This window comes from Secundilactobacillus silagei JCM 19001, assembly GCF_002217945.1.
GTDB classification, from domain to species: domain Bacteria; phylum Bacillota; class Bacilli; order Lactobacillales; family Lactobacillaceae; genus Secundilactobacillus; species Secundilactobacillus silagei.
This window is the reverse complement of the sequence record NZ_BCMG01000002.1, coordinates 1-57,671: the sequence shown is the minus strand read 5'-3', so window position 1 is coordinate 57,671 and position 57,671 is coordinate 1. Positions and strand designations below refer to the sequence as shown.

The window sequence follows — 57,671 nt, the reverse complement described above, 5'->3', positions numbered from 1 at the left end:
AAGGCTGGGCACGATACACAGTGCCAGAATCGTGATCATCACGAATGGTGACGAGATCATCGCCTTTAGATCACGTTGATAGATTGCTTTGATGTTTTCCATTTCAACCATCCTTTTGTTAAATCCGTTTCGGTCAAATGGACCAAGTTTGCATACTGGTTAATATTTTAGGGGACACACTGCCGAAATTCAAGCATTAGTGAGACGATACTGAACACACCTGCAAATTTAAGAAACAATACATTCTCCGTTAAATTGTACTAAAATATAGAAGAATAAGCGACAAGTAAACCAGCAGGCTGAAAATCTTGTTGACTTTTCAAGTAGTTGTTACACTGAAGTTACAGGAATTATCTGCATTTGATGTTATACTATTTTCAAATTAAACAAAGGAGTTTATCTAATGAAGAAAAGTTTTTTGATCCTCACCCTATTCGCCGGTCTATTTACAGCGTTCGGTGTCAGCACACCGGCTGCTGCGAAATCCAAGGGCGCTAAAGTGGTCTCATCACGCCACATTTCCAAGAAACCGTACCATGCGGTGAGCGGCTACCTCTACTCCAGCACGAGTTTGAAAAAGAAGGCCCACAACGCGGATAATTATCCGTTTACGGTATTCTACACCTATAAGTCCGATACCGTCCGCAAAGCTAACGGTAATAAAGCCGTTTACTACTACGTCAAAAACGGTAACGGCAAGGTCAAAGGCTGGATCTGGCGCGGTCACCTCGTTCGGCTCATCAACACGCAAAAGCAGCTCAGTCAGTTAAACGAGCTGGTGAACCTGATCGATTCCACCTCCACTAAGACCCATAACCAAATCGTTTCCCTGCTGAAGACGGTCAACAGCAATACCACGCTGCCAACGTTGATCAACGGATTAACAACCTTACGAGACGGTTTGAATCGAGGCAGCGCAGATTTCGCTAAGATCGGCCAGATCATTTCACTGGTTCAAAGCAGCGTTTCTAACAGTATCAATAATTTATATAACACTGCAAAACTTATCAATGATGCGACTGCTAAGCAAACGAACCTACTGCCATTGGTTACCGACGTGCTACGCGCGCTCACGAATACTAAGTAACACCAAACGAGACTCTGATGTGTTATTTTACAGCATCAGAGTCTTCTTATGTGCCTTGCCGAAATAGGGTTAAGGGATATAATATAAGCACATTAGCTTGTTGATAAATTGTACTGATTACCGGAGGGCGACATATGCACAACGTTTTCAAACTCATTAAAAAAGATTTTTATAACATCTTTCATACCCGCTCAATTTGGGTGACCCTGCTGGCATTTGCCCTCATTCCGATGCTCTACGCCGTTTTGAACATTCAGGTGTCCTGGAACCCCTATTCGCCGTCACATACCAGCCGGCTCAAGATTGCGGTGGTCAACAGCGATGAGGGGGGCTCGCTGAATAGCAAGCCGTTTAACGTGGGTGACCAAGTTGTTAAACAGCTGCATAAAAATCACGCGATCCACTGGGTCTTCACCAATGACTGGTCCGCCAATAACGGTCTGGATAATGGTAAATACTACGCCATGATCGAGATTCCTGACGATTTCTCGACCAAGCTCGCCACGTTTACCACCGCCGACCCGCAAAAGCCCACCATCATATATAAATCAAACGAAAAGCTGAACCCGGCGGCCACTAAAATTATTGGTCAGGCGCGGGACAGCCTAACCGACAACATCCGCCAGAGCTTCATCAAAACCGCCAGTAAGGAAGCCCTCCAAGCGGCCAATAAGGCTGGCGCGACTATCGCGACCAAGAAGCCGGAGATTCTGCAGGTGCGCTCGTCTCTGACCGACGCCATCGGGACGATCAATAAAACCGAAAACACCTTGAATGACGTGAACCAGACGAACCAGCAGACGCGGGCAGCTTTACAGACCATGAAGTCTGACCTGCCCAAGATCTCCGCGCAAATCGATGACCTGCAGGCGGTGGTCAACAATACGAAATCGTTAAATAACGCGACCCAGCAGCTGAACCAATCGCTGCAGTCTAATTTAGGCCGCGGTATCAATTCGCTGCAGACCCAGGGCACGCGCCTGCAAAATAACTTCAACGGTCTGCCGTCGGGCCACGTTTCCGACACCACGCTGAAGAGTACCGCTAGTTCCGCGACTTCGCTGTTAAACGGGATCAACGATTCATTGAGCGATACCCTGCGGATGCTGGATATCATTAACAACTTCGTACCCAATAACCGCACCAGCGCCCTGATCAGCTCGGTGGCCAAGGCTAAGCAAAGTGTTAACCGGCAGAAGTCGCTGGTGACGCAGCTCCGTGGCGCCCATTCGACCAGTAAGCAGCAGTCGCTGATCAAAGAACTGCAGGCAGCTTCCAATACGTTGAACACCGCGCTGGATACCGCCTACACCAATTTCAATTCAACGACCAGTCCGGCGTTGAATAGTCTGAACAACACACTGAACGCTAACCTGAACGGCAACAGTTCCGTGGTCCAGTCGATGCGCTCAGTGATCCCAGAGCTGCGGGCAATGGCGGATGCCGGTTCGATCACGGCTTCGCAGACCAGCGACATCAACTCCCGGCTGGGGAAGATCAAGGGCACGCTGCAGACGCTAAATAAGCAGGTCAGCTTCTTAAACAGCAAGAATCTGGATAGTCTGATCAAGCTGTTAGGCACTGATCCCAGCCTGTCGTCGATCCTGTCAGCGCCCATCAAGCTGCAGACCAAAGAAATTTATCCGATGAAGACCTTTGGCTGGCAAGTCACGCCGTTCTACACGGTACTGGCGCTGTGGGTCGGGATGCTGCTGATGTCGACCATCCTGGCGTGGGAGTACATCTTGCCGGACGAGAAGAACGGGCTGCACCGTCCGAACCATATGCAGTCCTACTTCGGTAAATTACCGCTGTATCTGGCAATGGGCTTCTCCCAGGCAACGATTGCCTTTCTAGGTGAAATCGTGCTGGGGATCAGGCCGGTGCACTGGATACTGTTTTTGCTGGCGTTTTACGCGGCGAGCTTCACGTTTGCCATCATCATGTTCAACCTGGTCTTCATGCTGGGGAATGCCGGCAAGGTGGTCATCGTGCTGATGATGCTGGTCCAATTGTTCGGAACAGGTGGGGTCTATCCCCTGGAGGTTGTGCCAAAAGATTTGGCCGCGTTGGCACCGTTCATGCCGTTCACGTACGCGATGCAACTCTTCAGGGAGGTCATGACCACGCCAAATTGGTCGGTAATCGGCCACGATGTCTTGATTCTCTTCGTCTTCGTTCTGGTATTCACGATCATCATGCCACTGCGGCGGGTGTTTGAGAAACTCGTTTATCGGATGGAGAGTGATATGGATAAGTCAAGATTATAGAGTGTGGAGGTGGGCGGTTAGAGACTGAAGCGTAAGTTACTTTTGGTGGAAATCCCGATCTTGGATTTGTACCAAAAGTGGCTTACGCACAAGTCTCTGCCCACCGGAACACGTTTCGGCTATGTAAAAAGCAAAGAGTGTGGAAGCAGGCGGTTAAGGACTGGAGCCTAAGTCGCTTTTGGTGAAAATCCCGAACTTGGATTTTAACCGAAAGTGACTTAGGTGCAAGTCCTTGCCTGCTGGAACACGTTTCGGCTATGTAAAAGCAAAGAGTGTGGAGACAGGCGGTTAGAGAGTGGAGTCTAAGGCACCCGTAACGGAAATCCCGGTCTTGGATTTCTGTTGCGGGTGCCTTAGATGCAACTCTCTGCCTGTCGCAACACGTTTCAGCAATATAAAATTAAAAAGCCAAAACAAACCCGACAATCCCAGCCCCTTAGGCTAACAATTGTCGGGGTTTACTTAGACTAAATCCGCCTAACATGATTTTTAAACATGTCTTTATTGACACCTTATACTTCATCTGGTAATATGACCAAATGAAATTAGAAGATATTCAAGGAGGCACAACAATGAGAATTTTAGTATTAGGCAGTTCAGGTGTATTAGGTCAGGCAGTAGTTAACCGATTGGCACCATTGCCAGACGTGACTGTCCGGGCATTTAACCGCGGTAAAAAAGACGTTAAGTATCCCGCTTTTGTGGAACACACAGTTGGTGACGCCACTAGTGTTGCTGATTTAAAGGGCGCGTTAAAAGACGTTGACGTGGTCTTTTCAACCTTAGGACCATTTAACGTTGAAAGTTTCGCGACACCACTGGTCCAAGCGATGCAGGAATCCGACGTTAAGCGGCTCTTCTGGTCAACTCAGTTCCAAATCGTCAACAAGGAAATTACGCCGGCTGATTTAAAATTAGCCGCTAGTTTCGGTTTTGATGAAGCGGATGATCGTGGCTACGTGGAAACCCAACGTAACGGCGCTAACATTATTTCCGCTGGTCACCTGGACAGCACATTGTTGCTGATCCACTACTTCAAGTACGACCAAACCATTCAGCATGCTGTGTTAGATGCTGTCGATCAACCAATGGCAGGCGGCCCAATCAGCGTGCCAACGCTGGCTGCGGTGATTGCTGAAATGCTGTCTCACGAAGCCGACTACCGCGATGCTGCTTATAAGGTATCCGCAAAAGATTAATGATTATTAGATAGTAAACGAGCTAAGTGTGATCAACTGTCACACTTAGCTTTTTGTATCCTTTAAAGGCTAAAAACAGCCCACCAATTATCATGGTGAGCTGCCTTTATTTTTAGTTGCTGCAGCAAAGGCTTAAATTGATCCATAAACGTATGAATATCTTCAATTTCGTCGGTCGTTAGTTGCTGATTTCCCTTTTTAATTGTCATTTTAAAAACCTCCGTCTACAATGCGTACCCACACTGTAAACGGAGGTTAATTTAAAAGCAAGCTTATACATTTCGTCGATTAAACACGTAATACCCAATCCCTAGGAAAATTGCAATATAGATCAGGTTTCCCAGCAGCATTTGCCAGGCCTGCATGCTCAGCAGCGACTGGTAATACCCCGGCCGTGACATCATGCTGGGATACAACGTCATGGTAACTGGATTCCATTTGGCCCAGTCCCATTTTTGAATCAAAATCGTTAACAGCTGGGTCACAATATAGGAAGCGAAATAACCAATAATTCCCACTGAAACCGCAGCCGCGGAATTCCGAAATAAATTAGCTAATAAAAATACCACGCTCAATAATAGCCATAAACTCACAAAGCTGGCCGCGGAAATCGAAAGCCCGCGGGTAAAGACCGACATGCCATCACCAGCACTTTGATGAATGCTGAGTGAATGATGAAACAGCATCGCTTTTAACAACAAAGCGATTCCCGTACTCATCACGTACCAATACAGGGTGTACAGCAGAATCGCCAGCCACTTGCTGACCAGGATCTGACCGCGAGAATAGCGCCGATAGAGCACCTGTTTCATCGTGCCATACTGAAATTCCATGGTAATAATGGTCGCCGTAGCCGCAATCATGTAAAAGTTAATGATTGGCCGCGCAAAGTACAGCGACTCAAACATACTAGCCGGCACGAAGGTTTGCGGATAAACCCGGGATAAAAAGGCAAATAAGATCTCGACGCCAACCAAACAGCCCGTACTGATCCAAGTACTGAGTTTTCTCGTTAATTTAAAACTTTCTTGTCTCACTAAAGTCCACACTGCGCGCGCCTCCTATTCTGCCTGTTCTTCGGCTAACTTTTTCTTGATACGGGATTGTTTCAATACTTCCAGCAACGAGCTCTCCAGGTTGCCTTCAAGCCGGGTCACGTCCAAAATATCGATCCCGTTTTCAACCAGTAACCGCAAAACCTGCGGCATGGTGTCGTCACTCTTCGCCACCACTTCCACCCGCGGATCGGGCGTCGTTGTAAACTTGGCTTTTTTCAAGAGTTGGCGCGTCTTATTATCATCGCTAGTCATCAGCATGATCGTCTGCTTACCCTGCGAAGCCAGCAGCTCATGCATGGTCGTCTGCTGCACGATACTGCCTTCATCAATGATCAACAGGTCCTGTGCCAGCCGTTGCAGTTCACTTAAAATATGCGATGAAATTAGGAAGGTCGTTCCCCGCTGCGATTCGGTAATGATCAGATCACGCAGGTCTTTAGTGGCCTGCGGATCCAGCCCATTCATCGGTTCATCTAAAATAACCAGTTCAGGGAAGTTGACCAAGGCCAGCGCAATTCCTAATTTCTGCTTCATGCCCAGCGAATAACCCTTGGCTTTGCGTTTGATATAACTATCCATATTTAGCTGCTGAATAATTTTTTGAATATGAATCAGCTGATGGTCACCATCCGCGAATAGCTGCAGGTGATCCCAACCGGTCAAGAAGGGGTAAATCCCAGGATATTCGATCAGCGCCCCCACTTTTGACAGTGCATCATGCTTCTGCGGCGTGACCGTTTCGCCCGCGATCTGGATGCTGCCTGAATCATAATTAAACAGACCGAGCATGGTCTTCATCAAGGTCGATTTCCCCGCACCATTAGGCCCAACAAGCCCCACGATATGTCCCTTTTTTAAATCAAACGAGACGTCGTGCAGCACGTGCTTGTTGCCAAAACTTTTATTTAAATTTTGCACGGATAAAATGCTGCTCATTGTTTCCTCCATACTATAAAATAGTGATTTACTAGTATTATTTAATCATAATTTAGTGGGTTGGGGCAAGTCCGTGACCTGCTTCAATCGTCAAATAACATCACTTAAAGTTTACCGAATTGTTAGTGTTAATGGTACATATTTTAGTAATCGTAATGAATTTCTAATACTGCAGACGTAATTCTGGGATGTCACATTTCGCTACGCCGGGCAGGCAGCTTGTAGTGGGTCGTGGCGAAGCTAGCACCTGCGCTTCGCTTGGGGCGGATCTCCGCCAGCTCCCATGTCACTAAACTACCACAAAACGGTAGTCAAGTGACATCGACACCACAAACTGCCCGCCCGGCTCCGCTACATTTTACATCACCGTTTTCAGACTACTAAACTGACTGGTTGCTGCCGCAAATGATGCTAAATCATGAATGACACGCCAGTTCGATGGCCTCATTTGCGCCAGCAACATCCCCAGCAACGTGGCCAACAAACCGCTCATTTAAATGCAGTGTAGCAAAACTGGCAAATCGTGGTGCGAGTAGTCGTTAGTGAGTGTTTTTTACTCGCTTACGACTACGGGAGACGGCGGAAATCCTTTTTCGGTGGGGTTCCGAAAAAGAGTTCCGGAGCGACCCCACGACGAGTTGCCGGTTTTGCGAAACGAAATGACGCTTAACTAGAATCATTCCTTATACAGTGCAAAACGTGTTGTTACATCCCAAATGATTACTTCAGTTTAATAACCTCATTTGCGTCAGCAACATCCTCAGCAACGTAGCCAAAAAACCACCAAGTTAAATGCAGTGCAGCAAAACTGGCAAATCGTGGTGCGAGTAGTCGTTAGTGAGTGTCTTTTACTCGCTTACGACTACGGGAGACGGCGGAAATCCTTTTTCGGTGGGGTTCCGAAAAAGAGTTCCGGAGCGACCCCACGACGAGTTGCCGGTTTTGCGAAACGAAATGACGCTTAACAAGCATTTGTCATCACATAAAACAAAACGAAATAGAGCTTAACTGTTATTAGTCCACTTCCAGCAAAATTAAGGGTATACTAAAGCCAAAATTTAAACCTGTAAGGAGCCATGAATATGAAAATTCATACTGGATCAGAACCCTGGAACCACGCAGCTGCACTGTACGTCAGAATGAACGTGTTCGTATTGGAGCGCACTATCGCCATCGAAGATGAATTCGATGATCACGATGAAGCAGACCGCGTTTACGTCGTTATCTATAGTGATAAGGGCCAGCCAATCGCGACTGGTCGGTTCCAGACGATCGACGACACCACCATGCGGCCAGGCCGAATTGCCACGCTAAAAGCATTTCGTGGTCAGCACCTTGGCGCTAAGTTGATCGAAGCACTGGAAAAATACGGAAAAGCGCATGGGTACACCCACTCACTGGTTCACAGTGAAATGACCGCCAAGGGGTTCTATGAACATCAGGGTTACCACATTTCATCTAACGCCTATGAAGAGGATGGCGTGCCGGCAATTACACTGACAAAAACACTACTGTAAACTGTCCCGCATCACATTTAACATCCGTTGCTGCAATGGGTTAAACACGTGTGACCGGCGATAAACTAGGCTGGTGGTAAAGGCCGGCTGCGGATCATCCAATAACGGTACCCGCACCACCCCGTCGTTTACCGGAGTGGTCAGCGCCAAGAAACCGATACCGATATCGTCCGTAATGAGGTTCAGCAAGCTCTGAATGCCATTGGAACGAAAGGCCACTTTGGGCCGGAAATGATTTTGCCGGGCAAGCTGATTGAACGCTTGGTTATGGACGAACCCCTGCTTGAACAGCACGAAAGATTCCGGCTTTAACTCTGCAAAGGACACCCCTGACCGTTGTGCCAGCGGGTGTTTTTTGGACACGTAAATGGCAAAGGGCTGCTGGTCAAACGGCTCTACTACTAGCTTCTCATCGGTGATGGGCTGAATCGTTGCCAGCAAAGCCACGTCAATGTTGCCGGCTTGAAGTGCCTGCAAGGTCGTCATGGAGCCCTCTTCCAAGGTGTAAAGCTTGTTGAGCAGACCCACGCGCTTCAGCCGTTTAGCAATCTGCGGAAAATAAGTGTTCTCAATGATCGGTGGCAATCCCATGGCAAGTCGGCCCTGCTGTTTTTCGGTGAGTTCCCGCTGCGCAAGCTGATATTCATCAACGATGGTTTTCGCGTGCACCAGTAACTGCTGACCGCTGTCAGTCAGGCTCAGATCGCCGTGTGCCCGGTGGCGGATCATCAAACCGGCACCAAAACTCTTTTCCAGCCGCTGCAGCGCAAAGGTGATTGTGGGCTGGCTAACGTTAAAACTAGCGGCGACCTTGGAAAAGTTTTTAATGTCAGCTAACTTAATAAAATACTCTAAATCGCGAACGTTCATGATACCTCCCCTAAGACTATTAATATATTGCCTTATAAATATTATTTATATTATAGCATTAATTTGACTATAAAAATCACAAGTAAATATACTACGAGTATAAATCATTTAAGAGAGGTCATTCACTTGTCATTAAGTATTTTAAATAATCCGTTTAAAAATAAAGGAACTGCTTTTACCCAAGGCGAACGCCACGAATTGGGTCTGGAAGGTCTGCTGCCGCCCCACGTCCAATCTCTGGACGAACAGGTGGCCCAAACCTTCGCCCAGTACCAGACAAAGCCGACTAATCTGGCCAAGCGTCAATTTTTGATGGCGATCTTCGATGAAAACCGGGTACTGTTTTACAAGCTGTTCAGCGAACACGTCGCCGATTTCATGCCGGTGGTCTATGACCCAACGATTGCCGATACAATTGAAAATTACAGTAAATTGTTCGTGGATCCCCAGGACGCGACGTTTCTTTCCATTGACCGCCCAGAGGACATGACCACGGCCTTGAAGAACGCCGCGGACGGCCGCAATATTCGGCTGATTGTCGTGACCGATGCGGAAGGCATCTTAGGCATCGGCGACTGGGGCACGGACGGTGTGGATATCGCCGTGGGGAAACTGATGGTCTACACGGCCGCTGCCGGCATTGACCCTGCACAAGTCTTACCCGTTGTGCTCGATGTCGGTACCAACAACCAGCATTTGCTGGACAGTCCGCTCTACCTAGGCAACCGCCACAAACGGGTTACTGGTGAAAAATACGATCAATTCGTTGACCAGTTTGTCACCACTGCCGAGGAACTTTTCCCCGACCTTTACCTGCATTTTGAAGACTTTGGCCGTGACCATGCCGCAGCACTACTCAACCGCTACCAGGACCGCTACACCGTCTTCAACGATGACATTCAGGGGACTGGTATCATTACGTTAGCTGCTGTACTGGGTGCGTTGAAGATTTCAAAGCAGTCCCTAGCTGACCAACGCTACGTTTGCTTCGGTGCTGGAACTGCCGGTGCCGGGATCGCTAAACGTGTTTACGATAAATACGTGCAACAGGGAATGAGTGCCGCGGAAGCCAAGGCGCATTTTTACATGGTGGATAAACAGGGATTACTGTTTGATGATGACCCAACGCTGACACCGGAGCAAAAGCCCTTCGCCCGTTCCCGTGACGAATTTGATCAGCCGGAAACGTTAACTAACCTAGCTGCCGTTGTAGCCACTGTTCACCCCACGATTCTCGTGGGGACTTCCACCCAGCCCGGTACCTTCACTGAGGCTATCGTCAAAGACATGGCTGCCCACACTGACCGGCCCATTATTATGCCATTGTCTAACCCAACGAAGCTGGCGGAAGCCACCGCCGAAGACCTGCTGACCTGGACGAATGGCCAAGCACTGGTTGCGACCGGGATTCCGGCACAAGACGTGACGCTAAACGGCGTGACTTACCAGATCGGCCAAGCCAACAACGCGTTGGTCTATCCCGGCCTGGGCTTAGGAGTGATTGCCGCTAACGCCACCACTTTAAACGATGACATGATCTCAGCGGCCGCCCACTCCCTTGGCGGCCTGGTGGATACCAGCAAACCGGGCGCGGCCATTTTGCCACCGGTCACTCAACTCAGTCAGTTCTCAAACACCATCGCGGAAGCCGTGGTGCAGCGGGCTATTGATCAAGGCCTGACGAAGGCCCCGATTGCTGATGCGAAAAAGGCCGTGGCTGATACGAAATGGGTTCCGGAATATTAATTTGCTAACTAAAAATAGAAGCACCCTTGAAATTCAAGAGTGCTTCTATTTTTTTAAATCATCCGTTTAGCTTTCGCCTGTACCAAAATATCATCAATAATATCTTGCAGGGAAGCCGCAGCCATTTCTGCTTCCGCCGCGGTTTGGACGTTGTTGTAAAGTTTATTTAACGTGGTTTGAATATTGCCGCCCACAATGCACTGCGGATTAGTCTTGTCATCCACGTGCAGCAGCGGACTGTCGCCCTCCACCACGCGGTAAATGTCCAGCAGACTAATTGCCGTGGCCGGTCTGGAAAGCTTCGGCTGGACGGTTCCCGGATGAGTCGTCAGCAGACCGCCCTTCACTAACAGGGCCATGAGCCGCCGAACGACGCTTGGATTCGAGTCAATACTGACCGCGATCTTCTTGCTCGATAAATCCCGCCCCGCGCCGATTTGGACATAGGCCAGCACGTGAACCGCATCGCTTAATTTGTGTGAATAACGCATGTCAGCCCCCATTTCTGTCTTCGGTTAATGCAACTATTTTTTAAGCACTTCTGCGATAGCGTCAGGTAGTGGTGTCAGGCTATGTCCCAGCACGTCGATCAGGGCCGTTGTGCGTTCGCTGAGCACCCCGTCACGAATCATCTTCTGACCGCCAGCAATGATGCCTGCCAGCTTAGCTGAAAGTCCGTTAGCAACCAGTGCGGCCTGATAAGCAGCGTCGTCCACGTTCTTGATGGCAAAATCACCGCTGATGCCTGCTGCTAAATCGTGGTATGAGCGCGCCTTACCCGCAAATTCGTACACGTCTTTGGTAGAGGTTGACGCCAGCACATCCGCAGCGGCTTCCGCGTATTCCCGTTCCAGTGCCCAGCCAACCTGAGCATCACCGCCAGCGTAGAGGAAGTCGCCGCCGTTAGCAGCCGCCTGCAGACGTGGCAGTTCGTTTTCCAAATACCAGTTGTTACGTAGGAAACTGTGCTGGATGCCAGCTGAGGCAATGGCTTCTTCCGTGTACTTGTGGTCGATTGCTAAAGCCGCCTTCGAGGTGTCCGCGTGCGGGAAACTGGTGTAGGTGATGTAAGAAACGCCATCCACCTCAGCTGCAGCAATCACGTTAGCGTGTTGCTGCTGGCGAGAAACTGGGCCGCCGGGTTGCGAGGAAATAAAGAGTAAGCGATCCACACCCTTTAACGCTGCTGCCAGCTGTTCCGGATGATCGTAGTCGGCCTGACGAATTGTCACGCCAGCTGGCACTAATTTTTTGGCCTTTTCAACGTTGCGGGCCAGTGCCACGACGTCACTGCTCGCTACCTTGGTGACTAATTGCTTGAGTGCTTGTTGACCAAATCGGCCAGTTGATGCTGTAACTGCATAAGTTGTCATTTTTAATGTGCTCCCTTAATTTATCTGATTATTCCTGTTGCTTTTGATGTAACTTGTTGCAATAAGTATAACAGGTAAACGTATAAATACAAGTCTTTTTTGATTACTCTGATTTATAACTCAAATTTGGAAACAGTAAAAGCACCGCTAGATCCCCAAGTTCAGGAAATCTAGCGGTGCTTCGTTCATCAATCAGCCTAATTCTGTGTGAATTGAGAGGTATTAGCAACTTTATCTAACGACTGAATGTACTGGTCAAACAGTTGCTGTTCCTTGACCCAAGGCGCGTTTACTGACTGATCATTAAGTTTAATGTGGTTAACGAATAACTGAACGTTTGGCCAAGCGGATGCGTTTTGAACCACCAGCAGGTAGAAGGATTGATCAACTAACGCCCGATCCGAATTAGCGATCTCTTTTCGACGGGTATAGTAGCGTACACAAATTTTGGCAAATTCGTCGCTGTAGGCTTGCGGGTCGATCCGTTTAATGGTTTCAAGAAACTGTCTCAACATGGTAATGCGCTCAGTGGACGCAATCTGTGAAACGGGCGCTAAAACATCCGAGCGAATATCGCGGCTCATAAACCGCGCGTAACTGATCTCATTAACGTTGACGTCATTAGTGGCCACCGTATTTACTAACCGGCTGTACAGCTCATCCGAATATTTGCCCACTGCGCGCCAATGCAGCCCGTATTGATTGAGAAAAGTTCGGCTGAACCAACGGCCGCAAGCCGTCAAATAGTTATTGCCAACCTTGAACTGAGTCGTTCGATCCTTGGCGATATCCTGTTCCAGAATTAACCCCGTCAATACTTCGGCGTTCGGATTTTGATCAGCCGTCGAACTAAAGCTTTGAATAACACTGGTTTGGTTTAATAAGCCACTGGGTCCCATGAACATCACGTATTCCCCAGTTGCGCACTGGACGCCATGCTCAAAGGCTTCTTCCCACGACAAAACGGTATCCGGATTTTCGTAGCGAATATTGAGATTCTTGAATAGCTGAAATTGCTCGACATCTCTCAATCGATATTGACCGTTATCCACCAAAATCACTTCTACGTCACGGAAATCAATGCCAAGTTGATTGTTGATCGATGATAACGGAATCACCAGATCATCTTCCCGAGCACTATTAACCACAATAATAATACTAATTCGTTTTGTCATCGTGTTATCCCCCTTGTAATTTAGCTATGTATGAGAAGGCGACTTTTACATCGCCCTCCCTAATAAGAGCAAAGTTGCATAATTGCGAATACTGAAATATGTTGTGCAGCTTTTCTCATTTCAAACTGCCCTAGTCGTTTTGACTAGTAAAGTGACTCGTGATCGTCGTTGCTGTGACGCTTGCGACGAGTTGCACCGTAAGCTAACGTAGCAGCCATAATCGTCATGCCAGCGCCTACCATAACCATTGCTGAAGTTGAGGCTGCGCTTTCATTAGTCTGTGGCAGCGTGTCGTTGGCAACTCCTTGACCGTTGCTAGTACTCAAGTCCTTGGTCAAATCAACTTTTGGTGAACTTGCTGCAGTTCTTTGCATCGTTGCAGTGCCGCCATTAGTTGATTCACTCATTGGTGCCATACCAGCACTCACTTGACTGGAGATACCACCATTGGCATTATCGCCATTTGGAGTAGCAGTACCTTCGCCAGTTTCAGAAGTTACACCGCCATTACCATTGGAAGCAGCCGTACCTTCACCAGCTTCGGTAGTTACACCGCCATTACCGTTTGGAGTAGCGGTACCTGGTGTCGGTGTAGCAGTAGTGGTGGTTGGGGTACCACCATTATTACCAGGAACTGCGGTGCCAGGCTGACCAGGATTGGTAGTCGTGGTTGGGGTACCACCATTGTTGCCTGGTGTGCCAGTACCACCGTTGTTGCCCGGTGTGTCAGTACCACCATTGTTGTCCGGTGTATTATCGCCTGGTTTGCCACTTAGTGATGTCACGCCACCAGGAATTCTTTCAAGCTTTTTGGTGGTAGTAGTTGATTTTTTACCATCTGGGTTGGTTACCGTCGTAACGATATCGGTCTCAGTCGTTGTCAAACCACCTTTACCATTTTTGGTGATCGTGACAGTCTTATTCGTAGTGGTGCTAGTGTTCTTGTCACTAGGTTTACCTGGAGTCGTCTCAGTGTCAGTCGTGGTCGTCGTAGTCTTCTTACCGCTAGGATCCGTAACAGTCGTTTCAGTAACTGTCTTGGTGGTGGTTGAACCATCATTGTTATGAGTGATCGTCACCGTCTTATTAGTGTCAGTAGAGGTCCCGTTAGTACCATTCTTGCCGTCATTGCCATCAGTACCCTTGCCACCATTGCCTGAAGCAGGAGTCGTCGTAATGTTGATAGTGGTCGTAGAATCGGCACCATTTTCACCCGGAGTCGTCGTGGTCGTAGTCTTAGTGGTCTTTGAACCATCTGGATTAATAGTAATCTCAGTGGTCTTAACGGTCTTTGAGCCATTAGGATTAGTCGTCGTATCAGTCGTGGTTGAGGTATCCTTGGTCGTTGAACCGTTCGACTCTTGATTCTTATCACCATTACCATTCAGAGTGTTGTTATTGTTGATCGTTACACCCGAACCATCTTTGCCGTCATTAGGAAGCGTGATTTGACCAGCGCTACTGCCATCAGGGTTAACGAAGTAGTAGGTCTTTGAACCATCCTTGTTAGTGACCGTCTTTGAAGGATCAAGTTCTGGTGTTTGACCGTCTTTACCATCCTTTCCATTAGTACCGTTAGTACCGTCAGCGCCACTCTTAATGACGTAATCAGTACCGTCCAAGGTAAGGGTCCAGCCATCAGCTTTACCATCAGCACCATTGTGTGCTTTGATCGTTGTTACTGTGCCATCTTTACCATCAGCAGGTGCATCGACCTTACCAACAGATACCTTCTTGCCAGTATCGTCAGTGTAGTAGAAGTTGTAAGCGACTGTCTTACCAGAAGCGTCCTTGACCGGTTCAACTTGAGGGGTCTTACCATCCACACCGTCTTTAGGTGCTTTGACCGTGCCAACAGTGGTTTCTTTACCATTTTGGTCGGTTACATAGAATTCGTAAGAGGTTGTTCCGTCGGCGTTCTTAACAGCCTTAACTTGAGGTGTCTGACCGTCCTTACCATCTTTGCCGTCTTTGCCGTTTTGACCATCTTTACCGTTAACGCCGTCTTTACCATTGATACCATTCTTCACGAAGTAATTCGTACCGTTCAAAGTGAAGGTGTAGCCATCAACGTCATGATTAGTATCGTAGTGTGGCTTAACCGTTGGCGTTGCGCCGTCTTTACCATTCATCACGATATAATTCGTACCGTTCAAAACGTAGTCCCAGCCATCAACTTTACCGTTAGCATCGTAACGCGGCTTAACTTGCGGTGTTTGACCATCTTTACCGTTCGTACCGTCTTTCGGTGCATCTACCGTACCAAGTGAAACCTTTTGACCCTTATCGTTGGTGTAGTAGAAGTTGTAGCTGACCGTCTTGCCAGTCGCAGGATCCTTGATTGGTTCAACTTCAGGTGTTTGACCATCTTTACCGTTAACGCCGTCTTTACCGTCTTGACCTTTAGCAACCGTTGCTTTTGTGCCATCGCTAAAGGTAATGACTGTGTTGCCTTTATCGTCGGTAGCAGTATTTGTAACGGTAATGCTCTTGCCATCTTTACCGTTTGTACCATCTTTTGGTGCATCCACAGTACCGGCGGAGATTTCTTTGCCATCCGGTCCAACAGTGTAGAACTCATATGAGGTTGTCCCATCGGCGTTCTTGACTGCCTTAACTTGTGGGGCCTGACCATTAGTACCGTTCTTACCGTTAGTAATGGTGATAGTCTGCGGTGCTTGGTCTGAACCTGGCGTTGAAATGGTAACGATCGTGCCAATTGTCTTACCGTCAGCATCCTTTTCAGGAATCGTCGTGATCATTGGAGTAGCGCCATCTTTACCGTCTTTACCATTAGCGATCGTGCCAACCGGCTTGCCATCAATGGTGATGGTGTAGCCGGTTACATTTCCTTTATCGTCCTTGGTTGCTGTAAAGTCAGGTGTTGAACCATCTTTACCATCAGTGATGGTACCAGCCGGCTGATTATCGATTGAAATCGTGTAACCAGTGGTCTTGCCGTTAGCATCAGTAATTGGTGTTAAGACTGGTGATTTACCATTCGTACCGTTCAAAATAGTCCCGGCATCCTTGCCATCAATCGCAAGTGTGATCCCAATTGAGTTACCATCCTTGTCAGTTACTGGCTTAGTTGTAATGGTAGAACCATCTTTACCATTCTTGATCTCGCCGGCAGAATTACCGTTGATCGTAATCGCGTAACCGGTAATGTTGCCATTAGCATCCTTTTCTGGAATCAGGGTTGGTGTGGCACCATCTTTACCATTCGTCACGTTGATAACTTGTGGTTTATCGGTTGAACCAGGTGTCGTAATGACAATGGTTGAACCGGTAACGTTACCTTGAGCATCCTTGATTGGTGTCGTGGTAATGATTGGTGTGACGCCATCCTTACCATTGGTACCGTTAGTGCCGTCCTTGCCTTTAGCAATTGTTGCTGTCTTGCCATCGGAGAAGGTGACTACGGTATTGCCATTAGGATCGGTAGAAGTACCAGTTACAGTAACCGAAGTTCCATCTTTAGGTGCTGCAACCGTCCCAACAATCTTGGTAGAACCGTCTGGGTTAGTGGTGTAGAACTCGTATGAAGTCGTGCCATCATCATTCTTAACAGCCTTAACCTGTGGTGTTTGAGCATCTTTACCCTTATCAACTGTGACCGTTGAGTTATCGCCGAAGGTAATTACCGTGTTACCATCCTTGTCGGTAGTTGTGCTCTTAATAGTTGCATCCTTACCGTTAGCGCCATCTTTACCATTCGTACCGTTAGTTCCATCTTTCGGTGCATCTACTGTACCAAGTGAGACCTTCTGGCCCTTATCGTTAGTGTAGTAGAAGTTGTAGCTGACCGTCTTACCAGTAGTCGGGTCCTTAACGGGTTCAATTAATGGTGTCTGACCATCTTTACCATCCACGCCATCTTTAGGTGCAGCGACAGTGCTAATAACCTTGGTCGAGCCGTCTGGGTTAGTGGTGTAGAACTCATATGAAGTCGTACCATCGTCGTTCTTAACCGCTTTGACTTGTGGAGTCTGACCATCTTTACCAGCAGTGCCATCTTTACCTTTATCAACTGTGACCGTTGAGCCATCGCCGAAGGTAATGACTGTATTGCCATCTTTGTCGGTGGTCGTGCTCTCGACAGTTGCATCCTTACCGTCAGCACCATCTTTGCCATTCGTACCGTTAGTTCCATTAGTACCATTCTTAACGGTGTAATCAGTGCCATTAAGTGTGAAGGTGTAACCATCAACATTACCATTGGCATCGGTGTGTGGTGAAACTGTTGGTGTTTGACCATCTTGACCATCTTTAGGTGCGTCTACTGTACCAAGTGAGACCTTCTGGCCCTTATCGTTGGTGTAATAGAAGTTGTAGCTGACCGTCTTACCATTGGCATCCTTAACGGGTTCAACTAATGGTGTCTGGCCATCTTTACCGTCTACACCATCCTTAGGTGCAGTGACAGTGCCAACTGTCTTGGTCGATCCATCTGGGTTAGTAATGTAGAACTCGTATTGAGTTGTACCATCGTTGCCCTTAACAGCCTTGATCTGTGGTGTTTGACCATCTTTACCATTAGTACCGTTTGTACCAGGATCACCCTTGTCACCCTTATCGACAACAACTTGTGAGCCATCGCTGAAGGTAATGACTGTATTGCCATCTTTGTCGGTGCTTGTGTTCGTAACAGTTGCAGCTTTACCATCGGTACCATTCTTAACAGTGTAAGGAATACCATTCAGCGTGAAGGTGTAGCCATCAACATTGCCTTTGGCATCGGTGTGTGGTGAAACTGTAGGTGTTTGACCATCTTTACCATTCGTACCGTCTTTACCATCTTTAGGTGCGGCAACTGTACCAACTGTCTTGGTAGAACCGTCTGGGTTAGTGATGTAGAACTCGTAGTCAGCGTTACCATCTTTATCAACACCAGGCTTAACTTGTGGTGTCTGGCCATCTTTACCGTTAGTCCCGTTAATTCCATCCTTAGGTGCAGCAATCGTACCCAAAATCGTATCATCGGAACCATCAGCCTTAGTACCTGGCAGATAGAATTCAAGCGTCTTGTTGCCAGCTTGATCAGTAACTTCCTTAACTGAAGGCGTTTGACCATCAGCACCTTTAGCACCCTTAGGAACTGTGACTGTCTTACCATCATTAAAAGTAATCACTGTGTTACCATCTTTATCAATGGTTGAGCTGGTGACTTCAGCATCCTTACCATTGGCACCATCTTTACCGTTAGTACCATTCTGGCCATCTTTACCATTCAAAACAGTGTAATCAACACCGTTCAGAGTATAGGTGAAGCCGTCTTGTTTACCGTCAGCATCAGTGTGCGGTTTAACCGTTGGGGTCTGCACATCTTTACCATCTTTAGGTGCAGCAACTGTACCAACCGTCTTGACGGAACCATCTGGGTTAGTGATGTAGAAATCGTATGATGTTGTGCCATCGTCATTCTTAACAGCCTTAACTTGTGGTGTCTGGGCATCTTTGCCGGCAGCGCCATCTTTACCGTTAATTCCGTCCTTAGGTGCGTCAACCGTACCCAAGATCGTATCATCGGAACCATCACCTTTAGCACCTGGCAGGTAGAATTCGTAGATTGCATTGCCATCTTTATCAGTACCAGCTTTAACTTGTGGCGTTTGACCATCTTTGCCAGCAGCACCGTCTTTGCCTTTATCAATCGTGATATTTGAGCCATCGCTGAAGGTAACGATTGTATTACCATCCTTATCGATAGTTTTATCAGTAATTGTCAAGTCCTTGCCGTTGGCACCATCTTTACCATTCTGACCGTCTTTACCATTCAAGACAGTGTAAGGAACACCGTTCAGAGTGTAAGTGTAACCGTCTTGCTTACCGTCAGCACCAGTGTACGGTGTAACGGTTGGGGTTTGACCATCTTTACCATTGATACCGTCTTTACCATCTTTAGGTGCAGCAACTGTACCAACTATCTTGGTAGAACCATCTGGATTAGTGATGAAGAACTCGTATGACTTCGTACCATCAGTACCAACAACTTCCTTAACTTGTGGGGTTTGACCATCTTTTCCGTTGGTACCATCCTTAGGTGCGGCAATCGTACCCAAAATCGTATCATCGGAACCATCAGCCTTAGTACCTGGCAGATAGAATTCAAGTGTCTTGTTGCCAGCTTGATCCGTAACTTCCTTAACCAGTGGCGTTTGACCATCGGCACCTTTGGCACCCTTAGGAACTGTAACTGTGTTGCCATCACTGAAGTTAACCACTGTGTTGCCATCTTTATCAGTAGTTTGACCAGTGACTGTCAAGTCCTTACCGTTGGCACCATCTTTACCATTCTGACCGTCTTTACCATTCAAAACAGTGTAATCAACACCGTTCAGCGTATAGGTATAGCCGTCTTGCTTACCGTCAGCACCAGTGTGTGGTTTAACCGTTGGGGTTGCGCCATCTTTACCATCTTTAGGTGCAGCAACTGTCCCAACCGTCTTGGTAGAACCATCTGGATTAGTAATGTAGAACTCATAGTCAGCATTGCCATTTTTATCAACACTGGCCTTAACCTGTGGTGTTTGACCATCTTTACCATTAGTACCGTTAATGCCGTCCTTAGGCGCATCAACCGTACCTAGGATCGTATCGTCGGAACCGTCGCCTTTAGTACCTGGCAGATAAAATTCGTATGAAGTCTTGCCAGTAGTCTTATCGGTAACTTCCTTAACTGAAGGTGTTTGACCATCTTTACCAGCAGCACCGTTTTGACCTTTGTCAACTGTGACATTTGATCCATCACTGAAGGTAATTACTGTATTGCCATCCTTATCGATAGTTTGACCAGTGACTTTCAAGTCCTTGCCGTCGGTACCGTTAGTACCATTCTGACCATCTTTACCATTCAAAACAGTGTAATCAACACCATTCAGAGTGTAAGTGAAGCCGTCTTGCTTACCGTCAGTACCAGTGTGTGGCTTAACCGTTGGAGTCTGACCATCTTTACCGTTAGTACCATCTTTAGGTGCAGCAACTGTCCCAACTATCTTGGTAGAACCGTCTGGGTTAGTAATGTAGAACTCATATGATGTCGTACCATCGTCATTCTTAACAGCCTTAACCTGTGGTGTTTGACCATCTTTACCAGCAGCACCATCTTTACCATTGATTCCGTCCTTAGGTGCAGAAACCGTACCCAAGATCGTATCATCGGAGCCATCTGGCTTAGTACCCGGTAGATAGAATTCGTAGATTGCATTACCATCTTTATCAGTGCCCGCCTTAACTTGCGGCGTTTGACCATCTTTGCCAGCAGTACCGTCTTTACCTTTATCTACTGTGACCGTTGAACCATCACTGAAGGTAACCAGTGTGTTGCCATCTTTATCAGTAGTTTGCCCAGTGACTTTCAAGTCCTTACCGTTTTGACCGTCTTTACCATTCTGGCCATCTTTACCATTCAAGATAGTGTAATCAACGCCGTTCAGAGTGTAGGTGTAACCGTCTTGCTTACCGTCAGCACCAGTGTGCGGTTTAACCGTTGGGGTTGCGCCATCTTTACCATCTTTAGGTGCAGCAACTGTACCAACTGTCTTGGTAGAACCGTCTGGGTTAGTAATGTAGAACTCGTAGTCCGCGTTGCCATCTTTATCAACACCAGGCTTAACTTGTGGCGTCTGACCGTCTTTACCATTAATACCGTTGATACCATCCTTAGGCGCATCAACCGTACCCAAGATCGTATCATCAGAACCGTCGCCCTTAGTACCTGGCAGGTAGAACTCGTATGAAGTCTTGCCAGTAGTCTTATCGGTAACTTCCTTAACTAATGGCGTTTGACCATCAGCGCCCTTATCACCTTTAGCAACGGTGATCGACTTGCCATCATTAAAGGTAACCACTGTGTTGCCATCTTTATCAGTGGTTGAGCTGGTGACTTCAGCATCCTTACCATTGGCACCATCTTTACCGTTAGTACCATTCTGCCCATCTTTACCATTCAAAACAGTGTAATCAACACCGTTTAGAGTGTAGGTGTAACCGTCTTGCTTACCGTCAGCACCAGTGTGTGGTTTAACCGTTGGGGTTGCGCCATCTTTACCGTTGGTGCCGTCTTTAGGTGCGGCAACTGTACCAATTATCTTGGTAGAACCGTCTGGATTAGTAATGTAGAACTCGTAGTCCGCGTTGCCATCTTTATCAACACCAGGCTTAACTTGTGGTGTTTGACCATCTTTACCGTTAATACCATCTTTAGGTGCAGCAATTGTACCCAAAATCGTATCATCGGAACCGTCACCTTTAGTACCTGGCAGGTAGAATTCAAGCGTCTTGTTCCCCGCTTGATCCGTAACTTCCTTAACCGATGGTGTTTGACCATCTTTACCATTTGTCACGTTAACAACTTGTGGTGCGTCAGTAGAACCCGGCTTCGTAATAGTGATTGTGTTACCGATGACCGTCTTACCATCAGCACTCAACAATGGTGTTGTAGTGATTACTGGAGAAATTCCATCAGTACCGTTAGTACCATTGGTGCCGTTCTTGATACTGCCAACTTTGTTACCGTCAACCATGATGTCGTAACCGTTTACATTACCTTGACCATCTTTAGTTTCGGTAAATTGAGGCGTTGAGCCGTCTTTACCATTGGTAATCGTCCCGGCTGGCTTGCCATCAATTGTGATGTTGTAACCAGTGACGTTACCATCTTTATCAGTGGTTGGCGTCATAATTGGTGAAGCACCTGTGGCACCAGTATCACCCTTATCACCTTTGTCGCCTTTGACACCGTTCAAAATGGTACCGGAATCCTTGCCGTCAATGACCAACGTGGTCCCAATTTGAGTCTTACCATCAGTTCCCATAAGCGGCTTAGTTGTTACAACTGAACCAGGTTTACCATTGGTAACGGTCAGTTGACCGCCATCGCCCTTTGTGCCATCTGGATTGGTGATAGTGAAGTGATAAGTCGTAGTTGGATTACCATCTTTATCAGTACCAGTAGTGGTCTTGGTTGGATCAATGGTTGGTGTATCACCTTTGTCGCCTTTAGCACCCTTGTTAGCAGTAAATGTACCAACTGTCTTGCCAGTGCCGTCGACTAATACATAAGTGGTATTGCCATTTGCATCAGTCGTGGTCTGTTTAGGATCAACTGTTGGTGTATCACCATTCTTACCGTCCTTACCATCTTTAACTGTCAGTGTACCGCCATCAGTGGTTGTGCCATCTGGCTTAGTGATAACAAAGTGATAAGTCGTAGTTGGATTACCATCTTTATCAGTACCAGTAGTAGTCTTAGATGCGTCAAGTGTTGGTGTAGTACCATCTTTACCATCGACACCATTCTTACCATTCATAATCGTTCCAGCTGGTTTATTATCAATGAAGACCGTGTAACCAGCTGCATTACCATCTTTATCAGTGATTGGTAAGAGCACCGGTGATGAACCGTCAGCACCCTTAGCACCGGTGTCACCTTTATCGCCCTTAGGTGCAGTCAAGGTTCCTAGTGAATTACCATTACTATCTACAAACGTATAAACCTTGTTGCCATTTGCATCGGTCGTCGTCTTGCTTGGATCGATCTTCGGTGTATCGCCAGCTTTACCATTGGTAACGGTCAGTGAACCGCCATCACCCTTTGTGCCATCTGGATTGGTGATAGTGAAATGATAAGTCGTGGTTGGGTTCCCATTGGCATCCTTACCAGTAGTAGTCTTGGTTGAATCAATAATTGGTGTATCACCTTTATCACCCTTGTTAGCAGTGAACTTACCAACTGTCTTGCCAGCACCGTCGACTAATACATAAGTGGTATTGCCATCTTTATCAGTCGTTGTCTGCTTAGGATCAACTGTTGGTGTATCACCATTCTTACCATCTTTAACCGTTAGTGATCCACCATCACCCTTTGTGCCATCTGGATTGGTGATAGTGAAATGATAAGTCGTAGTTGGATTACCATTACTATCTGTACCAGTAGTGGTTTTAGTTGGGTCAAGTGTTGGTGTGCTACCATCTTTACCGTTCTTACCATTGGTAATCGTTCCAGCTGGTTTATTGTCAATGAAGATTGTGTAGCCAGCTGCGTTACCATCTTTATCTGTAATTGGTAAGAGAACTGGTGATGAACCATCAGCACCCTTAGCACCAGTATCACCTTTGTCGCCTTTAGGTGCGGTTAAAGTCCCAACTGTATTGCCTTTATCATCTACGAGTGTATAAACTTTATTACCGTCTTTATCGGTCGTGGTCTTGCTTGGATCAATTGTTGGTGTACTACCATCTTTGCCGGCAGCACCAGTGGCACCAGTATCGCCTTTAGCACCCTTAGCAGCAGTGATCGTGCCAACTGTCTTACCAGCGCTGTCAACGAATACATAAGTGGTATTGCCATCTGTATCAGTCGTGGTTTGTTTAGGATCAATTGTTGGTGCAGCACCATCTTTACCATTCGTACCATCTTTACCATTCGTACCATCTTTAGGTGCGTCTACCGTGCCAAGCGAGACCTTTTGGCCCTTATCGTTGGTGTAGTAGAAGTTGTAGCCGGTCGTCTTACCAGTAGCATCTTTAACGGGTTCAACTAATGGCGTTTGACCATCTTTACCATCTTTAGGTGCATCGACAGTGCTAATCGTCTTAGTTGAGCCATCTGGGTTAGTGATGTAGAACTCGTATTGAGTCTTGCCAGTAGTCTTATCAGTAACTTCTTTGACTTGTGGCGTTTGACCATTCGTACCGGCGTCACCCTTGTCACCTTTAGCACCAGTGGCACCAGTATCGCCTTTAGGTGCAGTTAAAGTGCCAACTGGGTTACCTTTACTATCTACAAACGTATAAACTTCATTACCGTCTTTGTCGGTCGTGGTCTTGCTTGAATCGATTTTCGGTGTGTCACCATTAGTACCATTCTTACCATCGGTAATTGTCAATGAACCGCCATCAGTGGTTGTGCCATCTGGCTTGGTGATAATGAAGTGATAGGTTGTGGTTGGGTTGCCGTCGCCATCCGTACCATGAGTAATATGGTTTGGATCAACTGTTGGTGTGCTACCATCTTTGCCGGCAGCACCAGTATCACCTTTAGCACCCTTAGCAGCAGTGAATGTACCAACTGTCTTACCAGCGCCATCGACTAATACATAAGTGGTATTGCCATCTCCATCAGTCTTGGTTTGGGCCGGGTCAATGGTTGGGGTAGTCCCATTTTTACCATTCATAATTGTTCCGGCTGGTTTGTTATCAATGAAGATCGTGTAACCAGCTGCGTTACCGTCTTTATCAGTAATTGGTAAGAGAACTGGTGATGAACCGTTAGCACCAGTATCACCCTTATCACCTTTGTCACCCTTGACACCTTTAGAAATTGTGGCCGTCTTCCCGTCAGAAAACTTCACAACTGTGTTGCCATTCTCGTCAGTAGTAGTACCTGTAACGGTAATGGACTGACCATCTTTAGGTGCAGCAACGGTACCCAAATTCGTATCATCGGAACCATCAGCATTTTTACCTGGCAGGTAGAATTCATAAGACTTAGTCCCATCACCATTATCAATTTCTTTAACTGATGGTGTCTGAGCATCTTTACCATTCGCCACGTTAAATACTTGTGGCTTGTCCTTAGAACCTGGTGTGGTAATGGTAATCGTATTGCCAATCACCGTCCGACCATCAGCAGCCAATTCTGGTGTGGTGGTAATTACAGGCGTAACGCCATCTTTACCATTAGTACCGTTAGTTCCGTTCTTGAGGCTGCCAACTTTGTTACCGTCAACTGTGATATCGTATCCGGTTACATTTCCTTGAGTATCTTTAGTTTCAGTAAATTTAGGAGTAGACCCATCTTTACCATTTCTCAGGGTACCAACAGTATCTTTACCAACTTTAATGGTGTAAGTGCCAGTAGGCTGACCGTTTGCGTCAAGATCTGGTGTGATAACTGGTGAATCACCTTGTGGACCTTGTGGGCCTTGTGGACCTTGGGCACCGTTCAAAATAGTACCGCCGTCTTGACCATCGACGAACAGCTGGACACCAATCTTATTACCAGCCTCATCAGTAACTGCCTTAGTGGTTACAACTGAACCAGGCTTGCCATCTTGACCATTGTTGAGTGTACCAACAGTCACACCATCAACAGTGATGGTGTAGCCAGTAACTTTACCATCTGTACCCTTGTTTTCAGTAAATTTCGGTGTAGAACCATCTTTACCATCATGCAAGGTACCAGCAGGCTGACCATTAACCGTAATGGTATAACTGCCAGTTGGATTACCGCTCTTATCTTTATCAGCAGTAATAACTGGTGTAGCACCAGGATCGCCTTTGTCACCTTTAGCACCGTTAGTACCGTTCAAAATCGTATCTTCATTCCGACCGTTAATAACCAATGTGGTACCGATTACATTATTCTTATCGTCATAAGCGGGCTTCGTGGTAACCATTGGTGTAGCACCATCTCGACCATTGTCGAGTGACCCAACTTTAGTACCATTCAACATGATATCGTAGCCGGTGTCGGTCTTGGTAAAGCTTGGTGTTGCACCGTCTTTACCGTTCGTCACAGTAACTGTCTTACCGTTACCATCAGTGATTGTGTAACCATTTGGCTTACCTTGAGCATCAGTCGTTGGTGTGATAGTTGCTGACTTACCAGGATCACCTTGTGGCCCTTGTGCACCATCTTTACCATCCATGACAGTACCAGCATCATGGCCGTCAATGACCAGAGTGACACCCGTTTGGGCATTAGTCTTCGGATCAGTAACCGGCTTAACGGTTACAACTGAACCAGGCTTGCCGTCTTTACCATTGGTAATATTACCAACCGCCGTGCCGTTAACAGTGATGGTGTAACCAGTAACTGTACCATCCGTACCCTTAATTTCAGTAAATTTCGGTGTTGCACCGTCTTTACCATCATGCAAACTCCCAACAGGCTGACCATTAACCGTAATGGTATAACTTCCATTCGGCTTGCCACTGTTGTCTTTATCAGCAGTAATAACTGGTGTAGCACCAGGATCACCTTTGTCACCTTGTGGTCCTTGGGCACCAGTAGCACCGTTCAAAATCGTATCTTCATCTCGGCCGTTAATAACCAATGTAGTACCGATTACATGATTATCTTTGTCATAAGCAGGCTTGGTAGTAACCATTGGGGTGGCGCCATCTTTACCATTGTCGAGTGTACCAACTTTGGTACCATTCAACATGATATCGTAGCCAGTGTCAGTCTTGGTAAAGCTTGGCGTTACGCCATCTTTACCGTTAGTAACAGTGACCGTGTTCTTGCCATCAGTAATCGTGTAGCCAGTTGACTTACCTTTATCATCAGTCGTTGGTGTGATAACTGGTGAAGTTCCTGGATCACCTTGTTTACCTTGTACACCTTGGGCACCCTTAGGAGCCGTTAAAGTCCCTAGTGAATTTCCCTTACTATCTACAAGCGTGTAAACCTCATTACCGTCCTTATCAGTCGTCGTCTTGCTTTGATCGATAGTTGGGGTATCACCATTAGTCCCATCTTTTGGTGCGTCAACCGTACCCAGTGGTACCTTATTACCGTTATCATCCGTGTAGAAGAAACTGTAGCCCGTTGTCTTACCATTGGCATCTTTAATTGGTTCAACTTGTGGTGCCTTACCATTCTTACCAGCAGCACCAGTTGCACCGGTAGCGCCAGTCTCACCTTTAGGTGCGGTCAAGGTCCCAAGTGAATTACCTTTACTGTCTACGAATGTATAAACCTTGTTGCCATCTTTATCTGTCGTGGTCTTGCTTGAATCAATGGTTGGGGTATCACCGTTAGTACCATCTTTACCATCCTTGACTGTCAGTGAACCGCCATCAGTAGTAGTTCCATCTGGCTTGGTGATAATGAAGTGGTAAGTCGTTGTTGGATTACCATCTTTATCAGTACCAGTTGTCGTCTTCGTTGGATCAAGCGTTGGTGTAGTCCCATTTTTACCGGCAACACCCTGGATACCTTGAGCACCTGTATCACCCTTGGCACCTTTGGTAGCTGTGAATGTACCAACTGTCTTGCCAGCACCGTCGACTAATACATACGTGGTATTGCCATCTGCATCAATCTTGGTTTGTGCTGGGTCAATGGTTGGTGTAGCACCATCTTTACCATTCATAATCGTTCCGGCTGGTTTGTTATCAATGAAGATTGTATAGCCAGCTGCGTTACCATCTTTATCAGTGATTGGTAAGAGAACTGGTGATGAACCATCAGCACCTCGATCACCTTTGGCACCAGTATCGCCTTTAATACCTTTAGGAGCAGTTAAAGTTCCGAGTGAATTACCCTTACTATCTACAAGCGTATAAACCTCATTACCGTCCTTATCAGTCGTCGTCTTGCTTTGATCGATAGTTGGTGTATCACCATTCTTACCGTCTTTAACTGTCAGTGAACCACCATCAGTCTTTGTGCCATCTGGCTTGGTGATAATGAAGTGATAAGTCGTAGTTGGGTTCCCATTTGCATCCGTACCAGTCGCGGGGTTAGCCGGATCAACAGTTAGTGTGCCACCATCTTGACCTGGATCACCTTTAGCACCATTTTTAACTGTAAATGAACCAGCTGGCTGTCCATTAATTGTCATTTGATAAGTGGTACCCGTTTTATCAGCAGTCGGAGTACCTGCATCAACCGATACAGTCGGTGCCTTAGTATACGTTACCGTAGTTTGAAGATCTGACAGCGTCCCATCAACTTGCAGTGGCACGTTTTGATCATCAACTTTAACGTTATCCGGTGTGTAGCCCTTAACGATAGGTGAATCAATAGAGGTAAAAATCTTGTTAGGCGTTGTATCGGCAGTCCCATCACCATCTTCATCGGAAGACTTAGGAATATAGGAAACCACTTTTTGATTACCTTGAGCATCTTTAATTACTTTTGTTCCAAACGTAATTGTTTGAACGATATCAGGATGGAGCGTTGCACCTTTTTGATCCACAAAGTGAATTGTCCGTTTAACAGTTTCAGGTGTGCCATCAACTGGTTGTATATCAACATTCTTTTTATATATTAATGTCCGCGTAACAACGTCATTAGCACCAGTAATAGCAACATCTTCGTTACCAGCAGTGGCAGCTAGCTTGTCCAAAGCAGTCGTAGCATTGCTAAAGGTGTAGCCTTCCTGCGAGTTCACAATGTAATCAGGCACTTTGTTAATAGTTGCTTTTTTGTCATCCGAATTATCAGTATTCTTTTCAGAAATACCACTTGGGTTAGTTGTCCAGTCAGAGTAGTCCATGTCGCTGCTACCGTCTTCTTTTGTGGTAGCTGTCCGATAAAATGCTACATTTTGGATGCCGTTATCTTGATCCAAATGGGTGCCATCAGCAGTCTGATAAATGATATTTTCAGTAACTGTCTTGGTTAAATCTAAACTTTCTGGATTATTTGAAGGCGTGTATTGCTTAACGTTATTGTATGGGATAAAAATTGCGGTCGTCTTAACAGTGCCTTCAACGCTCCCGTTAGTAACTCCACCTGATATTCCGTTCTTAGGGTCAACAGTAGTCGTTGTTTTATCTGGATTTGTAAGGGTTAAGCTCCCATCTGGGTTAACCACATAAGGCATTTCATTTAAATCTAATACGCCTTTGTCACCAACTTTAAGAGCTTGTGTGCTGCCATCTGGATTAGTGATTAAAATGGTGCCATCCGCTCGAGAAGTAATATTGACGTTGTTGCCACCATTGCCATCTTTATTGGCGACATAGATTACAGTTGTCTTATCTATGCCATTAACGTTAGGGTTTTGAGTGCCCAAATTGAGATCAATATCTTCCTCTACAGGGGTCCCAGATTGGTCTATAGATTCAAGACCAATTGTTCCATCAGGAAAACCCGTACAAACGACTCCATTTGGTAAGGTAACCTTATCGCCGATTTTAACTACCGTACTCGTACCATCAGAACTGTGAAGAATTTTTTGACCATCTTTAGTCAACTCGCCTGTGTAAATGTACGTAGTAGTCTTCTGATCAGCAGTTTCTACAGGAATAGCAGCATTCATGACCTTGCTATCACTAGCAGTCGGATAGCCACCAATCTTGTAAGGATTAATGGTATACCTACTACCATCTGGAGATGTAACGGAAAAAACACCACTTGAATCAATAGCATAGTCTGCACCATTTGGAAAGTAACCTTTGTCACCTAGTTTAACTTTAAAGGTACTTGTGTATGTGCCATCTTGGCTTTCAGTTTTAAAGGTTAATGAATTGCCCGTAATATTTGTAGCGCTAAGATACGTAACATCACCATTTTTACCACGTAAGGCCGGAAGAATGAGTGGTGGTGTCGTGACGGTACCACTATTTTTATAAGAATTGACAATCGTCGGCTTACCAAGATTGTTAGGATCAATTGTCAAAGTTTTTCCGCTTTGGTCAGTAAAAGTGATCGTCCCACTAGGATTAACAACGAATGTGCCATTACCAGTCATTTCACTAGGTTGAATACTAGTATCACCTTTAGGTACAAAGACAACTGTCGTTTTATCGTTTATTGGTTGTGCATCCTTCTTAGGATCAATCTTGGTCACTGTTTTATCTGGATTTGTAAAGGTAATCGTTCCATCTGAATTAGTAACGAAACTACCGCCAGTTGAAATAGTCTGCTGTGTAGTATCACCTGGTTTAACCACGTCTTTAGTTCCATCTGGGAAGTAAAAAGTGGACGAACCATCAGCATTCTTAGAAACAGTGGTGCTCCCTTTTTGACCTGGTAAATTAACGGTAAGCGGTTGAGGTGTACTGTTATTAACGTTAATAGTATTAGGCTGTCCAAATTGGTTAAAATCAATCGTTGAAGTCTTACCGTCTTTATCAGTGAGAGTAAGCATATTATTACCGAAAGCAAAAGTTCCCTTACCGCTAGTTGCATCCGATTGAGTCAAGGTCACTTTATTATCAGCACTGTTAAGCGATACATCTGAAGCATTATCAGTCGCGTCTTGAGCAGCAGCGTTTGCTGATTGTGCAGCTGGTGCTTCAGGTGCACTAACAGCATCCACTTGACTAAGCTTTTGTTCTGCTGCTGAACTATTATTATTCTGACTGGAGTCTGTACCGGTGCTGGAATCAGCATTTTTAGCTGGCTGATTAGCTGTTACAGAACTACCGTTAGCACCGTCTGTCGTTGAACCAGTAGTGCTCGTTGCCTTGGCCGGACTTTGAGTGCCAGTATTGGTAGGTGCTGTTGGTGCGGGTGTTGCAGCCGGCGTATTTGTTGAACCGCTAGCAGCGTTATTTTGAGAACTTTTCAAAACTACTTGTTTGGCAGCGGTTGCATTTCGTCCTGTCGTACTTGCATCACCGTTATTAGTAGATGCTGCCGTATCCGCTTTCACTTGTCCAGGTAAAGAAAAAGCTGTTAACCCAAAAGTCAGTGTTGCCATACCAGCAACTAACCAGCGTGTGCCGGCTTTATAAAGCTTAAATCTGACTTTTCGATCAACAGAATCCCGTGCTAATTTTTGCATATTAAATTTATACTTTTCCATTGAAATCTCCCCCTTATAAATTTATATTTCTTGTTACACCCCAAAATGTTCCAATACCTTAGTAGACTAGCTCCCTGAACCTATTTCAAATACTTTCTGAAATTTCTAGCTACTAATCATCAGAATATTAGCACCGTATTACTTATAAATTCAAGCTGATATTGTGCACAATGATTTATAAAAATAGAATAAATATTCTCATAAATCGAAAAAAATTGATTTTCCTTTTTAAATGCATACTCCGTTTATTTTATAACGTGTCATTGCACTACTGTATATTAATCACGGTATTACCTGATTTTGTTGCAACCTATAACTGAGCATTAACATTTAATTCGTATTTCTTTTCTAATTTTAACTTTGATTACTTATTCAGCTATAATTCTAAGTTATCCATAAAATCCCTCTTATATGTTATAAGAAATTAACTGTTATCACCAATAATTTCAGGCCGTTTCATTGGTTACTTCACCCAAGAAAAGATTTTCAATTGCGCAACAACCTACTTTCTTTTATCTCAAACATTATTTTCAATACTTCGCCTAAACGAATAAAATTGATTTTTGAAAACTTAACATTCGTTTTGAGCACTGTAAAATATCTAATCAAAAAAGCGATGTTCACTTACACGGTGATAAAAAATAATTTGTTTCGCTAAAAATGGCTATATCCCTTTTATACTTTAAGTGATTTCGGTATAGATTAATTAATACTGAACACATTTTGATTAACTGTACATAATTATTCAGGACAAAAAAATTTAAACTTTTTTGCTAATAATTCCCATCTTTCCTACATTAGCAGGCTTATACGTTTCACAATGTTTTGGGGAAGTGTCAAATATTTTGTGTAAATGGAAGTCCTCTCTTATTATTTAGATGCCTTCTCTACAGTAAGTACTGGCCATTTCATGTTTTAAATAATGACAAACCATTTTTCGTGTAAAAGTTTATTTAAAGAATATCTTTTCCCCCTGGTAAACGCTTAAACCTCGTACTGGCATCATGTCAGTTTGTTAAATATGCTTTGTGCACAATGTATCATTTCATCTATTTTTATAAGTGAGATAATTATTCCAGAAAGAAGGTGTTCCCTATGGATGACATTCCACATTATGACAATCCATCTGGAGAACTATCCGTTACTGTCAGGCTTCAAAAGGCTGCTGATGTTTACCTGGTTGATCAAGCAAATTTCAACCATTATCAACAAGGCGCTGGCTTTAAATACTACGGCGGTTCTGCTACTAAGTCTCCAGTGGTAATTAAAGCCTCCGGATCTGGTCGTTGGTATTTGATTGTTGACGATCATGGCGCTGGTTCTCAATACTCGTATACTTGGGGCTAGTTTTTTTACACAATTAAAAGGCGTGATAACGATTGATTATCAATCGTCACCACGTCTCTTTCATATTCTCTATTCACCTAACACAAACTTCTCAATCCCCCGGCCAACACCGTCATGCGCATTATCGGTGGTCAGGTAGCGGGCAACCTGTTTGACCTCTGGCAGGCCATTGCCCATCACGATCGGCATTCCCACCAGTTTTAGCATAGGAATATCGTTCGGGCCGTCACCAAAGGCGGCAGTTTCACTCAAATCTAACTGTTCGCGTTTCGCGATATAGTTCACGCCACGGGATTTCTTGGCGGCAATGGCCGTGATGTCCAGGTAAATATCGCTGGACTTTTGCATCGCAACACCTGGCAGTTCGGCTGCCTGCAGCAGCTTCACGATACCATCCATGACCTCGTGCTTCAGCACACAGAAGGTAATTTTATAGATTGGTTCAGGCTGCTTCCAGAACGCTGGGTCCAGCACCGTGGGCTTTTGCGGCATATCTTCTTGGAAGAAGGCAATCCCATCATCCATGTGCGTGACCTGCCAGTCGGTCAGTCCAAAGAGACTGAAGCCGGTGGCCGGGAAATGGGCGGTCATTAAGTCAACTACTTGTTTAACCACTTCAAAGGCAATTGGCGCGTCTTCAATGACCTGCAGCTGACCAGCCTTCACTTGATAGATTACACCACCGTTAAAACCAATTTGCGGTGCCGTTAATTTAAGTGTTTGAATGGCATCCATCATCTGTCTAGGCGAGCGGGCGGACACCAATGTAAACGGAATGCCAGCCTGCTGAATCGCCGTCGTATTACCAGCTGAAACCTTGCCGTGCTGATTAAGCAGGGTTCCATCCATATCGGAAAAAATGTGTTTGATCACGTTAAAATACCCCTTTAATTTCAGTTAAGCCAGTAACATCCTGACCGAATTCACTTTAATATGGTGGCATTTTTTCGGCTGACTTGCAACCGCTAAGCACAAATGAATTTATTGATTACGCTGGCGCCGTGGCCGATAGATCAGCTCGTAGACCCCCAGCATGACCAGAAAAACGATGACACAGATGATCATTGAGACCCGCGTCGAACCGTTGATCAATAAGAACACCAGCACGCCAACGAAGAAGAGCAGACTCAACCAGTCAGTGAACGGATAGCCGGGCATCCGAAAAGTGCTGGCACCTTCCGGATGAACGTGGCGGTAACGAATATGGCACCAGATCAAGATCACCCAGACTAACACGAAGTTAATGGTGGAGACCCCGGAGATCATCTCAAAGACGCTGGCGGGCATGAAGTAGTTCAGCACCACGATGATCAGTAAAACTAACGCCGAAAAATTCAGTGAGTTAGTGGGGACACCGCTCTTGTTAAGTCTAGACAACGCCTTGGGCGCGTTACCGCCCCAACTCAGCGCATGCAGGGTCCGGCTGGTACTGAACAAACAACTGTTGGTCGCGGATAACGCCGCGGTCAGCACCACGAAGTTCAAAATTCCCGCAGCACCGGCAATCCCGATTCCGGAGAAGACTTGCACGAAGGGACTGGCAGTGGTGGTAATTTTATTCCAAGGATAGACACTCATAATAGCAATCATAGAACCGACGTAGAACAGGCCGATTCGAATCGGCAAACTGTTGATGGCTTTTGGTAAGTTAGCGACTGGATCGTTGGTTTCACCAGCCGTCAGCCCCACCATTTCAATGCCAACAAAGGCGAAGACCACCATTTGAAAGGCCATCATAAACCCGTAGCCCCCCGTTGGGAAGAAACCGCCGTGGCTGACTAAATTACTAAAGGAAGCTGGCTGACCATCCACCTGCGTGTGCAGCAGTGCCAGCGTGAAACCGACGACGACCAGAATAATGATGGCCGCCACCTTGATCATCGAGAACCACGATTCCATTTCACCAAAGGCCCGAACGTTGATCCGGTTGGTGAAGTAGAGAAAGATCAGAATCACAAATGGCGCGATCCACTGCGGCACCGAGGGGAACCAAAACTTAATGTAGATCCCAGTCGCGGTCAGATCCGCCATGGCCAAACTGATCCAGCAAAACCAGTACAGCCAGCCGGTTACGAATTCCATCCGGTCGCCCAGATATACGCTGACAAAGTCCAGAAAGGAATGCTTCGTGGTATCTGACAGCAACAGTTCACCGATGGCCCGCATCATAAAGAAGCAAAACAGGCCGACGATGATGTACGCCAAAATAATTGACGGACCAGACGTGTGAATCGCGCTACCAGATCCCAGAAACAGCCCGGTCCCGATAGCACCGCCAATGGCAATCATCTGAATATGTCTGGACTGCAACGACCGCGATAAATTCTTATTTTTGTTTTCCATCACAAACTCCTTTTCTGAACATAAAAACGGCGTCCCCTGGCACTCACTTACTGAGTACCAAGGGGCGTCGTAACGCTGTTCCACCCAAGTTCGCAGTGGGTATGCCACTGCCTTTAATCGCTGATATTGGTTGCGCAACCAAGTGTTTCTACCATTTTAACGTGCCGGCTTTCAGCCTTACCCGGTTCTCTGTTAAACGTTAAGTTGTTCTCATTGTACTTTAATTTTCTCAAAATACAAGCCCTTTTTTCTTGGTAGCGCGTCCAAAGCGCGGAGCAGACTGAAAAGATTATTTGTTAACTACGAATTTAGCGTCTTTACCACTGTTGACTAACACGACGTTATCAGCCACGATATTGGCCATGGCGTCCCGTGCTTCAACGGTGGCGTTACCAACGTGAGGCGTCAAAATGACATTCTTCAATGACTTGAAGCCATCATCAACGTTGGGTTCCTTCTCGTAGACATCCAAAGCGGCGCTAGCAATTTCACCAGACTTCAAGGCGTCCAGCAAAGCTGCTTCGTCAATGATTGGGCCACGGCCAACGTTAATAATTGAAGCGGTCTTCTTCATGGCTTTAAAGGCCTGCGCGTCAAATTTGTGGACCGTATCAGGGGTCTGCGGTGCGTTGATCGTAATGTAATCACTGGTCTTGATCAAGTCGGCCAGTGGCTTGTAGGTCACTTTCATGGAACGCTCTTCTGGGTCAGAGAGGCGGTTTGGCTTGTAGTACTGCACGTTCATGCCCAGTGCATTCGCCTTACGGGCAACGTCGCTACCGATATTGCCTAAGCCAAAGATACCTAACGTCTTGCCGGCAATTTCATGCCCCAAGAAGTACAGCGGTGCCCAGCCAGGGAACCCTTCGTTGCGCATCTTATGGTCCCCTTCGACCATCCGGTGGCTCAATGCCAGCATCAAGCCGATCGTCACTTCCGCCACGGCGTTAGTGGAAACCGCTGGCGTATTGGTGACTGGAATCCCCTTTTGCTTGGCATAAGCGGTATCAATATTGTTGAAACCGGCACCAAAGTTGGCAATCAGCTTTAATTTTGGTGCCGCGTCAATAACTTCTTGATCAACCTTTGTCGAAAGCGGTGTGATCAAAAAGTCGGCATCGCTAACGTGTTTCAATAACTCATCATGTGAGATCAAACCGTCACCATCATATGAACTAACATCCAACCCCGCTTTTTCCAATGTTTGAGTTGCGACATTAGGTAATTGAGCTGATAAATAAACTTTAGTCATAATCAAAGCCTCCTGTATTTTGTTACCGCTTTCATTATCGTTCATAATCGCACAAAGTGCAAACCAGCGAAAATAGGGATTATTTACTGAACAGTTTGTCCGCTTTCACCTGTTGGCTAGGCGCCGTTCGACTCATAACACCGCTGATTTCAATTGAAAAACGTGATTTTCAGCCAAAAGAATGACTAAAAATCACGTTTTTATCTCATATTCTATGCTTTTTTTACACGTTCAATGAAGTCTTCAAAGATTGCAAACTGAAGTGCATCCTCTTTAAACATCAGCTCCGGATGCCATTGCACCGCCACAATCAAGTTGCTGTCTTTACTCTCCACGCATTCAATAATGCCATCGCTGGCTTTCGCAGTTATTTTCAACTGCGGTGCCGGCGTTTTAATGGCTTGATGATGCAGGCTGTTAACTAACACGTGCTGCTGGCCTTGAAAGATACCTTGCAGCAGGGAACCTTCAGCCACGTCAATGTAGTGGGTACCTTGATCAAACGACGCTTTTTGTGAATGCTGATAGGTTTGATGATCAACTTGCGTACCAATATCCTGGTACAGATTACCGCCAAGCGCTACATTTAAGACCTGGGTACCACGGCAGATACCTAAAATCGGTTTACCAGCGGTCACGGCCTGATTGGTCAACGCAATTTCAGTCGCGTCCAGCCGGTCATCCGAGGCCGCCATTTTAGGCAGTGGTTCTTCACCGTAAAAACGTGGCGCCACATCAACACCGCCTGGCAATAGTAGACCATCGATCAGCTGACTGTAATTCGTCGCTAAATCTGATTCGCGGGTCGGAATTAAAACTGGTACCCCACCTGCTTTGACCACTGCGGCCACTTCACCCTGATTCACACTATTGAGATATGAGCCATCCACCAGCCGGCGTTCGGCTGGGATGCCAATGATTGGTTTTGCCATTTTTAAATTCCCCCTACTTCCAATATATGACGTACGCCGTAATAGAGTTAGCTTAACAGTTTTTGGCGTGGTCTGGTAGCGCCCCATTTCAGATTGCTGATTATCCGTGATGGTTAAAGCAAACTTGGACTTTCGCGTGCCACGACTTTTGCAGCAAGTTTATTAGCCAATTTAATCGAATCAGCGATACTTTTACCAGCAGATAATCCGGCCAGAAAGCCACCGCAATGGGTGTCCCCTGCACCAATGGTATTAACTACTGCGACTTTTTCACCAGGAATCGTAGCCGACTGATTGCCATCAAAGTAGTACGTCCCTTTTGAGCCCAAGGTGAACAGGACTGGACTGTGTGTCTTCAGGTAAATCTTTTGGGCGATTTCATCAAGTGAATCACCGGTAGCACCAAAGTATTCGATCTCATCTTCGTTACAATGAATAATGACGTTTTTAGTCAGTAATTGGTTAATCGTGCGTTGTGTCAAATGACTGATCCGTGGTGATGCATCGAATAAGAGATAAGCATCATTAGATCGCTTAGATAACGCTTCCAAAACACTATTGGCAATTTGTTCATTTTCAACCTGATAGCCGCTAACATAAAAGTACTTGTAATCATCGAGGTCAACCCGTTCAAGCCAGTCATTCTTCCAGATTTGATCGATTCCTGGAATCGTTAAAAAGCTGCGTTCTCCGGATGGTTCTACCATCGAGATATCCCAGCCGTTATCGGCATCGCTGACTGAAAGTAATTCTGGAATCTGTTTTGCTTGCAGTTCATTTCGAACAAGATTAGCATACTGACCTTTGCCAATAGGTACAAATAAATCAGCGTCAGCGTTAACATAGCTCATTGCGCCATAGACGTTAAATGCTGAACCGCCCACGACAGCAGACTTTAAATCACCGGTCACATCGCCACCAGAAAATGGCAGCTGAGGCACATTAACCACAACATCAACGTAGGCAGCCCCCAATATCAGCGTTTTAGTCATTAGGCCGCCTTCTCATCGTGCTGATTGCCCTTGAATAACTTCACGATAAACATGCAGATGATTGCCAAAATTGCTGAAACGAACACGCCTAAACTATTGTTCCGGAAAATTCCGTGGGCAAACGGACCGTTCCAAATGGCGTTATTAGTGAACAAGAATCCGGTCACGGTCGCAATCACCCAGGAAATAATGCCGCCCCAGTTGTAATGAGCTGGCGATTGCGGATCGATCAATTTAGTATCATAACCTCCACGACGGAACATGACACTGTCACACAAGAAGATGGCCACCCAGCTAGCAAGGCAGATACCTAAGAAATTGAGGAATAATTCAAAGTTACTTAAGAAATTACCAGAAATAAATAATACATAAACTGGAATAAGAATCACGATCAAGCCGTGAATGATCAATGACGTTCGTTGGGAAACGTTGATCCCAATGGTCGATAAATTGATCCGCGCTGAGCGCAAAGAAACGATACACTGCGGAATCAGCCCGCCAGCAGCAACCAAGAAATAGATCACCCCGATCCAACTTGGCAAGGCACTATACATCACATCAAAGGGATTACTGGCAGTAGACAAAGTCGGTTCAATGGTGCTTAAGAGCACCCCGCCAGCCATCAGGACAAACAGCGGAACGGCACCACCCATTGCAGTATTCCAAAATGTAGCAGCCGGTTTGGTATTGGGTTTTACATAAGCGCCCCAATCGGCAGCCGCCATTGACCAAGAAATACCGGAACCAGCAGCCACGATACTGACGGCTGGCAGCACACCCGTTACCCAACTGCCGGTTGGCAAATCCATCGCCTGTTTCCAGTTCGCCTTAACCAGAAACAAAATTAAAATCAAGGCGGTTAGAATCCCAAAGATCCAGCTGATCCAAGTTTGGATTTTGGCAAGTGTGGCTTCTTTTAACAACCCGGAAAGCAGAACAAGTCCGCCGAAAATAATGAGTGCAATTGCGGTTGTCAGGCTGTTTTTTTGAACATGGATCACACTAAATAACGAAACCAGCAATAGTGTCCCCGTGATGACATTAATGGCTAACCAGCCGACCATGTTAAACCACGCGATCCCATTGGGAATCTTATTCCCGTAAGTCCCATACGCAGCTCGACTCAGCTTGAAGGTGGTAATGCCCTCTCGTTGACCGATCATGGCAACCCAGCCGGGAATCATAAAGGAAAGGGCCCCAACTAAAGCGGCAATCATGGCTTGAACAAACGACAAATGATAACTAACGATCATGGCCCCGTAAACAAATCCCATGATCCCAATGTTGGCAGCGAACCAGTTATAAAACAGCTTACCTGGTGTTAATGTTTTATCCTTTTCAGGAACTTTAATGAGTTTATCGTCCATTACCCAATACCTCTCTTATTTGCGTGCTTGAAATTTAAGCATCTTATCGGCATAGTCATTAAAATGATGTTGCGGATTCTTAGTATCAATTAACTTTTTCCAGTCGTCATCAATTGAAGAAGCGCCACCTTTGGCACCACAAATGGCGGTTGCCATCGCTCCAATCGTATCGGTATCGCCACCTAGATTGGCGCACAAAATAGCTGATTTATGAACATCTTTGGCATAGTAAGCAATCGCTAAAGCGGCCGGAATACTTTCGGAAATCATCGTGCCCGTCCCAACTAGATCATAGATTGCTTGACTGAATCGGGGCTCATCATATTGGTACTTATGCGCAAGCTCGATACCTAAGTTCAACCGGTCATGGGTCTTGGCAGCCCAAGTTGGCGCGCCTAACGCAAAGCCTTGATCATTGGCCTTCAGTGCAAAATTAATGATCTCATCCCATGAATAATCTGCAACGGCAGCAGTTACGGCACCAGCAATCATTGATGCCCCACTTATGGCCACGTCACTGGAATGCGTCACTCTGGTAATTTCATAAACCATGTTGACCAGTTCGTTAATTTCTCTGGGTTCAAATAAGGCACCAATCGGTGAAATTCGCATACCAGCACCGTTGGTTAGTGCCTTGTCAGTTACTGGCCGAGGATCCTCACCATTTCTGATTGCCTTTAAAGCAGCTTTACTGCTAGGGCCCAAAATATTATTGGTCCAAGCGCCAACCTCATCTGCCCACTTCATAATGTGTTTCACAATGTTTTTTTGATCAGGCACCCAATTGGTTTCAAATAACGAATCTAAAATTGCAAGTGCCTGATTGGTATCATCCGTGTATTCACCTTTTTTAAAATTAATCGCAACATCGTTATTGTCCGTGCTGTCTAAGAATTCGGTAATTTGACCACCGAATTGTTTGCGAATGGTCTGAACCGGCCAAAGTTCTGACGGCATCCCCATTGCATCACCGATTGCTTGTCCGTATAAAGTGCCTAGGATCTTGTCTTTACTTCTCATTTATTAATGACCTCTTTTTCACTAATCGTTTCAAGCGCCAACTGAAAGCTTAAAGTTAGTTCATTTTCTTAAAAACAGGGATTTTAACAAAAAGGTACCCCAAAAATTATTGCTAACCTTTGAAGTACCAACCAAACATTATCCAAATTTTCGACTTAAGCTTCCAGCATTGCTTTCACCACACTGGTAATATCTTCACTCTGCGCAATCATTGAAATGACCGCTGAACCAGCGGCGCCAGTCTTGCGCACATCGCTAAGATCCGCCACGGTGATTCCGCCAATGGCGACGATTGGCCGATCAGTTAGACTAACCAGCTGTTTCAGGCCATCAAGGCCAATCACGGGATCAGCATCCGCCTTCGATCCCGTTGGGTGAATCGGGCCACTGCCGTAATAGTCGATACCGTCAATGGCATTAGCGGCTTTGACTTCCTCAGCAGTTGAGCAGGAAAGGCCAATGATCATCTGGTCGCCCACTTCGTTGACCACGTCTTGAATTTTTTCATCCGACTGACCCACGTGAATGCCATCAGCATTGACTTGCTTAGCCAGTTCCACGTTATCATCCACGATAAAGGGAATCCCAGCTTCAGCGCATTTACCGCGTAACTTCATGGCTACCGCTGCTCGGTCAATGGGTGTCAGCGTCGAATCCGCACCCTTATCACGAAACTGAAATGCCGTGACACCGGCTTTAATCGCATCATTTACGACAGCCTTATACTGTCCTTCAGGCACGTCTTGTGACCCGCAGACGAAGTAGGCTTTTAACATTTCTGGTTTAAATTTCATTTGCCCGGATGCTCCTCTCCGTAGGCCCAGTGGTTCAGCGGCCCATGACCGTGGCCGACTTGAATCGTGTTGCGGATGGCGGCTTCAACGAAGTCTTTCGCCAACCGAATAGCTGATTCAATGTCTTGACCCTTGGCAATTTCGGCCGTCATGGCACTAGACAGCGTGTCGCCGGTACCGTGTGTCCGAATCGTGTCGACCCGTGGCGCGCTGAGCCAGAACTCCTTACCGTCTTCCAGTAACACGTAATCCGTGACTTTTTCGGTATTGCCGTGGCCACCCTTGATCATGATGTTCTTGGCACCGGTCGCCCGCAGTTTCTTAGCAGCTGCCTGCATATCGGCTGGCGTCTTGATCGTCATATCAGTCAGTCGTTCTGCTTCTGGTAAGTTCGGTGTGACCACCGTTGCCAGCGGTAACAGGTCACGCTTGACCACGTCGATGGCGCTGTCAGCCAGTAACGGCGCCCCGCCCTTCGCAATCATGACTGGGTCCACGATCAGCGGACCAAAGTCGTATTTCTTTAAATTATCAACCACGATTTCTACATGTTCGGCATCCGCCAGCATCCCGGTCTTGCAGGCCTTGATCGCCATGTCGTCTGCTAATGAGGCGAATTGCTCGTCGATCAGCTTCTTGGACAGTGCTGAGAAGTCCTGCACGCCCAAGGTATTTTGTGCTGTAACGGCGACAATCACCGCGGTACTAAAAACGTGGCGTTCCTGCATGGTCTTCAAATCGGCCATCACACCAGCACCACCGCCGGAATCGGTCCCGGCAATGGTTAACGTCTGTGGAAATGAATTGAGTTGCGCACTCATTTTAATGTCACACCTTTCAGTCAAATTGGGCAATTTTTTCAATATCAGCAACAGTGGCGAGGTGCAGCTCATCCATGAGCCGAACTGCAAAGGTTCCTGGCCGTTCAGCCTTCATTTGATCAGCGACTAACTGACCGATAGAAGCAAAGACGAGGCAAGCGGTCTGAGCCGCTTCAAAGTAATCCCCGTCACTGACCGCGCAAAAGGCCCCCACGATACTGCTCAACATATCGCCGGAACCAACGTGCAGCTGGAACAATGGTGTCCCGTTGAAGACGCGGGCCACGTGTTCGCCATCGGAAATGACGTCCGTCGCACCACTGAGAATGACCACGCAGTTTTGTTTCTGAGCGGCCTTCTTGGCAATTTCGACCACGTCCTGGTTACCGGAACCGGCATCGATGCCTTTAGCGTCCCAGGCAACGTCGGCTAACGCGGCGATTTCACCAGCGTTGCCACGAATGACATCAACTTGGAATTGGTTCATAAGGTCCAAAGCGGTCTTTTTACGGAAACTGATGGCACCGACCGCCACTGGATCGATGACTAACGGTTTGTGTTGGGCGTTTGCTGCTTTACCCATGGCTAAAATATGGGCAACTTGCGGCTTAGAAAAGGCGCCTAAGTTTAAGGTAACGGCATTACTGATGCCGACCATTTCATCGGTTTCCCGAATTTCTTCGGACATGATGGGTGACCCGCCAATGGCATTAATACCATTAGCGACATCTTGGACGGTGACAAAGTTTGAAATATTGAGAACAACGGGATTAGTTGCGCGAATCTGATTCAGCAAATCAATTTTCATGAAGAAAATCCTCCCTAATAATATAAGTGCAAACAACAGTCAGTCGCAAAAAAAGAGTCGAGCTAAACAAAACGTTAGCTCGACTCTTCGCCGGTAAAACCGGTCCGAATTGAACACGTTCCTACGCAAGTATGAACTTACAGGTTCAAAGGGATAGTGCAAGCACATCTCAGCCCCAGCATAAATGCAGGGACACCCCTCGTGTTGTTTGGGTTAAGTGTAAAAGAAAAAGGGTGTGAAAGCAAGCGGCAAGGGTGTGGAAGCAAGCGCTTAGAGAGCGGAGTGTAAGCTAACTAAGACAAAAATCCCGGGTCTGGATTTATGTCTTAGTTGGCTTACATGCAGCTCTCTGCTTGCTGGAACCCGACTAGAAAAAGGGTGCGAAGGCAAGCGCTTAGGGAGCGGAGTGTAAGCTAGCTCTGACAGAAATCCCGGGCTTGGATTTATGTCAGAGTTGGCTTACATGCAGCTCTCTGCTTGCTGTAGCCCGACTAGGCTATATAAATTACCCCCACAAAACAAAAAAAGAGCCAAGCCCCAAGCGGAACTCAGCTCCAAAACATCATCATTAAAACGGTACCTTATCCGGATCATCAATCAACCCCGCAGCACCGCGCATGCCGTCCATCGCTGCCATATCAACGTCACTGATCTCAAAATCAAAAATATCAGTATTCGACTGAATATATTTAGCGTGTACCGACTTAGGTAGTGGCAAGAATCCATGTTGCAGATGCCAGCGTAAAACCAGTTGGGCCACGGACTTGTTGTATTTAGCAGCAATCCCCTTCAAAGCGCCAACCTGAAAAATTTTCCCAGTGCCAAATGGACTGTAGGCTTCGGACAAAATGCCGTGAGCCTTGTTATAGGCCACAACTTCTGGCTGCATATCAGATGGGTTCAAGAAAATCTGATTGACCATTGGCGTGATCATGGCTGTTTTCAGTAGCGCATCTAAGTGCTTCGGCCGGAAGTTGGAAACCCCGATTGCCCGTAATAAGCCGTCGTTATATGCTTCTTCCATCGCTTTCCAAGTTGCAGCGTTGGTTTCTTCCCATCTGTCACGGAAAGCCAGTGGATTTGGCCAGTGGATCAAGTAAAGGTCAACGTAGTCCAACCCTAATTTGGATAACGACGTCTTAATAGCCTTCTTGGTTGCTTCATAACCATGATCAGCGTTCCATAATTTCGTGGTGACAAACAGGTCTTCTCGTTTGACCCCGGAATCACGGATGGCGCGGCCAATACTTTCTTCATTTTGATAACCAGCGGCAGTATCAATGAGCCGGTAACCAGCCTTTAAAGCGGTTAACACTGATTGGTAAGCCACATCGCCATCTGGCGTTTGCCAAGTCCCCAAGCCGACAACCGGAATCTTGGTACCATTACTAAGTGTGTATGTATCTGTTAATGACATAATCGTCCTCCTTAATTTAAATCAAAAAACGGTAAACTCAAGTCTTAACAACTTTGAGTTTACCGTTTTTATGAGTTTAAACGCAAGTGATTTGTCGAATTGTACAGACTAATCTTTTTTCATCCACTTACGGAATTTGTTAATGATGTAAGCCAGAACAATCAGAATTGCCAAGCCTTCAATGACCCACATGATGATCTGTTTCCAGTTAGTGGCCGGCTTGGCAATCTTAGCTGCCTTGCCGTCTTTGTCAGTCACTGTAAACAGCTTATCAAATTTCCAGGAACCATTGTCCCCTTTGACGGTCATGTTGAGGTGATAATTACCAGCTTTGAGTTCTTTATTATTCAAGGTTGGCAGTTGATAGCCAAAGCTTGAATTAGGTGCAAAGTTCAGCATCTTTTGGTCAACTTTAGCAACCACTTTGTTTCCTTCACCAGTAACAGTGGTTTTTACGTGTACATTACCAATAATGGTTGGCTGAGTATTTTGTAGATTAACTTGAACTCTTGGAAGTCCACCACTACCCACGTATTTAGTACCATGATATAACAAGTTTGGTTTAACTTGTTGAGATGATTCAACCAGTTGAGTTGCAATCACATAATGAGCCAAATTACTACTTTGATTACTATTTTTTACCTGATTAGTAGCACTAACTGAATAAACCAGGAATCCCCCTAGAATAGTTCCACTAAAGGGCTGCTTAGGTAAAGTCAATTTAAAAGAAACTATGGCGCTGCTCTTTCCTGCAACTGACACAGATTTACCATTTCGATTGCTCAACATATCTGTAAACGAAGTAGTAGCCGAAGAATCTTTTTTGGCATGAACAGAATAATCAATAATTCCATTCTCATTAGTTGTTGCATTGTTTGGTTGCACATTAATTCGTTGCCGCTTATTACTGTTATTAGTAATTCTGAGACGTAGAACCCGATTAGTATCAGGCTTCACTTTCAGGTTAAAATAACTGGAATGAGAAAGGTTATCCGATGGTAAAATTGCCTGAACCTGAAAATCATTAACCGCAGTTTTAGCATGTACCTGCCCACCAGTGAGATTGAGCACACCTGAAGCAAAAATTAATGTGAGTAAAACAATTCTTAAAAGTTTTTTCATATTACTTACCTGCGTTTGGGCTGTCAGTAGTTGAGCTATTTGAATTCGAGTCACCTGCTGCGGGTACACTTGAGGTTGGGCCTGAAGTTAATGTCCATGTCATTTTAGAAGTGTATTGAGTATTTAATTTAGGAAAGTTGCCAGTTAAAACTACTTTATCAAAAGGTATGACCCACTGCCCAACTCCATCACCAGCAACTGCGTTTGCAACGTTAGCTGCTTTACCATCTGCTGAAAGTTGCCAACCTGTTTTTACTGGGGCGTCACCAGCTAATTGTTCACCCTTATCAAGCTTAGGAGCTGCACCTAAATTGGTCCATGAGGAAAGCGAGTAGCCAGTGAGCTTTTGACCCAGGTTTTTCCCGTCAGAAACACTGAATTCACTCATTTGAGCTGAAACGTGCCATCCAGATGCTGTGCCAGTTCCATCGTTAACAATCAGATCATCACTATCGGCTTGAATTTGGTGGCTATCAGAGGTTCCATTAAAAATGAAAATTGGAGCCTTAACTATCGTAAGGGACCCATCTTTACCACTTGGAGCAGTAATATTAACTTTTGCGTCAGTAGTCTGACTCCCGCCGTTATTAGAAGTATCTGCCGCATGGCCCACAACTGGCGCCGCTAAAACGCCAAACAAAATGCCTGCACTTAAGAGGCCTGTACTGAATTTATTTAAAAAAGTCATGATAAGTTCTCCTGTCTGAATCGAATTTAGTTTCGTCGCTGCGTCAGCCATATTTTTTACGAATGACGCGAGATATAGAATATAATATGTTTTATAAAAATAGTCAATTAAATTTTAATAAGATATATAGTATCTTCCTTATAGATATGCGTTTTCAAGTGTTAGTAACCCCCGTTAATTATAAATATTTTTTCTTACTAAAAATCAGTAGATTGCCCAGTGATACACAAATCACAAAACCTGTTCCACCAAGGAATGAAGTGCTAAGTGCTCTCCCGTTTAAATCACTTTTTCGGAACTATACAACACTGTAAGCTTTGGATCCGTTATTCATTCATTTAATTCCGCATAACCTGTTTAAAAATTTTTTTCAAATAAAAGCCCCTGACCAATTGTTAAACAATTAGCCAGGGGCTTTTACCTTATAGAAAACACACGAAATAACTTATCTTAATTTTAGATCACTGGCGTTGCACTGAGCCAGTCATACTGCAGTAATTGGTGGGTGCCCTTAGTTACTGGCAACCAGATCTTTGCCTTGGCGATATCTTTCATACTCTGCCAGAAGGACTTATCCTTTTTAGCGACTGCACTTGGTTTAATTTGAATCAGATCATTATTTTCGGTTTTAGCGGTCATTTTAGACTCATTGACGTCCACTAATTGAACGGCGATGGTCTCAATTTTGGAATTATCAAGTAACATTTCTATCAATCCTTTCGAGAATTACATCCCTGATAGTACATGATTAAGAATACCAACTAAATGTCACCAAACTGTGAAGAAATTATTGGGAAAAGGTTAAGAACTGGCTTACATTAATTTTCATAAATAATTTACCAAATGAATTAGAATTTTAGTAAAATTGTTGCGCTAGAAAGCGTATAATAGAAACGATAAAGCGTTTACACAAGGAGGATTTATTTATGCAAATTACATCCGATATTTTTGGTCAACATGACGGTAAAGACATTAACCGTTATACGATTACAAACGCAGCTGGAAACTATATTCAAGTCAGCGAACTTGGTGCAACTTGGACTAACTTCGTGGTTAACGATCACCCACTGATCGGTCATTTTGATAAGCTCTCAGATTATGAACAAACAGCCACTTGCTTAGGCAAGTCGATTGGCCGGGTCGCCGGCCGGATCACTAAGGCTAAAGCCACCATCGATGGTAAAGAATACCACTTCGACGCTAACGAAAACGGCAACCTGCTTCACGGTGGCCCTAACGGCTTCGCCAACCTCGTTTGGCACGCTGAACCAGCTACTAGTGAACACAATGCCAGCGTGACTTTCTCACGTAACATCGCCAGCTCAGAAGACGACTTCCCTGGTGATCTAGACGTCCGCATCACCTATACCTTTACAGACGATAACGATGTCACGATCAACTTCAGCGCCGCTTCAACTGCTACGACCCTGTTCAACCCAACTTGCCACATTTACTGGAACCTGACTGAAGGACAAAAGAACTTGGACGATCAATTACTGCAGATCAACAGTTCTCGTCGTTTGGACCTCGCTTCAGACAAAGTGCCAACGGGTAAGTTCACGAAATTAGCTGGTACCGGCTACGACTTTTCTAAGACTCGCGACGTACCAAGCGCATTAGCCGATATCAAGTCAGAAAATGACAAGAACGAAATCGACGACATCTATGAAGTTAAGCCAAGTACCACTGAACCAATTGCCATCTTAAGCGATAAGTCCAGCAAACGTCACGTGGCCATCTACTCAGAACGTAACGGGCTGGTTGTTTACACCGCCAACTTATTTGACAGCAGTAAGCCATTTAACGCTGTGGCAACTGAAGCACAAACATTGCCAGATGCCATTAACCATGACGGCTTCGGTGATATCACGTTACACCCAGGCGACTTGAAGTCTTACTCAATTAAATATCACTATTACGAAGAGTAATCATACTTTTCAGTAACGAATGGAGCGGTTCAGCTTGTGCTGGACCGCTCTTTTACGCTACAATACGAAAGACGTCAACTACTAGACCAATATAGATAGGAAAAAACAATTGAATACAAATCAATCCAAACATCGTTATAATCATTACAATCAATCTAATCACCGCAGACCAACGCACTCGGATCATCAACAGACCGACGTTAAAGTCACTTTGGGCCAGCGTTTTCCGCTGACCATCAAGCGTCTGGGCATCAACGGCGAAGGGATCGGCTACTTTAAGCGCAAGTTGGTCTTCGTTAAGGGCGCGTTGCCAGACGAAGTGATCGTCGCTGAAGTCACCGGCATTAAGCCCTCATTTCTGACAGCCAAAATCCACCGGCTCAAAACGCCCAGTAAAGACCGGGTCAAGCCACGTGATGCTTACGCGGCTGAAGTCGGCGGCTTTGAGCTGGAACATTTAGCTTACCCCGCCCAATTAGCCTTTAAGCGCGACATCATGCTGCAGTCGTTGGAGAAATTTCAGCCTAAGGGTTTCCGTAATTTTCAATTAAAGCCCACCATTGGCATGGATGATCCTTATGGCTACCGCAACAAGGCCCAGTTCCAAGTCAGACGGGATGCTGACGGCCACGTGATTACCGGCCTTTACAAGGAACGCAGCCATGATCTAGTCGACCTGAAGACCTGTTCGGTACAAATGCCGGCCACGATGCACGTCATGCGTGGCGTGGTCGCCTTAATGGAAGAACTGGACGTCAGCACCTACGACGAAAAACGGGGCACTGGCCTCGTTCGGACAGTCGTTGTCCGGGTGGCTGAAGGGACTGGCGAGGTTCAGGTGGTTTTTGTGACCGCCAAGGCCCCCTTCCCGCAAGAAGCTGAGATGGTCGACCGTTTATCAACTGAATTTCCAGAGATCGTTTCAATTATGCAAAATATCAATAATGATAAGACCTCACTCATTTGGGGCGAAAAGACCAAGCTGCTAGCTGGTAAACCACAGATTCGTGAAGTGTTAAACGGGCTGCAGTTCAACCTATCTGCCCGGGCGTTCTTACAGCTAAACCCCTATCAGACCGTTCGCCTCTACGACGAAGCTCTGAAAGCACTGGCTCTCTCCGATAACGAGACCGTCATCGATGCTTACTCCGGTGTTGGGACCATTGGGCTATCAATTGCCCACGCTGCCAAGGAAGTTCGTGGAATGGATGTGATTGCTGACGCCGTGGATGACGCCAACGAAAACGCCCGGATCAATCATATTGACAACGTTCACTACGAAACCGGAACCGCTGAAACGATTATTCCTAAGTGGCTCAATGAAGGCTTCGAACCAGACGCGCTGATCGTTGATCCACCGCGTACGGGATTGGACGACGGCCTGATCAACGCCATTTTAACCGCCAAGCCGAAAAAATTTGTCTACATTTCCTGCAACCCCTCGACCCTCGCTCGAGACCTAGTGAAATTGACTGAGCAGTATCACGTCAACTACATTCAGTCCGTTGATATGATGCCGCAAACTGCCCGTTGTGAGGCAGTTGTGAAATTTACCCGGGCTTAGCGGTAGCCAAAAATTGGATTTAGGCTTATCATAGGGCAATAACCAGTTTGACCAATTTTGACTTTTAAAAGATTCAGTGTAGAAAAGAGGGTTTAAATGCAAAATCCATTTGGAAACGGCGATAATGGTGATAACAATGAAGGGCCAAACGGTATTCCAGTACCGCCTAACTATGCCACCGTTGCAAAAGAAGAGGGCGACATCAGAATCGGTAAAGTCGGGTTTTCATACACCGCCTTTCTCTTCTCCTTCCTCGTTCCCATTTTTCGGGGAGATTGGTACAACCTCCTCTGTATGCTCGGTGTGAACCTCGGCGTTGTCTTGGGACTGTACTCCATTCACTTTTCTTCGATGCAGACCTTCAACATTGCCACCAGTGTGCTTCAATTCGCACTGAGCTTTGTTTGGGGCTACCTGTACAACCTGATGTACTTCCGCCACTTGTTCAACCGGGGTTATAAACCAGCAACGCAGCGGTCAAAGGATCTGCTTACCAGTAGCGGTTATTTGCCTAAAACTAAAACCAAAAAATAAGTGCGTGACAAAACTCGGTAGATTCCAGAGTTTAACCCAAATAATGCCTATTCCGGCGAACTTTGTCGGAATAGGCATTATTTGGGTTAAATGGCCGTAATCTGAGTTTTGAAGCGCGATTAGACCATATTGAAGTATTGAACAAACGATCATCTTTTTTACTATCTTCAGTTAAGAAGACCGTTGCAATACTTACCAATATCAATTTTTCCTGATTCAACCAATATTTTAAGATTACGGTTTAAACGCTCGGGTGGCCTTGATGGCAACTTGCCAGCCATCGTAGAGCCGCTTCCGGCGGTCGGCCGCCATTTTAGGGTTAAAGGTTCTGCCAGCCGCGTGAATCTGACTGACTTCCTTCAAATTCTTCCAGTACCCGATGGCGAGACCAGCACAGATGGCAGCCCCAAGCGCAGTGGTATCTTCGTCGCTGGAACGCACGATTGGCAGATCCAAAATGTCAGCCTGAAACTGCATCAGATAGCGGTTACGTGACGCCCCGCCATCAGCCAGAATTTCCACCACCGGCATGGCTGTATCCTGGCGCATGGTTTCAATGATATCGCGCGTCTGGTAGGCAATCGACTGCAGGGTGGCCTTCACAAAATCACTCCGGTTCGTCCCGCGGGTCAGGCCAAAGACCGCTCCTCGAGCATCCTGATCCCAGTATGGCGCGCCCAACCCGTTAAAGGCTGGCACCACGTAGACTTCATCGTCGTTAGTGGATTGCATGGCGACCTGCCGGGATTGCGGGACGTTATCAATGATCTTCATGGTTTCTTGCAGCCAGTTCAGCGCTGTCCCGGCCACGAAGATCGACCCTTCAAGAGCATAGGTAACGTGCCCCTCTAGATCATAGGCAATCGTGGTCAGCAGCTTATGGTTGGAAAGTTGCGGCTTATCGCCAGTATTCATCATGATAAATGCCCCGTCGCCATACGTGTTCTTGACCTCACCGGGCTTAAACGCCATTTGACCGACTAAGGCCGCCTGTTGGTCACCAACGAGCCCACAGATTGGGACTTCAACCCCGTAAAATTGATAATTCTTAGTGGTACCGTAAACTTCCGAGCAGGAATGAATCTCCGGCAGCATTTGCTTCGGAATGTTCAAAATTTTAAGGATCTCATCATCCCATTTTAAATCGTGAATGTTAAACATCATGGTTCGGCTGGCGTTGGTGTAATCGGTAATGTGCAACTGTCCATCCGATAATTTCCAAACTAGCCAGCTGTCAATGGTCCCCATCAGCAGGTCACCCTTTTCAGCACGGGCTTGAGCGCCGTCAACGTGATCTAACAGCCAGCGAACCTTGGTGGCTGAGAAGTAAGAATCAATGACCAAGCCAGTATGCTCGTGGATCAGCTCGGCATAACCAGCCGCCACCATCTGTTTGGCGATCGGCGCGGTCTGCTTAGACAGCCAGCCAATCGCATGGTAGATAGGCTGGCCGGTCGCCTTATCCCAGATGACCGTGGTTTCACGTTGGCTGGAGATGCCAATACCATCAATGTATTCGGGATGAACCCCCGCGTCGATCAGCGCACTGGCGATGACCGACTGCACTGAATTCCAGATCTCATTGGCGTCAACTTCCACCCAGCCATTATGCGGGTAATATTGCGGAAACGACTTTTCGCTTTCAATCACCTTACGGCCAGAGTGGTCAAACAACATGGCCCGGGTCACAGAGGTCCCCTGATCGATCGCGAGTATATAATGTTCCGGCTGCTTCATTGCCATAACAACTCATTCCTCCAAGTTTGTGACTAGTAAACGGTTTCAAAACTAATCTTACTCTATCACATTCACAAAGTACCTGTCATTAATTACGGCAGAAAACACAACAAACCCCGCACAGCAAAATCACTGTCCGGGGTTTAAATGCTCATTTATATCAATGATTGCTTCAATTACCGCTTGATCAAAACACGGATATCAGCTTGTTTGTCAGTATTCGTTGGGTGCAGTTCTTCTTTATAGTTGAAGTCTGCTTCTTGGAAATACTTCTTCATTTCAGCGTTAACGGTCTCAAGGGGACGTGAATCGTTATCCTGTTGGGTAACCAGTAACGTGTATTCCTTGGTGTCTTCATCAACGTCTTCGAATGCGTAGATAACATCTACCGTATTCAAAATTTCTTGAATCATTTGTCTCTCTGTCATTGCCATCTTCATTTACCTCGTTTAAATTTTAGTTACATAACTAATGTAACCCTATTTTAGGGGAATGTTAAATCTTTTAAGGTTGTTGAGGGAATTCCCCCTCTATTGCCTAATCGGGTTCCAGTCTCTAGACGCCTAGTTCCACACCTTGCTTTTCCCCCTCAATCTGCTAAACTAATCACATTATAATTTCAGAAAAGGAGGGTTCGCCATGCGCCCACGAATTGCGCTTCCAGCAGATACCCTAGCTGAAGCGACCAACATTATTAACGAACGCAACGCCGCTTTTGCTCCCCGGCCGGCCATTGAAGCCGTCGTTAAAGCCGGTGGCGTGCCGATTATCTTTCCCAGCGTTGATCCAGAAGACGTTGGTGATTACCTGGACCTCTTTGACGGAGTGGCCTTTCTTGGCGGCGCCGACGTGGATCCCACCTTTTACGGTGAAGAACCCCACGAAAAACTGGGTGTGACCTACCGTAAACGTGATCTATTTGAAATCGAACTGCTCAAACAAGCCGTTGCCCAGGGGAAAGCCATCTTTGGCATTTGCCGCGGCATGCAGCTGATCAATACCGGTTTAGGCGGGACAGTCTACCAAGACCTGTCAGAAAACCCCGACATGACCCTTAAACATAATCAGGCAGCAGCCGGCAACATGCCATCCCACCACGTTTCCGTTGACCCCACTAGCCGTCTCTTTAAAATTACTGGTGCCCGGCCCTACGTCAATTCCCGCCATCATCAGGCGGTCAAGCAACTTGCTACTAGCCTGAAAGTGACTGCTCGTGCGGATGACGGTGTGATTGAAGCCTTTGAATCCACCGCCAACGATCAGATTCTGGCGGTGCAGTGGCACCCCGAAAATATGTATAAACATCATGCAGAATCTAAGGCACTTTTCGCTGATCTGATTACCCGTAGCCGGAAAGTGGCGGAACAAACTCGTAAATAATAGTTGCTGTCATCATAAACGGCATGGCCCCAGTAGAAATACCGGAGCCATGCCGTTTTAAAATAATCAATCAATCATTTACTTAGTCTTCACAGTTGTACCTACTGGCAACTTAACACCAGGCAGAAACTGCCAGTCCTTTTGATAATAGGCCTGTTCCCAGAAATCCCACTCAAATTCACAGCTTTCGAGGAAGCTGCGTTTGGCCTGGTTGAGCCGCTGCCGACTGTATTTTGGTGCTTCACGGTCCAGAATCTCAAAGAGTGGCAACTGTTCTGGCGTCTCACCCGAATCTTCGTCAGCCGTATCAGCATACAGTTCGATCCAAGGCGTAAACACATTATCCGGTGTATTTTTGCCCTGTTCAACCAGTTTCTTCCCAATTTCGGCATAGGTCCAAGGACACGGCGTCATCGCTGCAATGATATCAATCAAGTCACCGGCTTTCAGCGTCTCTAACATGTGGTTAGTATACAGCTTAGTGGTCGGCGCCATTGGTTGTCCCTGCAGTGATTTGTACGACGTCCCGGCAACCTCGCAAAAGTTCTTGTGGGCTTCCGATTCGCTGCTCAAAAGAAAATCAAGCTGGTTATCGATGATCTGCATGTCCTCACGTGACGTACTCTTCAAAAGCGCCACCGCATCCGCATGTAGAAATTCGTTCAGGTAGTTAAAATCCTGCGTCACGTAAAACATCAGCGCTTCTTTGGATAACTGACCCGCACCAATTCCCTTTACGAAGGGATGTTCCATGATGTGATCTAAAATAGGCGTTCCTGCTTCAATCAATTCTGTCGAAAAACTCATCAGGTGTTATCTCCTTTTTATTTTTTCGGCATAGAAGCTAGGAACCCCCTTATTCTGAGCGTTCGTGATCATATTCGTTACATTGGCTTCCCTTCGCTAGTACTAACTAGATCAGGTTTAAAGGGTATTTCTCAGCTCAAGGCACCCCTAGCGTTATGTCACGCAGAGTATAGCATGTCGACCAGAATTGTCAATCAGCTGAAGGATTTCTTCGGCGTGGTCCATAAAAAATTGTAAATAAAAACGGCCAGTCTTACTGGTCGTTTTTTTTCATCAATTCATTTAGCGTCTCAAACACCTGCCGGCTTTCCGGCAGATTGGGCCACATGAGAAAATCATGCAGCATATTTTTCATTTCATGCACGTCAACTTGAGTACCGTCAGCCTGTTTGAGTTTGGCGGCTAACTTGCGGTGATCAGGTAACAATAGTTCCGTCGTCCCGTACCAGAGGCTGATATGTCCTAAATGCGCCATTGACCCATTTAACGGGCTGACTAACGGATCATCTAAAACCAGCGTACCCGCGTAATTGGCCGCCACTTGGCGCATGGCCTGCAAGGGCAGTTCCGGATCCGACTGATGGCGCTGCTGAATCTCGGGATCGCGCATCGCTAGATCAGACCAGGGCGACACCAATACGCTGGCTGTCGGCATGGGCTGCTGCTGAGTGCGTAGTTGCTGTAAGAGCACCAGCGCCAGACCGGCACCAGAAGAATCCCCTAACCAAAAAAACTGATCATCGGGATATTGCAGTCGCAGTTCTGCGTAGGCATCCAGTGAGGCTGGTACCGTCACTGACGCCGTGGTTTCCGGGGCCAGCGGAAAGTCCAGCATAGTCGCCTTAGCCCCCATCTGGGACACGATCTGTTCCATCCACTGCCGGTGACCCTCTGTCGTAGGAACCGTGTACGCGCCACCATGAAAAATCACCACGTGTTTGTTAGTCGCTGTTTTAGGCAGTAACGTAACTAGGCGACTGCTGTCTAAGGGCACGGTTTTCACTTGATCCGGCTGCCGAAAATAACTCGGGTCCAGATGATCCGTTCGACGGCTGGGATGCAGAAAACTCGTCGCCACCTGCTGTTTCAACCGACTGCGTTTCATCTTAAATAAGAGCCAATCACCACGTATACTCATCTATTAATCGGCCTCCCGATTACGAACTGTAAACCGCTGCTGATGGTGCTGCGGGGACTCCAGTTCGTCTAAAATAGCTAACGCCATATTACCGCGAGACAGTTCTGATTTACCATTCGCATCTTCCATGATCTGATCTTTACCCATGACGTACCCGTTAGTCGTTCCGGGACCAAATTCACGCTGCGGCGAAATGGCCACCCAATCAACGTTATCGATCATTTGTAAGAATTCATATTCATAGGTTTGGTTAAGCGGCACACCGATCCACTGTTCATTATTAGGCATCGCCTTGAGCTGTTCCAGCAGCCGATGACCATCCGGCAGCTTGAGACTGGCCGCGCCAATGATCACTACTAGCCGCGTCTGCGTTTCGCGCAAATCACGGACTAATTTGGTCAGCAAATCTAGATGCAGGTATTGCTGTGTCGAACCCATCGGGACAGCAAAGGCATCCACGACAACATCGAAGGCAGTTAAGTCAGCCTTAGTTAATTCAAAAGCGTCCTTCACCAGCAAATTGGCGTCGTCACCCAGTACCGCGCGGGCACGTTCTTCATTACGGACAATAGCAGTTGGTTCGTGGTCCCGTTTCTTGGCCTCGGCATAGATTGCTGAGCCGGTTTTACCGTTGCCGCCAATAATTCCAATTTTCATCATGATCATCCTTTCCTGTTCAAAATCAATTACGATTATTATAGCGCTTTCAATTGCTTTTCAACAGTCATTTGCAGTCCTTACATTTTGCGGCTATCCCATCCATTGGCCACCGCAGCGGCATCATTGTTCATGAAATAGCACGTCATTTGCGTTACAATAATCACGTATCTATAGCACAAGTAAGGGGGACTTTTTCATGCAGCAAACTAATCAACGTGTACTGACAATGGACCATGGCTATAACTTTCGTGAGCTAGGCGGCTATCAGTCCCGCGATGGTCAGACGGTGAAATGGCAACGGGTGATTCGGACGGGAACTTTGGCTTATTTATCGGATCATGATCAGCAGTCATTGATCAACTACGGGGTCAAGTTCGACGTGGACTTTCGTTCTGACGTCGAAGTGGCCCAGGCGCCCGACCAGATTCCGAATAACATTTTGTACCGCCATCTGCCAGTGTTTGCTGACGATGAAACCGACGCCTCTAAGTCCCGGGAAGAATTAAATGCTGAATTGAAGACACGGCAAAAAAACGGCTTTGATCACATGGTCGAAGCGTATGAAGACCTCATTGTCGAACCGCAGTCCCATACCGCTTATCAAAATTTCTTCGCGACACTGTTAAATAATACTGATGAAAAATCCACGGTGCTGTTTCATTGCACTTCCGGCAAAGACCGGACTGGTATGGGGGCCGCTTTCTTACTTTCAGCATTGGGCGTCCCACAAAAAACGATCAAGCAAGATTATTTATTAACCAATGAGATCTTATCCCCACTGGTTCAAAAGCGGCTCACTAAGGCGAAAAATGACGGCATGACGGAAACTAACTTGGAAACGATCAAGGCACTCATGTCAGTCTCAAGCGGCTACTTCGATGCCGCCATGGCAACCATTGCTAAAAACTACGGTTCCATGTCGCAATTTCTCAATCAGGCCCTGCAATTATCCAATGAAGATATTAACGACCTAAAGAAACTCTACTTAACGCACTAATTAACGGAGGTTAGCTATTGAAAAAATCAGTTACACTCGGACTCTCGCTGGCAGCGGTTGCTACTGGCGCGCTTTACGTCAGCCACCGGCTGTTTAACGTGGCTTTTAAACGGGTCAATTACGTGCCCGAAACTTCTGCTGAAAAACAAAAGTACGCGCAGCAATACTACGACTATGTCGACTGGTTCCGTAAGGTTCCCCATGAAACCTGGTATTTACACCAAAACGATCCGGCTAAACGGCTGGTCGCGACCTTTATTCAACATCCCGATCACCTGAAAAAAACGGTGATCATTTCTCACGGCTATAAGGGAAACCGTGAGACGATGGCAAACTATGCCCAGATGTTTTACAACTTGGGCTTCAATGTGTTACTGCCTGACGACCGGGCGCACGGGGACAGTGCCGGCCAATACATTAACTTTGGCTGGCTAGACCGGCTGGATTACATGGCCTGGATCAATAAATTAATCGACATTAAGGGTGAGGACGAAAAGATCTTGCTCTTCGGTGTCAGCATGGGCGGAGCCACGATGGAAATGCTGTCGGGTGAAAACCTGCCGACTCAGGTAAAAGCCATCATTGCCGACTGCGGCTATTCCAGCATTAAAGAGGAAATGACTTATCTGCTGAAGGAACAGTATCATTTACCCGAATACCCCTTTGAACCAATGGTCAGTACCATCAACCGGCGGCGGCTAGGTTTTTACTTGGGTGACGTTTCTGCCAAAGAACAGCTCAAGCGCAACCGGCGGCCAATCCTATTCATCCACGGTGGCAAAGATACCTACGTGCCGGTGAGAATGGCTTACGAAAACTACCACGCTACTAAGGCACCGAAACAACTGTGGATCGTTAAAAACGCGACTCACGCCGAAAGTTTCTGGTACAATCCTGCAGCCTATCAGGCACGGGTTGCCTCCTTTTTGAAGACTTATTTTTAATCCCAGTAAATCTTCAAAAATCTGCCCCGTCCTGTTCACACTTTTGTCACATTTTGTTGCTATATTTAATTCATAGCAAAGGTAACAAGCTATAGTACACTTCCTTGATTCATCAGTTTCTTCCCCCTAAAGAAACTGATGTGCATGCGAGATCTATCCTCCTCCCCTAGAAAACAGGTCTCACTGCCCACTATATTTCCCAATTCCCCCTATGATTGGAAAATATTTCCCTATTAAAAAGGTTCTCTGTCAACTGTTGTTGGTAACGACCATAATGCACTCAATCATTATTTGATGATTGGGTGTTTTGTTTTTGTCCTTAACATAACAAGGACGCGCAAACGGAAATTCTTAAA

General features: G+C 46.3%; 41 protein-coding genes and 2 riboswitches (1 of these 43 running past the window's edge). Of the genes, 12 read left to right on the top strand and 29 right to left on the bottom strand.

From position 1 onward, the window contains the following. Positions 1-102, bottom strand: the start of a protein-coding gene (locus tag CES79_RS02000) for a YhgE/Pip domain-containing protein (protein WP_159459442.1). 2,064 nt of this gene lie to the left of the window's left edge; the window shows 102 of its 2,166 coding nt (coding positions 1-102); the start codon lies at positions 100-102; the stop codon falls past the left edge of the window. Positions 103-403: 301 nt separating this feature from the next. Here CES79_RS02000 and CES79_RS01995 point away from each other — a divergent pair, with 301 nt between their 5' ends. From CES79_RS01995 to CES79_RS01985, 3 genes are all read left to right on the top strand, one after another. Continuing rightward, positions 404-1,087, top strand: coding sequence for a D-alanyl-D-alanine carboxypeptidase (locus tag CES79_RS01995; protein WP_089136160.1), 684 nt, complete (start codon positions 404-406; stop codon positions 1,085-1,087). 134 nt (positions 1,088-1,221) lie between these two features. Then, a complete protein-coding gene (locus tag CES79_RS01990) occupies positions 1,222-3,357 on the top strand; it encodes a YhgE/Pip domain-containing protein (RefSeq protein ID WP_089136159.1) in 2,136 nt (711 codons plus the stop codon). 572 nt (positions 3,358-3,929) lie between these two features. Continuing rightward, positions 3,930-4,556 carry an NAD(P)H-binding protein gene (locus CES79_RS01985; protein WP_054654828.1) on the top strand — a complete coding sequence of 209 codons (627 nt, stop codon included), beginning with the start codon at positions 3,930-3,932 and terminating at the stop codon, positions 4,554-4,556. Between the two features lie 62 nt (positions 4,557-4,618). Here CES79_RS01985 and CES79_RS12800 read toward each other — a convergent pair whose 3' ends face one another. From CES79_RS12800 to CES79_RS13135, 4 genes are all read right to left on the bottom strand, one after another. Beyond that, positions 4,619-4,765 (bottom strand): hypothetical protein, encoded by a 147-nt coding sequence (locus CES79_RS12800; protein WP_159459441.1) that lies wholly within the window; start codon positions 4,763-4,765, stop codon positions 4,619-4,621. A 63-nt stretch (positions 4,766-4,828) separates the two neighbouring features. Next, positions 4,829-5,605, bottom strand: a complete 777-nt coding sequence (locus CES79_RS01980; protein WP_054654826.1) for a DUF2705 family protein — start codon at positions 5,603-5,605, stop codon at positions 4,829-4,831. 12 nt (positions 5,606-5,617) lie between these two features. Continuing rightward, a complete protein-coding gene (locus tag CES79_RS01975; RefSeq protein WP_089136157.1) occupies positions 5,618-6,550 on the bottom strand; it encodes an ABC transporter ATP-binding protein in 933 nt (310 codons plus the stop codon). Positions 6,551-6,908: 358 nt separating this feature from the next. Then, the gene (locus CES79_RS13135) at positions 6,909-7,031 is read right to left on the bottom strand and encodes a hypothetical protein (protein WP_263851312.1); all 123 of its coding nucleotides are present in this window, start codon (positions 7,029-7,031) and stop codon (positions 6,909-6,911) included. Positions 7,032-7,632: 601 nt separating this feature from the next. Between CES79_RS13135 and CES79_RS01970 the strand changes: the two genes are divergently transcribed. After that, positions 7,633-8,067, top strand: coding sequence for a GNAT family N-acetyltransferase (locus tag CES79_RS01970; RefSeq protein ID WP_089136156.1), 435 nt, complete (start codon positions 7,633-7,635; stop codon positions 8,065-8,067). Here CES79_RS01970 and CES79_RS01965 read toward each other — a convergent pair. Next, positions 8,059-8,937, bottom strand: a complete 879-nt coding sequence (locus CES79_RS01965) for a LysR family transcriptional regulator (protein WP_089136155.1) — start codon at positions 8,935-8,937, stop codon at positions 8,059-8,061. The genes CES79_RS01970 and CES79_RS01965 overlap by 9 nt on opposite strands. 126 nt (positions 8,938-9,063) lie before the next feature. Here CES79_RS01965 and CES79_RS01960 point away from each other — a divergent pair, with 126 nt between their 5' ends. After that, positions 9,064-10,683 carry a malolactic enzyme gene (locus tag CES79_RS01960; protein ID WP_089136154.1) on the top strand — a complete coding sequence of 540 codons (1,620 nt, stop codon included), beginning with the start codon at positions 9,064-9,066 and terminating at the stop codon, positions 10,681-10,683. Between the two features lie 53 nt (positions 10,684-10,736). On the opposite strand, the gene CES79_RS01955 is transcribed toward CES79_RS01960, so the two are convergent. From CES79_RS01955 to CES79_RS01940, 4 genes are all read right to left on the bottom strand, one after another. After that, positions 10,737-11,174, bottom strand: coding sequence for an Rrf2 family transcriptional regulator (locus CES79_RS01955; RefSeq protein WP_054654824.1), 438 nt, complete (start codon positions 11,172-11,174; stop codon positions 10,737-10,739). A gap of 33 nt (positions 11,175-11,207) precedes the next feature. Continuing rightward, positions 11,208-12,056: an NAD(P)H-binding protein gene (locus tag CES79_RS01950; RefSeq protein WP_089136153.1), complete on the bottom strand. Its 849-nt coding sequence runs from the start codon at positions 12,054-12,056 to the stop codon at positions 11,208-11,210. 197 nt (positions 12,057-12,253) lie between these two features. After that, positions 12,254-13,231, bottom strand: coding sequence for a glycosyltransferase family A protein (locus tag CES79_RS01945; RefSeq protein ID WP_054654822.1), 978 nt, complete (start codon positions 13,229-13,231; stop codon positions 12,254-12,256). 143 nt (positions 13,232-13,374) lie between these two features. Then, positions 13,375-30,723, bottom strand: a complete 17,349-nt coding sequence (locus CES79_RS01940; protein WP_089136152.1) for a KxYKxGKxW signal peptide domain-containing protein — start codon at positions 30,721-30,723, stop codon at positions 13,375-13,377. A 1,095-nt stretch (positions 30,724-31,818) separates the two neighbouring features. Here CES79_RS01940 and CES79_RS01935 point away from each other — a divergent pair. Next, positions 31,819-32,070 carry a DUF1883 domain-containing protein gene (locus CES79_RS01935; protein WP_054654804.1) on the top strand — a complete coding sequence of 84 codons (252 nt, stop codon included), beginning with the start codon at positions 31,819-31,821 and terminating at the stop codon, positions 32,068-32,070. A gap of 69 nt (positions 32,071-32,139) precedes the next feature. Here the strand turns inward: CES79_RS01935 and CES79_RS01930 are convergent, their stop codons facing one another. The 14 genes from CES79_RS01930 to CES79_RS01865 form a co-directional block, all read right to left on the bottom strand. Next, positions 32,140-32,943 (bottom strand): Cof-type HAD-IIB family hydrolase, encoded by an 804-nt coding sequence (locus CES79_RS01930; RefSeq protein WP_089136151.1) that lies wholly within the window; start codon positions 32,941-32,943, stop codon positions 32,140-32,142. 108 nt (positions 32,944-33,051) lie between these two features. After that, on the bottom strand, positions 33,052-34,413 hold the full coding sequence (locus CES79_RS01925) for an amino acid permease (RefSeq protein ID WP_054654800.1): 1,362 nt from the start codon (positions 34,411-34,413) through the stop codon (positions 33,052-33,054). Between the two features lie 289 nt (positions 34,414-34,702). Then, complete coding sequence (locus tag CES79_RS01920) at positions 34,703-35,665, bottom strand: 2-hydroxyacid dehydrogenase family protein (RefSeq protein WP_054654798.1); 963 nt, start codon at positions 35,663-35,665, stop codon at positions 34,703-34,705. A 212-nt stretch (positions 35,666-35,877) separates the two neighbouring features. Continuing rightward, on the bottom strand, positions 35,878-36,597 hold the full coding sequence (locus CES79_RS01915; protein WP_089136150.1) for a gamma-glutamyl-gamma-aminobutyrate hydrolase family protein: 720 nt from the start codon (positions 36,595-36,597) through the stop codon (positions 35,878-35,880). Between the two features lie 113 nt (positions 36,598-36,710). Beyond that, positions 36,711-37,589 carry a PfkB family carbohydrate kinase gene (locus CES79_RS01910; protein ID WP_054654796.1) on the bottom strand — a complete coding sequence of 293 codons (879 nt, stop codon included), beginning with the start codon at positions 37,587-37,589 and terminating at the stop codon, positions 36,711-36,713. After that, complete coding sequence (locus CES79_RS01905; protein WP_054654794.1) at positions 37,589-38,956, bottom strand: purine-cytosine permease family protein; 1,368 nt, start codon at positions 38,954-38,956, stop codon at positions 37,589-37,591. The genes CES79_RS01910 and CES79_RS01905 overlap by 1 nt, the downstream gene beginning before the upstream one ends. Before the next feature lie 15 nt (positions 38,957-38,971). After that, positions 38,972-39,976, bottom strand: coding sequence for an ADP-ribosylglycohydrolase family protein (locus tag CES79_RS01900; RefSeq protein ID WP_089136149.1), 1,005 nt, complete (start codon positions 39,974-39,976; stop codon positions 38,972-38,974). A gap of 155 nt (positions 39,977-40,131) precedes the next feature. Continuing rightward, positions 40,132-40,770, bottom strand: a complete 639-nt coding sequence (gene thiE / locus CES79_RS01895; RefSeq protein WP_089136148.1) for a thiamine phosphate synthase — start codon at positions 40,768-40,770, stop codon at positions 40,132-40,134. Then, the gene (gene thiD / locus CES79_RS01890; protein WP_089136147.1) at positions 40,767-41,591 is read right to left on the bottom strand and encodes a bifunctional hydroxymethylpyrimidine kinase/phosphomethylpyrimidine kinase; all 825 of its coding nucleotides are present in this window, start codon (positions 41,589-41,591) and stop codon (positions 40,767-40,769) included. Before thiD ends, thiE begins: the two co-directional genes overlap by 4 nt. Before the next feature lie 16 nt (positions 41,592-41,607). Next, entirely contained in the window at positions 41,608-42,399 is a 792-nt protein-coding gene (gene thiM, locus CES79_RS01885) for a hydroxyethylthiazole kinase (protein ID WP_089136146.1), read from the bottom strand. A 101-nt stretch (positions 42,400-42,500) separates the two neighbouring features. After that, positions 42,501-42,609, bottom strand: a riboswitch (TPP riboswitch). A 358-nt stretch (positions 42,610-42,967) separates the two neighbouring features. Continuing rightward, positions 42,968-43,816 (bottom strand): aldo/keto reductase, encoded by an 849-nt coding sequence (locus tag CES79_RS01880; protein ID WP_089136145.1) that lies wholly within the window; start codon positions 43,814-43,816, stop codon positions 42,968-42,970. Between the two features lie 108 nt (positions 43,817-43,924). Next, positions 43,925-44,938: a WxLIP family cell surface protein gene (locus CES79_RS01875; RefSeq protein WP_089136144.1), complete on the bottom strand. Its 1,014-nt coding sequence runs from the start codon at positions 44,936-44,938 to the stop codon at positions 43,925-43,927. Between the two features lies 1 nt (position 44,939). Continuing rightward, complete coding sequence (locus CES79_RS01870) at positions 44,940-45,626, bottom strand: WxL domain-containing protein (protein WP_159459440.1); 687 nt, start codon at positions 45,624-45,626, stop codon at positions 44,940-44,942. Between the two features lie 456 nt (positions 45,627-46,082). Beyond that, the gene (locus tag CES79_RS01865; RefSeq protein WP_054654788.1) at positions 46,083-46,331 is read right to left on the bottom strand and encodes a hypothetical protein; all 249 of its coding nucleotides are present in this window, start codon (positions 46,329-46,331) and stop codon (positions 46,083-46,085) included. A 221-nt stretch (positions 46,332-46,552) separates the two neighbouring features. Here CES79_RS01865 and CES79_RS01860 point away from each other — a divergent pair, with 221 nt between their 5' ends. The 3 genes from CES79_RS01860 to CES79_RS01850 all read left to right on the top strand — a co-directional run bounded on the left by CES79_RS01860 (position 46,553) and on the right by CES79_RS01850 (position 49,652). Continuing rightward, on the top strand, positions 46,553-47,554 hold the full coding sequence (locus tag CES79_RS01860) for an aldose epimerase family protein (protein WP_054654786.1): 1,002 nt from the start codon (positions 46,553-46,555) through the stop codon (positions 47,552-47,554). Positions 47,555-47,663: 109 nt separating this feature from the next. Next, positions 47,664-49,118 carry a 23S rRNA (uracil(1939)-C(5))-methyltransferase RlmD gene (gene rlmD, locus CES79_RS01855; RefSeq protein WP_225362280.1) on the top strand — a complete coding sequence of 485 codons (1,455 nt, stop codon included), beginning with the start codon at positions 47,664-47,666 and terminating at the stop codon, positions 49,116-49,118. A 96-nt stretch (positions 49,119-49,214) separates the two neighbouring features. Then, positions 49,215-49,652, top strand: a complete 438-nt coding sequence (locus CES79_RS01850) for a hypothetical protein (protein WP_089136141.1) — start codon at positions 49,215-49,217, stop codon at positions 49,650-49,652. Between the two features lie 234 nt (positions 49,653-49,886). Here the strand turns inward: CES79_RS01850 and glpK are convergent, their stop codons facing one another. Further along, positions 49,887-51,395 (bottom strand): glycerol kinase GlpK, encoded by a 1,509-nt coding sequence (glpK, locus tag CES79_RS01845; protein WP_089136140.1) that lies wholly within the window; start codon positions 51,393-51,395, stop codon positions 49,887-49,889. 170 nt (positions 51,396-51,565) lie between these two features. Beyond that, the gene (locus CES79_RS01840) at positions 51,566-51,817 is read right to left on the bottom strand and encodes a hypothetical protein (protein WP_054654925.1); all 252 of its coding nucleotides are present in this window, start codon (positions 51,815-51,817) and stop codon (positions 51,566-51,568) included. A 211-nt stretch (positions 51,818-52,028) separates the two neighbouring features. Here CES79_RS01840 and CES79_RS01835 point away from each other — a divergent pair, with 211 nt between their 5' ends. After that, positions 52,029-52,769: a gamma-glutamyl-gamma-aminobutyrate hydrolase family protein gene (locus CES79_RS01835; RefSeq protein ID WP_054654784.1), complete on the top strand. Its 741-nt coding sequence runs from the start codon at positions 52,029-52,031 to the stop codon at positions 52,767-52,769. Positions 52,770-52,847: 78 nt separating this feature from the next. Here the strand turns inward: CES79_RS01835 and tenA are convergent, their stop codons facing one another. The 3 genes from tenA to CES79_RS01820 form a co-directional block, all read right to left on the bottom strand. After that, a complete protein-coding gene (tenA, locus tag CES79_RS01830; protein ID WP_089136139.1) occupies positions 52,848-53,576 on the bottom strand; it encodes a thiaminase II in 729 nt (242 codons plus the stop codon). A 71-nt stretch (positions 53,577-53,647) separates the two neighbouring features. Beyond that, a riboswitch (TPP riboswitch) is annotated at positions 53,648-53,735 on the bottom strand. Between the two features lie 94 nt (positions 53,736-53,829). Then, positions 53,830-54,714: an alpha/beta hydrolase gene (locus tag CES79_RS01825; RefSeq protein ID WP_089136138.1), complete on the bottom strand. Its 885-nt coding sequence runs from the start codon at positions 54,712-54,714 to the stop codon at positions 53,830-53,832. Between the two features lie 3 nt (positions 54,715-54,717). Further along, positions 54,718-55,371: an NAD(P)H-binding protein gene (locus tag CES79_RS01820; RefSeq protein ID WP_369688657.1), complete on the bottom strand. Its 654-nt coding sequence runs from the start codon at positions 55,369-55,371 to the stop codon at positions 54,718-54,720. Between the two features lie 199 nt (positions 55,372-55,570). Between CES79_RS01820 and CES79_RS01815 the strand changes: the two genes are divergently transcribed. Together CES79_RS01815 and CES79_RS01810 are read left to right on the top strand one after the other, a co-directional pair. Next, positions 55,571-56,371, top strand: a complete 801-nt coding sequence (locus CES79_RS01815; RefSeq protein WP_089136137.1) for a tyrosine-protein phosphatase — start codon at positions 55,571-55,573, stop codon at positions 56,369-56,371. Between the two features lie 17 nt (positions 56,372-56,388). Next, entirely contained in the window at positions 56,389-57,315 is a 927-nt protein-coding gene (locus tag CES79_RS01810) for an alpha/beta hydrolase (RefSeq protein ID WP_089136136.1), read from the top strand. Positions 57,316-57,671: the final 356 nt, after the last annotated feature.

Coding starts and splice junctions, on each gene's coding strand:
- CES79_RS01995 (WP_089136160.1), top strand. CDS start 404: ATGAAGAAAAGTTTTTTGATCCTCACCCTATTCGCCGGTCTATTTACA.
- CES79_RS01990 (WP_089136159.1), top strand. CDS start 1,222: ATGCACAACGTTTTCAAACTCATTAAAAAAGATTTTTATAACATCTTT.
- CES79_RS01985 (WP_054654828.1), top strand. CDS start 3,930: ATGAGAATTTTAGTATTAGGCAGTTCAGGTGTATTAGGTCAGGCAGTA.
- CES79_RS12800 (WP_159459441.1), bottom strand. CDS start 4,765: ATGACAATTAAAAAGGGAAATCAGCAACTAACGACCGACGAAATTGAA.
- CES79_RS01975 (WP_089136157.1), bottom strand. CDS start 6,550: ATGAGCAGCATTTTATCCGTGCAAAATTTAAATAAAAGTTTTGGCAAC.
- CES79_RS01970 (WP_089136156.1), top strand. CDS start 7,633: ATGAAAATTCATACTGGATCAGAACCCTGGAACCACGCAGCTGCACTG.
- CES79_RS01965 (WP_089136155.1), bottom strand. CDS start 8,937: ATGAACGTTCGCGATTTAGAGTATTTTATTAAGTTAGCTGACATTAAA.
- CES79_RS01955 (WP_054654824.1), bottom strand. CDS start 11,174: ATGCGTTATTCACACAAATTAAGCGATGCGGTTCACGTGCTGGCCTAT.
- CES79_RS01950 (WP_089136153.1), bottom strand. CDS start 12,056: ATGACAACTTATGCAGTTACAGCATCAACTGGCCGATTTGGTCAACAA.
- CES79_RS01945 (WP_054654822.1), bottom strand. CDS start 13,231: ATGACAAAACGAATTAGTATTATTATTGTGGTTAATAGTGCTCGGGAA.
- CES79_RS01940 (WP_089136152.1), bottom strand. CDS start 30,723: ATGGAAAAGTATAAATTTAATATGCAAAAATTAGCACGGGATTCTGTT.
- CES79_RS01935 (WP_054654804.1), top strand. CDS start 31,819: ATGGATGACATTCCACATTATGACAATCCATCTGGAGAACTATCCGTT.
- CES79_RS01925 (WP_054654800.1), bottom strand. CDS start 34,413: ATGGAAAACAAAAATAAGAATTTATCGCGGTCGTTGCAGTCCAGACAT.
- CES79_RS01920 (WP_054654798.1), bottom strand. CDS start 35,665: ATGACTAAAGTTTATTTATCAGCTCAATTACCTAATGTCGCAACTCAA.
- CES79_RS01915 (WP_089136150.1), bottom strand. CDS start 36,597: ATGGCAAAACCAATCATTGGCATCCCAGCCGAACGCCGGCTGGTGGAT.
- CES79_RS01910 (WP_054654796.1), bottom strand. CDS start 37,589: ATGACTAAAACGCTGATATTGGGGGCTGCCTACGTTGATGTTGTGGTT.
- CES79_RS01905 (WP_054654794.1), bottom strand. CDS start 38,956: ATGGACGATAAACTCATTAAAGTTCCTGAAAAGGATAAAACATTAACA.
- CES79_RS01900 (WP_089136149.1), bottom strand. CDS start 39,976: ATGAGAAGTAAAGACAAGATCCTAGGCACTTTATACGGACAAGCAATC.
- thiE (WP_089136148.1), bottom strand. CDS start 40,770: ATGAAATTTAAACCAGAAATGTTAAAAGCCTACTTCGTCTGCGGGTCA.
- thiD (WP_089136147.1), bottom strand. CDS start 41,591: ATGAGTGCGCAACTCAATTCATTTCCACAGACGTTAACCATTGCCGGG.
- thiM (WP_089136146.1), bottom strand. CDS start 42,399: ATGAAAATTGATTTGCTGAATCAGATTCGCGCAACTAATCCCGTTGTT.
- CES79_RS01880 (WP_089136145.1), bottom strand. CDS start 43,816: ATGTCATTAACAGATACATACACACTTAGTAATGGTACCAAGATTCCG.
- CES79_RS01875 (WP_089136144.1), bottom strand. CDS start 44,938: ATGAAAAAACTTTTAAGAATTGTTTTACTCACATTAATTTTTGCTTCA.
- CES79_RS01870 (WP_159459440.1), bottom strand. CDS start 45,626: ATGACTTTTTTAAATAAATTCAGTACAGGCCTCTTAAGTGCAGGCATT.
- CES79_RS01865 (WP_054654788.1), bottom strand. CDS start 46,331: ATGTTACTTGATAATTCCAAAATTGAGACCATCGCCGTTCAATTAGTG.
- CES79_RS01860 (WP_054654786.1), top strand. CDS start 46,553: ATGCAAATTACATCCGATATTTTTGGTCAACATGACGGTAAAGACATT.
- CES79_RS01850 (WP_089136141.1), top strand. CDS start 49,215: ATGCAAAATCCATTTGGAAACGGCGATAATGGTGATAACAATGAAGGG.
- glpK (WP_089136140.1), bottom strand. CDS start 51,395: ATGGCAATGAAGCAGCCGGAACATTATATACTCGCGATCGATCAGGGG.
- CES79_RS01840 (WP_054654925.1), bottom strand. CDS start 51,817: ATGACAGAGAGACAAATGATTCAAGAAATTTTGAATACGGTAGATGTT.
- CES79_RS01835 (WP_054654784.1), top strand. CDS start 52,029: ATGCGCCCACGAATTGCGCTTCCAGCAGATACCCTAGCTGAAGCGACC.
- tenA (WP_089136139.1), bottom strand. CDS start 53,576: ATGAGTTTTTCGACAGAATTGATTGAAGCAGGAACGCCTATTTTAGAT.
- CES79_RS01825 (WP_089136138.1), bottom strand. CDS start 54,714: ATGAGTATACGTGGTGATTGGCTCTTATTTAAGATGAAACGCAGTCGG.
- CES79_RS01820 (WP_369688657.1), bottom strand. CDS start 55,371: ATGAAAATTGGAATTATTGGCGGCAACGGTAAAACCGGCTCAGCAATC.
- CES79_RS01815 (WP_089136137.1), top strand. CDS start 55,571: ATGCAGCAAACTAATCAACGTGTACTGACAATGGACCATGGCTATAAC.